The sequence below is a fragment of the Clostridium grantii DSM 8605 genome, from assembly GCF_900129965.1.
GTDB classification, from domain to species: Bacteria; Bacillota; Clostridia; order Clostridiales; family Clostridiaceae; genus Clostridium_AF; species Clostridium_AF grantii.
Map to the genome: position 1 here is coordinate 1 of NZ_FQXM01000032.1, position 41,151 is coordinate 41,151.

43 protein-coding genes and 4 pseudogenes are annotated in these 41,151 nt (G+C 29.1%); 35 read left to right on the plus strand and 12 right to left on the minus strand.

From position 1 onward, the window contains the following. Positions 1–521: 521 nt before the first annotated feature. Both BUB83_RS18410 and BUB83_RS18415 read left to right on the plus strand, forming a co-directional pair. Positions 522–1,235, plus strand: a pseudogene (locus BUB83_RS18410) (DEAD/DEAH box helicase); the annotation flags it as partial. 349 nt (positions 1,236–1,584) lie between these two features. Then, positions 1,585–4,044, plus strand: coding sequence for a S24 family peptidase (locus BUB83_RS18415; RefSeq protein WP_073340594.1), 2,460 nt, complete (start codon positions 1,585–1,587; stop codon positions 4,042–4,044). A gap of 219 nt (positions 4,045–4,263) precedes the next feature. Here BUB83_RS18415 and BUB83_RS22535 read toward each other — a convergent pair whose 3' ends face one another. Further along, positions 4,264–6,114 carry a methyl-accepting chemotaxis protein gene (locus BUB83_RS22535; RefSeq protein ID WP_073340595.1) on the minus strand — a complete coding sequence of 617 codons (1,851 nt, stop codon included), beginning with the start codon at positions 6,112–6,114 and terminating at the stop codon, positions 4,264–4,266. 404 nt (positions 6,115–6,518) lie between these two features. On the opposite strand from BUB83_RS22535, the gene BUB83_RS18425 reads away from it, so the two are divergent. The 3 genes from BUB83_RS18425 (at position 6,519) to BUB83_RS18435 (ending at position 8,702) form a co-directional block, all read left to right on the plus strand. Further along, complete coding sequence (locus BUB83_RS18425; protein ID WP_073340596.1) at positions 6,519–7,520, plus strand: Rpn family recombination-promoting nuclease/putative transposase; 1,002 nt, start codon at positions 6,519–6,521, stop codon at positions 7,518–7,520. 127 nt (positions 7,521–7,647) lie between these two features. Further along, complete coding sequence (locus BUB83_RS18430) at positions 7,648–7,842, plus strand: hypothetical protein (protein WP_073340597.1); 195 nt, start codon at positions 7,648–7,650, stop codon at positions 7,840–7,842. A gap of 293 nt (positions 7,843–8,135) precedes the next feature. Beyond that, the gene (locus BUB83_RS18435; protein ID WP_073340598.1) at positions 8,136–8,702 is read left to right on the plus strand and encodes a TetR/AcrR family transcriptional regulator; all 567 of its coding nucleotides are present in this window, start codon (positions 8,136–8,138) and stop codon (positions 8,700–8,702) included. A 26-nt stretch (positions 8,703–8,728) separates the two neighbouring features. On the opposite strand, the gene BUB83_RS18440 is transcribed toward BUB83_RS18435, so the two are convergent. Together BUB83_RS18440 and BUB83_RS18445 are read right to left on the minus strand one after the other, a co-directional pair. Further along, positions 8,729–10,432: an oleate hydratase gene (locus BUB83_RS18440; RefSeq protein ID WP_073340599.1), complete on the minus strand. Its 1,704-nt coding sequence runs from the start codon at positions 10,430–10,432 to the stop codon at positions 8,729–8,731. Between the two features lie 205 nt (positions 10,433–10,637). After that, positions 10,638–11,396 (minus strand): EAL domain-containing protein, encoded by a 759-nt coding sequence (locus BUB83_RS18445; RefSeq protein WP_073340600.1) that lies wholly within the window; start codon positions 11,394–11,396, stop codon positions 10,638–10,640. A gap of 148 nt (positions 11,397–11,544) precedes the next feature. On the opposite strand from BUB83_RS18445, the pseudogene BUB83_RS18450 reads away from it, so the two are divergent. The 4 genes and pseudogenes from BUB83_RS18450 to BUB83_RS18465 all read left to right on the plus strand — a co-directional run. Then, positions 11,545–11,730, plus strand: a pseudogene (locus tag BUB83_RS18450) (methyl-accepting chemotaxis protein); the annotation flags it as partial. 167 nt (positions 11,731–11,897) lie between these two features. Continuing rightward, positions 11,898–12,794 (plus strand): HD domain-containing protein, encoded by an 897-nt coding sequence (locus BUB83_RS18455; protein ID WP_073340601.1) that lies wholly within the window; start codon positions 11,898–11,900, stop codon positions 12,792–12,794. A 67-nt stretch (positions 12,795–12,861) separates the two neighbouring features. Continuing rightward, complete coding sequence (locus tag BUB83_RS18460) at positions 12,862–13,263, plus strand: hypothetical protein (protein ID WP_073340602.1); 402 nt, start codon at positions 12,862–12,864, stop codon at positions 13,261–13,263. Between the two features lie 275 nt (positions 13,264–13,538). Continuing rightward, positions 13,539–14,189 (plus strand): zinc ribbon domain-containing protein, encoded by a 651-nt coding sequence (locus tag BUB83_RS18465; RefSeq protein WP_073340603.1) that lies wholly within the window; start codon positions 13,539–13,541, stop codon positions 14,187–14,189. A 20-nt stretch (positions 14,190–14,209) separates the two neighbouring features. On the opposite strand, the gene BUB83_RS18470 is transcribed toward BUB83_RS18465, so the two are convergent. Next, on the minus strand, positions 14,210–14,734 hold the full coding sequence (locus BUB83_RS18470; RefSeq protein WP_073340604.1) for a permease: 525 nt from the start codon (positions 14,732–14,734) through the stop codon (positions 14,210–14,212). Between the two features lies 1 nt (position 14,735). Further along, positions 14,736–15,218 carry a permease gene (locus BUB83_RS18475; protein WP_073340605.1) on the minus strand — a complete coding sequence of 161 codons (483 nt, stop codon included), beginning with the start codon at positions 15,216–15,218 and terminating at the stop codon, positions 14,736–14,738. A 246-nt stretch (positions 15,219–15,464) separates the two neighbouring features. Between BUB83_RS18475 and BUB83_RS18480 the strand changes: the two genes are divergently transcribed. The 3 genes from BUB83_RS18480 (at position 15,465) to BUB83_RS18485 (ending at position 16,330) form a co-directional block, all read left to right on the plus strand. Further along, a complete protein-coding gene (locus BUB83_RS18480) occupies positions 15,465–15,650 on the plus strand; it encodes a hypothetical protein (protein ID WP_073340606.1) in 186 nt (61 codons plus the stop codon). Between the two features lie 85 nt (positions 15,651–15,735). Continuing rightward, a complete protein-coding gene (locus tag BUB83_RS22810) occupies positions 15,736–15,858 on the plus strand; it encodes a hypothetical protein (protein WP_278336946.1) in 123 nt (40 codons plus the stop codon). A gap of 289 nt (positions 15,859–16,147) precedes the next feature. Then, positions 16,148–16,330 (plus strand): hypothetical protein, encoded by a 183-nt coding sequence (locus BUB83_RS18485; RefSeq protein WP_073340607.1) that lies wholly within the window; start codon positions 16,148–16,150, stop codon positions 16,328–16,330. 285 nt (positions 16,331–16,615) lie between these two features. Here the strand turns inward: BUB83_RS18485 and BUB83_RS18490 are convergent, their stop codons facing one another. The 5 genes from BUB83_RS18490 to BUB83_RS18510 all read right to left on the minus strand — a co-directional run bounded on the left by BUB83_RS18490 (position 16,616) and on the right by BUB83_RS18510 (position 20,174). Next, on the minus strand, positions 16,616–17,221 hold the full coding sequence (locus BUB83_RS18490; protein WP_073340608.1) for a 4Fe-4S binding protein: 606 nt from the start codon (positions 17,219–17,221) through the stop codon (positions 16,616–16,618). Next, the gene (locus tag BUB83_RS18495) at positions 17,218–18,027 is read right to left on the minus strand and encodes an ATP-binding cassette domain-containing protein (protein WP_073340609.1); all 810 of its coding nucleotides are present in this window, start codon (positions 18,025–18,027) and stop codon (positions 17,218–17,220) included. Before BUB83_RS18495 ends, BUB83_RS18490 begins: the two co-directional genes overlap by 4 nt. Continuing rightward, positions 18,027–18,911 (minus strand): glycine betaine ABC transporter substrate-binding protein, encoded by an 885-nt coding sequence (locus BUB83_RS22540; RefSeq protein WP_073340610.1) that lies wholly within the window; start codon positions 18,909–18,911, stop codon positions 18,027–18,029. The genes BUB83_RS18495 and BUB83_RS22540 overlap by 1 nt, the downstream gene beginning before the upstream one ends. After that, positions 18,904–19,572, minus strand: a complete 669-nt coding sequence (locus BUB83_RS22545; protein WP_073340611.1) for an ABC transporter permease — start codon at positions 19,570–19,572, stop codon at positions 18,904–18,906. Before BUB83_RS22545 ends, BUB83_RS22540 begins: the two co-directional genes overlap by 8 nt. A 164-nt stretch (positions 19,573–19,736) precedes the next feature. After that, entirely contained in the window at positions 19,737–20,174 is a 438-nt protein-coding gene (locus BUB83_RS18510; protein WP_073340612.1) for a MarR family winged helix-turn-helix transcriptional regulator, read from the minus strand. A gap of 171 nt (positions 20,175–20,345) precedes the next feature. Between BUB83_RS18510 and BUB83_RS18515 the strand changes: the two genes are divergently transcribed. The 3 genes from BUB83_RS18515 to BUB83_RS18525 all read left to right on the plus strand — a co-directional run bounded on the left by BUB83_RS18515 (position 20,346) and on the right by BUB83_RS18525 (position 22,908). Further along, positions 20,346–20,726, plus strand: a complete 381-nt coding sequence (locus BUB83_RS18515) for a hypothetical protein (protein ID WP_073340613.1) — start codon at positions 20,346–20,348, stop codon at positions 20,724–20,726. A gap of 173 nt (positions 20,727–20,899) precedes the next feature. Then, complete coding sequence (locus tag BUB83_RS18520; RefSeq protein WP_073340614.1) at positions 20,900–21,109, plus strand: hypothetical protein; 210 nt, start codon at positions 20,900–20,902, stop codon at positions 21,107–21,109. A 59-nt stretch (positions 21,110–21,168) separates the two neighbouring features. Further along, on the plus strand, positions 21,169–22,908 hold the full coding sequence (locus tag BUB83_RS18525) for a DUF2156 domain-containing protein (RefSeq protein WP_073340615.1): 1,740 nt from the start codon (positions 21,169–21,171) through the stop codon (positions 22,906–22,908). Positions 22,909–23,205: 297 nt separating this feature from the next. On the opposite strand, the pseudogene BUB83_RS18530 reads toward BUB83_RS18525, so the two are convergent. Beyond that, a pseudogene (locus BUB83_RS18530) lies at positions 23,206–23,343 on the minus strand (methyl-accepting chemotaxis protein); the annotation flags it as partial. A 582-nt stretch (positions 23,344–23,925) separates the two neighbouring features. Here BUB83_RS18530 and BUB83_RS18535 point away from each other — a divergent pair. From BUB83_RS18535 to BUB83_RS22555, 11 genes and pseudogenes are all read left to right on the plus strand, one after another. Next, entirely contained in the window at positions 23,926–24,429 is a 504-nt protein-coding gene (locus BUB83_RS18535; RefSeq protein WP_073340616.1) for a sigma factor-like helix-turn-helix DNA-binding protein, read from the plus strand. Positions 24,430–24,529: 100 nt separating this feature from the next. Then, the gene (locus tag BUB83_RS18540) at positions 24,530–25,240 is read left to right on the plus strand and encodes a Rha family transcriptional regulator (protein WP_073340617.1); all 711 of its coding nucleotides are present in this window, start codon (positions 24,530–24,532) and stop codon (positions 25,238–25,240) included. Next, positions 25,233–27,311, plus strand: coding sequence for an AAA family ATPase (locus BUB83_RS18545; protein WP_073340618.1), 2,079 nt, complete (start codon positions 25,233–25,235; stop codon positions 27,309–27,311). The genes BUB83_RS18540 and BUB83_RS18545 overlap by 8 nt, the downstream gene beginning before the upstream one ends. Positions 27,312–27,337: 26 nt before the next feature. Next, positions 27,338–28,468, plus strand: a complete 1,131-nt coding sequence (locus BUB83_RS18550; protein WP_073340619.1) for a conserved phage C-terminal domain-containing protein — start codon at positions 27,338–27,340, stop codon at positions 28,466–28,468. 46 nt (positions 28,469–28,514) lie between these two features. Beyond that, complete coding sequence (locus tag BUB83_RS18555; RefSeq protein ID WP_073340620.1) at positions 28,515–29,045, plus strand: sigma-70 family RNA polymerase sigma factor; 531 nt, start codon at positions 28,515–28,517, stop codon at positions 29,043–29,045. A 190-nt stretch (positions 29,046–29,235) separates the two neighbouring features. Further along, on the plus strand, positions 29,236–29,397 hold the full coding sequence (locus BUB83_RS18560; protein WP_200801501.1) for a YvrJ family protein: 162 nt from the start codon (positions 29,236–29,238) through the stop codon (positions 29,395–29,397). A gap of 202 nt (positions 29,398–29,599) precedes the next feature. Continuing rightward, the gene (locus BUB83_RS18565) at positions 29,600–29,827 is read left to right on the plus strand and encodes a DUF1659 domain-containing protein (RefSeq protein WP_073340621.1); all 228 of its coding nucleotides are present in this window, start codon (positions 29,600–29,602) and stop codon (positions 29,825–29,827) included. 201 nt (positions 29,828–30,028) lie between these two features. Continuing rightward, entirely contained in the window at positions 30,029–30,250 is a 222-nt protein-coding gene (locus tag BUB83_RS18570; protein WP_073340622.1) for a DUF2922 domain-containing protein, read from the plus strand. A 273-nt stretch (positions 30,251–30,523) separates the two neighbouring features. Further along, positions 30,524–31,207 carry a peptidoglycan recognition protein family protein gene (locus tag BUB83_RS18575; RefSeq protein ID WP_073340623.1) on the plus strand — a complete coding sequence of 228 codons (684 nt, stop codon included), beginning with the start codon at positions 30,524–30,526 and terminating at the stop codon, positions 31,205–31,207. Further along, on the plus strand, positions 31,186–31,398 hold the full coding sequence (locus tag BUB83_RS22550; RefSeq protein WP_073340624.1) for a hypothetical protein: 213 nt from the start codon (positions 31,186–31,188) through the stop codon (positions 31,396–31,398). Before BUB83_RS18575 ends, BUB83_RS22550 begins: the two co-directional genes overlap by 22 nt. Next, positions 31,389–31,574, plus strand: a pseudogene (locus BUB83_RS22555) (AAA family ATPase); the annotation flags it as partial. The gene BUB83_RS22550 and the pseudogene BUB83_RS22555, both read left to right, overlap by 10 nt. A gap of 199 nt (positions 31,575–31,773) precedes the next feature. Here BUB83_RS22555 and BUB83_RS18585 read toward each other — a convergent pair. Beyond that, positions 31,774–32,679, minus strand: a complete 906-nt coding sequence (locus tag BUB83_RS18585; protein ID WP_073340625.1) for a LysR family transcriptional regulator — start codon at positions 32,677–32,679, stop codon at positions 31,774–31,776. A 165-nt stretch (positions 32,680–32,844) separates the two neighbouring features. On the opposite strand from BUB83_RS18585, the gene BUB83_RS18590 reads away from it, so the two are divergent. The 9 genes from BUB83_RS18590 (at position 32,845) to BUB83_RS18635 (ending at position 40,790) form a co-directional block, all read left to right on the plus strand. Continuing rightward, the gene (locus BUB83_RS18590) at positions 32,845–33,768 is read left to right on the plus strand and encodes a DUF5692 family protein (RefSeq protein ID WP_073340626.1); all 924 of its coding nucleotides are present in this window, start codon (positions 32,845–32,847) and stop codon (positions 33,766–33,768) included. A 43-nt stretch (positions 33,769–33,811) separates the two neighbouring features. Next, a complete protein-coding gene (locus BUB83_RS18595) occupies positions 33,812–35,311 on the plus strand; it encodes a phytoene desaturase family protein (protein WP_073340627.1) in 1,500 nt (499 codons plus the stop codon). A 2-nt stretch (positions 35,312–35,313) separates the two neighbouring features. Then, complete coding sequence (locus tag BUB83_RS18600) at positions 35,314–36,468, plus strand: FAD-binding oxidoreductase (protein WP_073340628.1); 1,155 nt, start codon at positions 35,314–35,316, stop codon at positions 36,466–36,468. A gap of 41 nt (positions 36,469–36,509) precedes the next feature. Further along, complete coding sequence (locus tag BUB83_RS18605) at positions 36,510–37,670, plus strand: hypothetical protein (protein WP_073340629.1); 1,161 nt, start codon at positions 36,510–36,512, stop codon at positions 37,668–37,670. 315 nt (positions 37,671–37,985) lie between these two features. Continuing rightward, positions 37,986–38,363 (plus strand): GntR family transcriptional regulator, encoded by a 378-nt coding sequence (locus tag BUB83_RS18610; RefSeq protein WP_073340630.1) that lies wholly within the window; start codon positions 37,986–37,988, stop codon positions 38,361–38,363. Between the two features lie 68 nt (positions 38,364–38,431). Next, positions 38,432–38,506 carry a hypothetical protein gene (locus BUB83_RS22560; RefSeq protein WP_073340636.1) on the plus strand — a complete coding sequence of 25 codons (75 nt, stop codon included), beginning with the start codon at positions 38,432–38,434 and terminating at the stop codon, positions 38,504–38,506. A 387-nt stretch (positions 38,507–38,893) separates the two neighbouring features. Next, positions 38,894–39,394 carry a hypothetical protein gene (locus BUB83_RS18625; RefSeq protein WP_073340632.1) on the plus strand — a complete coding sequence of 167 codons (501 nt, stop codon included), beginning with the start codon at positions 38,894–38,896 and terminating at the stop codon, positions 39,392–39,394. 414 nt (positions 39,395–39,808) lie between these two features. Next, positions 39,809–40,465 (plus strand): bifunctional 4-hydroxy-2-oxoglutarate aldolase/2-dehydro-3-deoxy-phosphogluconate aldolase, encoded by a 657-nt coding sequence (locus tag BUB83_RS18630; RefSeq protein WP_073340633.1) that lies wholly within the window; start codon positions 39,809–39,811, stop codon positions 40,463–40,465. A gap of 67 nt (positions 40,466–40,532) precedes the next feature. Continuing rightward, complete coding sequence (locus BUB83_RS18635) at positions 40,533–40,790, plus strand: DUF2442 domain-containing protein (RefSeq protein WP_073340634.1); 258 nt, start codon at positions 40,533–40,535, stop codon at positions 40,788–40,790. Positions 40,791–41,151 lie beyond the last annotated feature (361 nt).

Below are 41,151 nucleotides of genomic sequence, written 5' to 3' on the forward strand. Positions count from 1 at the left end.
TACAAAATCTCCATGCTTCTAGGAGTTTTGGACATGTATAAATTAACATTTGAACTGAAAACCCTATAGCAAAAAAACAATGAAATATTAAAGAATTGTCGAGAATGCGTTAGAAAAGGGATATAGTTTAGATATTATCACAGAAATATTAGGTGTATCTGCTGATGAAGTAGAAAAGGTGAAAAATAATTTGAGATGAAGGTACATGAAAATCTGTGAGATGAAAATTATAAAAAATAGAAGTAATTAAAAAACTGCCCACAATGGCAGTTTTTTAATTTTACTAGAAAAACAAAGAAAAATCACTGAAAAAAATTAAGTTTACACTACATGGTTCGACAAGAAAAAAATACAAATTATGATAACATAGAATAAGATGAAACAAAAAAAATATTCACTTCGTAGTTCAATATGGAAACTATTGAATAAGCATTGGAAAATAATTTTTCATCAAGGAACTTTCATAATGGAGTCAGGGGTAAGACTTCTTGAGGAGAATCTTAGGGAATTAGCTACAAAATAAATTCCTATTAGGGCTTACAGCAACACCAGATAGACTTGATAACAAAGATGTATTTGCCATATGCGATTATAATACAGTTTATGAAATAGGATTAAAAAAAGCTATTAATAAAGATTATTTAGTTCCCTTTATATACTACGGAATTTATTACACCACAGATTATGATCAAGTTCAATTTAAAAATGGAAAATACAATGACAAGGAATTAGAAGAAGCTCTTATGATTAATAAAAGAGCAGAACTGCTTATGAATAATTATAAAAAGTTTAATTCTAAAAGAGCCATGGGTTTTTGCACTAGTAAAGCTCATGGTGAGTACATGGCAAAATTCTTTAATGAAAATGGGGTCCCTTCTTGTGCTGTTTATAGCGGTATTAATGGAGAAAACGCTTTAGATAGAGCAGAAGCTTTATCGAAATTTAGGAATAAAGAAATTAATGTAATGTTCTCAGTGGACATGTTTAATGAAGGCTTAGATATTCCCTTAATTGATTTGGTAATGTTTCTAAGACCAACTCAATCACCAACCATATTTTTTCAGCAATTAGGCAGAGGATTAAGAAAAGCTACTGGTAAAAAATATTTAAACGTATTGGACTTTATAGGAAACTATAAAAAAGCAGTATTAGTTCCTTTCTTATTAACAGGGGACACCACACTTATAAGAAATAGAAGTAATACAAGGCTACTTCCAAAAGAAGAAGAATACCCAGCAAGTTAAATATATTCAAAAACTATTTTAAATTTCTTAATGATATGAATGAATTAGTAGAAGAAGAAAAAACGCTTATAGAAACTATAGCCATAGACTTTATTAATATGCTAGAGAAAATCCTGTTAAGTATTTAGAAAAAAGCGAAGGGAAATTCTTTTATAGAGATGGGAAAGCGTTTTGTTTGGTGGAAGAATTGGGAAAATATGTGGATAACTTAGCTTTTGGAAAACATTTTGTGGATGTATTGGAGTTTAGGGTTGGGGAGTATTATAGGAATAGGATAGATAGAGAACAAAGGTAAAAGCTGTTTGAAGTTAAACTTTATTATAAAAGAGAGGGATAAAACATGCTATTAAATGTAGAACAAAAGAAGTTAATCAATTTAAAACCTAATGGTCATAATTTAATAAAAGGTGTAGCAGGATCAGGGAAAACGACTGTAGCTATTCAAAGAATACCTTTTCTTTTAAATCATTATTGTGAAGGAAAAGAAGACTCTATCTTAATGGTAACTTTTAATAAAACCTTGGTAAATTATATTGAATACTTGTACAAAAAAGTGGAAAGTAACGAACAAATATCTTTTCATAATTTATTAAATGAAAAAGCTAAAAATGAAAATAAAGTTGAAATTATTAATATAGATAGAATTTTATATAGATATTTTATTGATAATATGAAGGGAAATCACTTGAATCTTAAGATAGTTTCAGATAATAGGATTATTCACTCTAGTTTGAGAAAAGCTATAAATACTGTTAAGAAAAATTATCCAGGAGAAAAAATTTTAAATGAAGATCACTTACAATTTATACAAGGGGAAATTGAATGGATAAAATCTTGTAATTATTGCGAGCTTTCCGAATATATGAATGTTGATAGAGTAGGTAGAGCTACCACTAATAATATGAATCACCCCTCAAAGCTCAGAAAAAATTCTCCAATAAGAGAAGCTTTATATGAAGTTATGATTGTTCATAAAGAGAATTTGTTGAATCAGGGATATGTTGATATGAAAGATATGAATTTATATGCCCTTCAACAAGCAAAAAAATCTCCTAAAAAGAAATACACTCATATCATCGTTGATGAAAGTCAGGATTTAACAAAGGTTCAATTAGATTTTCTCAGATGTTTGTATAAGGATGAAGAATATTCAAGTATTACCTTCGTTGCAGATATAGCTCAAAATATTTACCCTCATAGTTGGTTAGTTAAAGGAAGAAGTTTTTCTACCATTGGATTTGATATGAAGGGAAAAAGTAATATTCTATCTAAAAACTATAGAACCACAACACAAATTGCAGAGTGTGCTTATAGTTTAGTAAAAGAAGATGTTAATATAATTGAAGATGAAAATTATGTTGAGCCATCATTAATAGATAGACAAGGAGCTTATCCACTATATAAGGCTTTTAATTCGCCAGAGGAAGAAGTTAAATATATTATAGAAATTATCAAAGGTAATTTGTTGAAAAAATATCAAATGAAAGATATAGCTATTATTGCAAAATTTAAAAATATGTTTAATAACTACGAGAAAATTTTTAAAGAGAATAATTTAGAAGCTACAATGATAAATGGAGATAAAAATGCTTTTGAGGAGAATTCTATAAAATTGATAACAATGCACTCTATAAAAGGATTAGAGTTTAAAGTTGTTTTTATTGTAGGATTAAATAAAGGAGTTATACCATTTTTATCAAATAATGAAGTGTCGGATATTGAATATCAGAAATCTATTGAAAGAAAAATTTTATATGTGGGCATGACCAGAGCAAATGAATTACTTTACTTAACTTCAAATGCAGTACCTTCTGAATTTGTAAGTGATATTAATCCTAAATATCTTAAAAGCAAAGAAGAATCCAAGTTTAGTGTATTTTATTCCGTTAATGTTAAAAATTATCTTTTTAAAAAAGAGATTTATGACTTATTTAGTAAAGAGGAAAAAGTAAGACAATGGGTTATAAAAGAGCTGATGGATAATTACAATTATCCCGAAGAACTGATAGAAATAGAATATAATGTGAATTGTTTTTCAAAAACAGGTTTAGTTGATATTGCTGTTCATATATATGATGGAAAAGATAAAATTCCATTTATATTTATAGAAACAAAAGCTGCTAATCTAGGTATAAATACGGCCAAAGCTCAATTGATTAGCTATATGAGTAATAACTTAAGCGTTAAATATGGTATAGCTACTGATGGAAATGATTTGATTATCATAGATAAAGAGGGAAAATCAATTAAGGATATCCCAACTTTTAATTCGTCAATGATGAGATCCACTTTGGAAAGTATTAAATTTTCTTATAGTAATAATGAAGCTAATTATGAAATACTTAGGGATAATTCTATATCTAAAGAAATTACAGTTATCTCACATGGGGAAAGTATCAATTACAATGAAAATCAATTAATTAATATTAATTGTTACGGTAGCATTGCAGCAGGAATACCTATTCATATGAATGAAACAATAGAAAATTCTTTTTTTATTCCAAAACAATGGATTAGTGAAAGTAAAGAGTATTTTATTTTAAAAGTCAAAGGGGATAGCATGATAGATGCAAATATAAATTCTGGAGACTATGTTTTACTACAATCACAAATCACCGCAGAAAACAGACAAATAGTAGCAGTTTCTCAAGATGGTTGTGCTACCTTAAAACGATATATAAAAATGGGAAGTACCGTTTTGTTGATGCCAGAAAATCCAGCTTATGAGCCTATACAAATAACATCAGATGAGGCAAGAATACTTGGAGTTATGGTGGGTAAGTTTGAATGGAGTAAGTAATCTATATATCATAAAGCAAGTATTAATTTGTCCACTTCATTTACAAATTAATTCAAAGATCACTAAGGGTAAATAATTTTTTATTAACATTAATTAAACAATGAATGGCAACAAAAACTGTGAATAAAATGAACGATTTTTGTTGCTAATAAAAAAAACTGCCACTTTAGGCAGTTTCTAATTACTTCTATATAATTTTCCTACTAAATGAAATCATGTTTATTTCTTTAAGTTAAAACCAGCTACTTGTTGCTTTAGCATTGCTGCTTGACTTGATAATTCTTCACTTGCAGCAGCGGTTTCTTCTGATGTAGCTGAAGTACTTTGAACAACATTTGCAATTTGAAGGATTCCTTGATTTATTTGATTAATTCCAATAGACTGTTCATTTGAGGATACTGCAATGCTTTCTATCAAATCAGATGCTTTGGAAATTTCAATAACAATATTTTTTAAAGCGTCTGCCGTATCTGTAGAAATATTTGCTCCTTGGTTTACTGTTTTTAATGAATTTTCAATCATTATAGAGATTTCTTTAGTAGCATTAGCTGAACGAGTAGCCAAATTTCTCACTTCTTCAGCAACCACTGCAAACCCTTTACCATGTTGACCAGCTCTTGCTGCTTCTACAGCTGCATTTAAAGCTAATATATTAGTTTTAAATGCAATATCATCAATAACTTTAATTATTTTAGAAATGTTATTTGAAGAATTATTAATGTCAGTCATTGAATTTAATAAGCCTTGCATTTGTTTATCACATATAGTTGTATAGTAATTAGCATTTTCTACAACTTTTTTAGCAGTAGTAGCATTTTTAGCATTTTCAATGGTCTGTGAAGAAATCTCTTCAATAGAAGCAGATAATTGCTCTACCGAACTTGCTTGTTCTGTTGCTCCTTGTGCTAGTGATGTACTAGAATCAGATACTTGAATTGCACCTGCTGAAACTTGTTCAGAAGACGCATTAATATTATTAATTAACATATTCATAGTATTCACCATTTCATAGAAAGATTTGCTTAGAATTATTATTTCATCTTTTGTATTATCAGTTTCATTGATATCAAAATCATCTATATATAAATCTCCATTAGAAATTTTATTGGAAGCTTCCATTATTTTTTCTAAGGGTTTTGATATTACATTTAAACTAAAAAAGAAAATGAAAACAGAGATTACTATTAAAACTACTACAGAAATTACAAATATTAAAAATATTATTTCATTCATTTTTTTTACAGCATCTGACTTTAATTGACCTGAAAAAACAACGCCTATTACATCATTATTAGTATTCATTAAAGGCATATATGAACAAATGTAAGGCATGTCCAATATCTCTGCTTCTGCTATATACTGTTCTTTATCTTCCAAAATCTTTTTTGCTATGGCTGGATTTAGTTGAGTACCTACCACTCTTTCACCGTTTTTTATGATTGTAGTATTCAATCGTACATCATTTAGAAATATTGTTAAATCAGTTTTGTATATTTTCTTTGAATTATCTAATATATCCACATTAGATAATTCAAAACCGGTAGAAATAACCCCAATTATTTCTTTATTCATATTAATAATGGGGGATCCTGTTACAGCCAATAATTCTTGAGAATCAATATTTTCTAAAGTAGTATAAACGTTACCTTCTAACGCCTTTTGAATATTAATTTGATTTATAATGCTATCTCCTGATTCATTTGGCGTATTAGTTCTGTATAAAACCAGACCATTCTTATCTGTTACAGTAATAAAATCTACATTTAAATCTTTAGATATAATTGTTAATATATCTCTTAATCCATCTGCATTACCTTCATCCATATATTTTACAATATCAGGATTTTGGGAAATTAACTTTGATAAATTTGAAGACTCATTTTTATATTTTTCAATAATTTCATTGAGCCCTTCCATACCTTTTATAGCTTGTTCTTTATTTACATTTATAGTATAATTTTCGAATTGTACAATTATTACCCCAACAATTAATGAAATGGTAATAATAAAAGCGGGTACTAAAAAACTCATTATTTTATTACGCATTGAAAGCTTTTTAAAAAATCTCATATATTTAGTCCTCCTCTTTCTGTGATAAAATTTTATAAATAATATTATTCTACAAATAAATCAAATTATATCAAAAAATAAATAATAAATATGTATAATTGTAAATATACTTATTCGTAATATATCATATCTTGCCGAAAATTAAAATGATTTTCTGTGATTTATACTTTCCTCTCAACTAATGGCAACAAAAACTGTTCCAGTTTTTGTGAGGGGTCAGGTACTTTACAAAAATTGTAAATAAAATGAACGATTTTTCTTGCTACTAACAGATATAAATTGTGTCTACAAAGATGGTTTATAATAAGAAAATAGGCTATAATTAAATATAAGAAGACATTATAAATAACACCACAGTATATAGTTGAACTGAAATACTTATTAAACATAAGGAGCAATATTTAATGAAAAAAGATATAAATAATATTCATGACAAAAGCTATAAAGATTTATATTCTAATAAAGAAGTGTTTATAGATTTAGTTAAAGAAATGCTCAAAGCTTCATGGGCAAGTGAGCTTACTGTAGATAATTTGGTACTTATAAATAAATCTTATATTTCATCAGATTATGAAGAAACAGAGTCAGATATAGTTTACAAGGCCACAATAGGCGATAAAGAAGTTATATTTTATGTACTATTAGAATTTCAATCAACAATTGATTATAGAATGCCATTAAGATTATTCTTTTATATAAGTGAAATATTGAGGGAATATGCAAAAAATGATAATCAAAAATCATATGATAAAAACATAACCATACCTGCAGTAATTCCCATAGTTCTTTATAACGGAAAGAAAGTATGGGATGTACCACAAAGATTTAGGGATATTGTAAGTGGTAGCGAATTATTTGGAAATAGCATAATAGATTTTGAATATAGTATTTTTGATGTAAATAACAAATACACTAAAGAAGATTTAATTAGGAACAAAAATATAAGCTCTGCCATATTTTTGTTAGATCAGAAAATAGATGCGGAAGAATTTATTGAAAGAATAAAGGCTATAGCATTATTCTTTGCTAACCTAACGGATAAAGATAGAATGGTTTTAAAGCATTGGATAGGAAATACTGCGGAACCACAGTTAGCAGAGGCTGCGAAAAAGATATTAGATGCAAATAAAGAGGAGGTAGAGAAAATGGTTGCAAATAATGCTTTTCTGCTTAAACAGATGAAGGAAGAAGCTAAAAAAGAAGGAATTAAAGAAGGAATTAAAGAAGGAATTAAAGAAGGAATTAAAGAAGGAATTAAAGAAGGAATTGAAGAAAAAGCTATTAAAATAGCAAAAAAAATGATATTACGTGGTAAGAGCATTGAGGAGATTATTGAATTAACAGAAGTCCCAATAGCAGAAGTTAAACAATTAATAAAAGAACTTCAAAAAACCAACAAAATCTAATTTAAGATAAATATAGAAAAATACTGAAATCAAGTTCGGCATCCATATCAAGACTAGCAAGAAAGTTAACTATTGTATAATTAATATAGGAAGATGAATAATTACTTACAGATATGAAGTGAATTCAATGGAAAATTCAATGGAAAATTCAAATAAATTAATAAGATTTGATTGGTTTATAAAGAAAATGTTAAGAGATAAAAGTAACTTTAACGTGTTAGAAGGATTGTTAACAGCGTTACTTAAAAAAGATATTGTTAGTTTAAATATTTTAGAGAGTGAAGGAAATCAAATAAGTGAAAAAATAAATATAATTACCTGATGTTTTAGATTAACAAAAATTGCTCATTTAATTTACAATTTTTGTAAGGGGTCTGACCCCTTACAAAAACTGGAACAGTTTTTGTTGCTACAAATATATACCCATGCATAGCAAATGTTTTATTGGCAAGCCTGTGGACTTTAGTCTGGATTTTGATTGTAGAAAAGAATTCAGATTACTTTCCATAGTTGAATTTCAAAAATATAAGCTGTATAATGATTTTATCATTGGAAAAGCGTTAAGATGTTAATATTTTTTTACATTTAAATCATTGATATATAGAGGTGAAATATATGACACAAATTACTAAAAATGCATTGGCTGATTCATTAAAAAAACAAATGCAGATAACACCACTGGCTAAAATCACCATTAACGATATTGTTAATGAATGCGGGCTAACTCGAAGGACATTATATTATTATTTTCATGATGTCTATGATCTTTTAGAATGGATTTATATCACTGAGTTAAAAGAAGTTCTTGGTAAAAATAGGACTTGCCAAACATGGAAAAAAGGTTTCTTAGAAGTACTAAATTATTTACTGCAAAACAAAAAAATGGTTTTAAACACTTATAATTCCCTTGATAGAGATATTTTAGAAAATCATTTATATAGTGAAATATTTAATATTATTTTAGAGGTGGTAAATGAACTTTCAAAAGGTTTAATTGTTTCAGAGGAAGATAAAAATTATGTAGCAAAATTTTATAAAATTCTTTTTACAGGGATAATAATTGATTGGATAAAAAATAATATGGATGAAGATACTGAAGAATTAGTTAATAATTTTGATAAAATAATAAACGGAGATATTTATAGAGCATTATTAAAATATGAAAAAAAGGAAGTCATTTAAAATTGAAATGACTTCCTTACTATTTTTTAAATTAAACCTTCTAAAGTTGTATTGCTTAATAATTTTTTAATAATTGATTCAGCTGGTAATGGTCGTCCACTATACATTGCTTTAGTTGCATTAGCTACAACACGTACATCATATTGACTAGCATATATTTCAGGTGGATTTTTTTCAAGTTTAAGCAAAGTATATACAGCCATAATTGCAGAACGAACTGAGTATTCAACAGTAAATACGCAATCATCTTTAATTTCTGCAAATTGACCTAAAAATGCAAGGTTTGTACTACCAGCAGGTACAACTTCAGGTCTATCTCCTTTAACACGAGGCATAAACTGACTTGTAATATAAGGCATCATACAAGGAAGTACAATTGAAGTATCAATATATTCATGCATGTCTTTCTCATCAATTCCCAAATGATATAAAAGTTCTTGTAATAATTCTTTACCAGTACAGTCACTCATTTTCTTTTTGATGAAATCCCCTTCATTATCTGGGAATAACGCATATGCCCACATAACTATAACATCATCAGGTTGATTAGTAAATTGAGGTTGTCTATTAACAGTAACACTTAATAACCAGTTTGAATCTTTAACTGTTATTATTCCACCTGTTACAGTTTTGTGGGGAGCGATTTCTCTTTCAGCAAATTTTTCAACAAGGGCTCTCATTTTAGGACCTTTAGCAGTGATTGTATATGATTCCCATTTAGTTTTGTCTATATCACTACAGAAAACTTCTGGTTTTCCAAAAGCAGAATCTTTTTCAGCTATTTTTTTCCATAAACTCCAGCATCCACCTTCGCTTCTATTTAACTCTGGAGCTGTGTTCATATCTCCTAGTGTAGAATTTTCAGTCATAGATCCATTAGTAAAGAATACCAAATCACTTTCTGTAGTTTTTATAAATTCTTCTTTTTCTCCGTTACGAATCAAATGAATTCCTTTAACTGTTTTTTTATCTCCAGTAATATCTATGTCTAAATCAGTTACTTGTGTATTTAAATCAAATCTAACCTTTTGTGCTTCTAATTTTTTAATAAGTGGAAGAATCATTGAATCATATTGATTAAATTTAGTGAATACTAACCCTTCCATTTTGCTCATTCCTGGCATTAAATGCATAAAACGGTGCATATAACGTTTCATTTCTACTAAGCTATGCCAATTTTCAAATGCAAACATACTTCTCCAATATAGCCAAAAATCAGTTTCTAAGAATGATGCATCGAAAAATTGTTCAACAGTAATTGCACCTAAATCAGCTTCTTTTACAAGAAATAACTTAGTTAGTTGATCAACATGATGTTTTTCTAGTCCAAGAGTTGAAAAATCAAGTTTTTCGCCACGATTAGCAATGGCACGACAATTAGAATAGTTAGGATCATTATCATTTAATTCTTTAAATTCATCTAAAACAGTTCTTCCTGATTCTTCTAATGAAGATACTTCTGAAAATAAGTCCCACATACATTCATAATGCTCTTCCATTTCTCTTCCACCACGAGCAAGGTATCCATCTTCTGCATTCCTAGATCCATCCATAGAACCGCCTAAAATATTAGCTTGTTCTAAAATTGTAATATTTTCACCCTTCATATGACCATCACGTATCAAATATTCAGCAGCAGCTAATGAAGCTATACCCCCACCAATTAAATATGCTTTTTTACTTTCAATTCCTTCTGGTTTTAATGTGTTGATTCTTTCGTAATTCACCATAATTGTAAATATCTCCTTTTCAATTTAAAAAATTTATTATATATATATCTTGCATCAACTTAATTTATACTTCTACAAAATCTCCATTTTTCTAGAAGTTTTGGACCCATATAAATTAATAGTTGAAGCAGTTTGTCCATATAAAGATAATATGCTTTTTATAAAAGAGAGTAAATTATCAAAATAGGCGATTTGTGTAAAGTTGTTACAAAATGTTTGATTTGTGAAGTATTTTATCACAAGGCTTGCTTATATAATAACCCTGGGCATAATCTACCCCTAAACTTTCTACAATCCTTAGTATTTCTTTGTTCTCCACAAATTCTGCAACAGTTTCTATATTAAAAGCTTTTGCCATGTTGACTATTGAGTTAACTAAATATAAATTTTCTTCTTTTTCATTGATATCTTTTATGAATGAACCATCAATTTTCAAATAATCTGCTGGTACCTTTTTAAGATACTCTATGCTAGAAAATCCTACCCCAAAATCATCAATAGAAAATTTATAATTTTTACTTTTGAACTCCTCTATTATGGAAATGAACTCATTCAAATTTTCTATATTTTCTGTTTCAGTTATCTCAAATATTATATTTTCATGTTTAATTCCATATTTATCAATAATAGAGTTAGCCTTATACAAATAATCAGCATTATTTGTGACTTTTGCTGATAAGTTAAAGGAAAAGATTAATTTATCAGTTTTATCTATTTTATTTTTATACAAAAGTGCTTTTTCTAATATTATTAAATCAAGTTCATCAATTATATTATTTTTTTCTGCTATTAATATAAATGGATATGGTGAAAGATAATCATCACCTTCTTTTATTCTCATCAATACTTCATATTTTATTATTTCTTTTGTTCTATTATCTATTAATGGTTGAAAAAATGGTACTAATTTATCTTCTTTTATGGCTTCTTTTAAATATATTAATTTTCTATAATCATCATCCATATTTTTTGTTAATTCTTCTAAACTTGCAAATAAAAACTGATTGTTTTTATTTTTTAAGTTTCTTATTATGGCAACAAAAACTGTTCCAGTTTTTGTAAGGGGTCAGGCGATTTACAAAAATTGTAAATAAAGTGAACGATTTTTGTTGCTAGCAGTATCCTCAAATGAACAGTCTATTGGAATTAATCAAATAAATCAAGGAATCCTTCAAATTGCAAATGTTGTTCAAAGTACTTCAGCTACATCAGAAGAAACCGCTGCTGCAAGTGAAGAATTATCAAGTCAAGCAGCAATGCTAAAGCAACAAGTAGCTGGTTTTAACTTAAAGAAATAAACATGATTTCATTTAGTAGGAAAATTATATAGAAGTAATTAGAAACTGCCTAAAGTGGCAGTTTATTTTCTATAAAGAGATTTAAAACAAATGTAAAAACAAAATGATGAATACTTAAGTGGCTTCTTACGAAAAATAAAATCAAAATGAATTAAAGGAGCTAACTAATGAAAAGTATATATTTAGAAGAAATAAAAAAAGGAAACAAAAGAAAAATTTCATTAATGATAATGAAAAAAGTTTTCAGAGAAAATGAAAAAACTATAGCTTATATAGGGGATAAAACGGGTGATGTAAAAGCTGAGATTATAGATGAAAAAGATGAGTTAATAGTTGGTGATGTACTAGAATTAGTAGGTGATTTAGATAGAGTTTTTTCAGTTAAGAGTTACAAAAAAATCTTGAACTATGAGATGGAAGATTATTTACCATGTATTAAAACTCCTATAGAAGAAATTATGCAGGAAATCAATTCTATTACCCAAGAAGAGGTTATTAGTAAAGAGGGCAAAGCTCTTAATGATTATTTTTTCAGTAATCCAGAGTTTATTGAAAAATTTAAAAAGGGCATAGGCGGTGTAAGTCAGCATCATAACTATAGAGGAGGGCTTGCTGAACATACCTTGAATGTGATGTATTTGTCTAGAGTATTAGCTGAAAGATATCAATGTAAAAACAGAGAAATTGCAATACTAGGGGCGAAGCTTCATGATATTGGGAAAATAGAAGAACTTTTTGTGGATGGTCCCTTTTCTTATACATTAAAAGGAGAAATAGAGGGTCATATTGTAATAGGGGTTTCTATGCTTGAGGAAGCTTTTAAAGCTAATCCGGAATTATATAATGAAGATTTTAAAGAAAGAATGAAAGGGTGTATCATTCAACATCATGGGAAATTAGAATATGGGTCACCAAGGCCATTAAACATGGAAGAAGCTTATATAGTGCATTATGGAGATTATATAGATGCAACTATGAATAAAATAACCCAAATAAAAGAAGGAGTTCTTCCAGGAACTTGGTCAGAATTTGATAGAAGGATAGGAACCAAACTATATCTTTAAAATAAAGGTACACAGCTCCTAGATAAAGAATAATATGATATATGAGTGATATTATTAGGAGGCACCAGTGAACAATTTTACACAACCAAGTAAAAACAAATTGGATAATATAACCCTAGCTTATCCAGAAGAATTAGTATACTATATTAATATGGTAAAGGAAATGAGGAGTGCTAGAGCTATGGTTATGTCCTCTAGACAAAAGGATGGACCACCCAAAACACCACCACCAGATATAACACCACAATTGTCAGATCAACCAGATGTAGATCTTAAAGCAGTAGACCCAGGAGCTATAAAGCCATGTGTATATAGATTTTCTTATATCTGGCCCAAAAGAGGAAAACCTTTTTGGGCATATCTAGTATATGTTGGAAAGAAATCAGTTTCTGGATGGAAATATTATAAAAACCGATGGGTTTATTTTGGAATGGATTTAAAAGATATTAAAAGTTTTATTTGTTATTAAGCTAAGTAGAGGTAAAATTACAAGAAATAAACTGCCAGCCAAGGCAGTTTATTTTATATTTAATGAACTTTAAAACAATTCAAAAAACAACATAATAAAACTGAAAGAAAAGAAAGTTTTTTTTGCGAACAAAATCCAAAGTAATAAGGTATACTTTATATGAAAGGGGGAGAGGCACATTGAAAATCAAGAATTAATACTAGAAGCTAAGATTAATTGTTTCGTTAATTATTTCCATAGGAGTATTTGTATATAAGGATGCTGAAAAACATGGAATGGACCCTGTAATTTGGACTTTGATTGCAGTGTTAGTTCCAAATCTAATAGGATTTATTATTTATTTAGTGGTTCGTTCAGGTAAAAAAGAAGAACTTAAATGCCCAGGTTGTGGAAAATCTGTAGATAATGAATATGTAAAATGTCCTTATTGTGGAAAAATGTTAAAAGGAACTTGCTCTAAATGTGGTAAAGCCGTTAATCCAGACTGGGAAAGTTGTCCCTACTGTTCTACTAATATTGATAAAAGCGGTTTTCAATATTCAGAAGGATTTGAAGATAACATATCCTATGCTAATGATATAAATTACAGTAGTTCTGATTATAAAAAAAATAAGAATAACAAAGGGCTAAAAATCATAATTGGAATATTTATAGCCTTGATAGTAGCATTTATTCTTATGATAGTTGTTAGTTTTGTAAGTTTTGACTCTGTTTCAAATGTTTCAGTAATGGAAATATCTGAAGAAGTTCCAACAGAAGTGAATCAGGTTCTAGGAAAAGAATCCAAAGCAACAATGAAAAGTAGCTATGCTTATTGGGATGGAACAAAAGGAAAGAGTATACAGGGCAAAGCAGGTGAAAAATTCATATTAAACTACGCATCTGTAGTAAAAGATGGGGAACTGCCAGCAATGGCAGTTTTTTAGTTATTTATTAAAATAAAAGTTCAGGCCATCCCCTTAGCAGTTTTGACAATTTCAGCTTTTTCAGTATTTGATAATAATTTTTCAATTAAAATAGTTCCAAATACATATATTGTTAAAAGTGTGATATTCATCACTAATGTGAATTTCAAACCTAAAGTTGTAATTTGAAAAAATATGATAGGCATTTTAGCACTTGCCCAAGTCATAAGAAATAGAAGCACATTTGAGTATCGTGCACCTTTCTTTATCATAATAACTGCCACTGGAAAAGCAGCTATTAATGGTCCCGCCGCAAATGTTCCAAAGAAAAATGCTATTGCTATTCCAAGTAACCCTGATTTTTCACCCATTAATTTAATCATAGTTTCTCTTGGTATCCAAACATCCATTAATCCTATTAATACAAAAATAGGAGGTACAATTTTAAGCATACTTACAAACTGAGATGTTGAAGATTGAATCGCATTAAAACCTAAACTTTTATTATAAATAAATAAACCTACAACTAATAAAAGTGCTATTATTAATGATTTATGTTTTTTCATTTTACATCACCACCCAAATTATATTTGCTACAATAAGCGAAGCTATTAAACCTAATATGTTACGTAAAATTGTTGATTTTTTCCCAAAATATTTAATTTCAGTTGGTATATACACAAAACCTACGGCCATTACGGAAGAAATGAATCCAGCAATTTGTGCATATCCGGCACCTTGAGAAATTAATTCAGCTCCCAAAGGATAAGCTACAAAGGGTGGCATAAATGTAATTGAACCAAGCAATACCCCTAAAATAATTCCAATAAACCCAGAATCATCTCCTAAAACACTTTTGATAATATGTGGAGTGATCAATGACAATAAAACACCCACAATTATGAATAAAGGAATTAGAACGGGTAAAATCTTTTTAAATGCCATCCATCCTTTTTTTAGACCTAATTTTGTTTTATTAGGATTTTTTATAAAGGAAAAAATAGTTAAACCTATAGCAAGAAAATATAAAATTATTGTTGATATGTCCATAACAAATCCTCCTATCATATTTACTACAAATCTAGTCAGCAGCAAAGCTACCATGAAGCATAAAATAATTATAGGGCCCTTTTAAAAATCAATTAAATTGATTATATACCCTTAGGGGGTATATGTCAACTGTAATTGTAATTAAAAAATATATGCAGTTCTTATTAAAAATTATCGACACTTATTTTAAAAAAAGTTGGATAAGGATTTACTTATGATAAAATTAATAAAAAGGAGTGTGGTTGTATGTTTAATGAAAATAAATCAATTCAAGAAATAAAAAAGAAAACAAAATTAATCCGTTGCTTGAATTTATTAAATAAACCATTTGGTCCCAATTATTTTCTTTATAATCATTGGACTTTTAAGAGTGTCAAGAATTTTTTATTATGTTCTACAAAGGTTAAATTATTAGCACCAGCTTTTAATTGATTAAAGTAACATATGAAATTGGATAGTCAATGATAATCAATAATAATAAAGAAAATAACCCTAGAAATCAAAACCTGCTATGGGTGTGTCATTAATATTAATAACCGCTAAACGTTTTGGTGGTTTTAACGATTTTGTAGAAGATGCTAAAGATTATGTTAAGGATGCTGTAAGCAATATAGATATAATTGAGCAATTTAGAATGTGAAAGGACACTGACGTAATAGAAGTGAGTTGAAATGGAGAGTGGATTGATGTTTCAGATCAAATTATAACTTAAACAGACGGTTTGAGTTTTGAACATGGTGATTTTATAGTTGAATCCAATGAGAATTGCATCACAGGAAAATAAAATTATTTATATACCGAACTATTTACTTAATAAATGTATCTTTAACATATTTTTAAATATTTAGTATAATTTAGAAAGGGAAAGTTAGTTTATACGACTTTAAAATAAAACTATAAATGAAACTATAAATGAAAGTGAGGTATATATGACTCTTAAAGAAGCGAAATTTGTTTTTGAAAATCAACTCTCTGTTATGAAGAAAGAAGGTTTTATTGATGTAGAAACCTATGAAAAGGTTTCCGATACAAGCAAATTATTTTACCAAACCAGGTTTGAACAAATAAAGGAAAAGGAAGAAGCTATAAAAGAAGAACAACAGCGAATGTAGGCTGAAAAAATTATTGAACGAAGTAAGAATAGACAGGAAAGAAAGGCTTCTGCACTTTTAAACCTTGGCGTAGTATTTTTATTCTTAGCAGGATTAATTTTCGCTACTACTAACTGGAGTACTTTAGATCTTGGTGGTAAAGTTATTGCTGTAATATTTATGGGAAGTATTTTAACTGCTAGAAGTTATGTAGCTGAAAATAAACCTAAGGAAAAAGGATAATTAAGAATATATAACGAAATAAAGGGATGCTCAATTGAGCACCCTTTAAAATATTTGTAAAATTTACATTCCTTTAGATAATTCAATAGCATTTACTGGACAAACATTATAGCAAGTTCCACATTCATCACAAAATTTAGGAATGATAGAGTATTTATCTCCTGCTTCTATGGCATTGAATGGGCATAGTGGTTTACATTTCCCGCAGGCAATACACTTATCTGTAATTATAAGACCAGCTTCATTTACTGTTTCTCCACCAAAAGCAAATCTTTCTCTTTTCATTTTGACTTCTTTTCCGCTTAAATCAAATATTTCTCCTTTTCCTTTGGAAACATGGAAGAGGCTAGTGATATTATAAGAATTTTTGTCTGGGAACAATTCCTGTAAGCTTTTCTTGTTTTCAAAAACTTTCTCAATTTCAGAGGCACTTAATTCAGTTATTTCCCCTTGAATTCTAACTTGAGCATAATCTTTGTTCATTGCAGTGATAGCAATTTTATTATTATTTTTTAATTGATTATAAAAAGGTTTTACCTTTAAAGTAATAAAATATAAACCATGGTCATTACTCATAATATCAATGATTCTTGAATGAGGTGTTCCATTTTCAGAAGTTGAAATCACCACAGATTTAATTTCTTTTAACATTTCAAAAGCTTTTTTCATAATAATAGCTCCTTTTCTTTTTTTATTAGTTCTTGTTCATACATTTCTTCAAAAATTTTCTCATCAATAATTGATTTAAATCCTTTTACCCCAAGAAATTCTTTTACAAATTTTGTGGCAGGTTTAAAAATCAAATCTTCTTTAGTCCCCATTTGTTCAATTTTTCCATTGTTTAATAGAATTGTTTTAGTACCAAGTTTAAGAGCTTCTTCAATATCATGAGTAACAAAAAGTATGGTTTTTTTCAGCTTCTTGTGTAAATCTTTTAATTCATTTTGCAAACGAGTTCTGGCAATTTCGTCTACAGCGCCAAAGGGCTCATCCATTAAAATAATATCTGGATTTGCAGCTAGTGCTCTAGCCACACCTATTCTTTGCTTTTGACCTCCACTAAGCTCTCGTGGATAACGAATTAAAACTTCTTCATGAAGTCCAACTAATTGTACAAGCTCCTTAGCTCTTTTATTCATATAATCCATATCATTCTTTTCTAATTTAAGAACAAAATTAATGTTATCATTTATGGTCATATGTGGGAATAATCCTATTTGTTGAATAACATAGCCTATATTTCTTCTTAATTCTATAGTATCCCATTGATTTATTTCTTTACCTTTAATAAAAATCTCACCTTTATCAGGGGTGATAAGTTTATTTACCATTTTAAGCAAAGTAGTTTTACCACACCCAGAAGGGCCAAGGATTGTTATAAATTCACCTTCCTCTATGGATAAATCAAGATTTTCAATAACCTGGGTATCTTTAGAATAACTTTTTACAATATTGCTGAATTTTATAATGGTCATTATAGCAAACCTTTCTTCTTCAAAAATTCATTAGCCACATCTTTAGGGTCCTGTTTTTCAATTTCTACAAGATAATTCATCTCAATAATTTCATCATTGCTAATATTATCTGTTAAAAGTTCAAGTACTTCTTCTAATTCAGGATATTTATTTAATGTTTCGTTTGTAACTAAAGTTGCTGCAAAATAAGAAGGGAAAAAATTCTTATCATCTTCAAGTACAATTAATCCTTCTTCTTTTAATCTTCCATCAGTAGAAAAAACATTTATAACATCAACTTCATCTGAAGCTATAGCTTCATACTTTAATCCAATATCTAATTCTTTTTTCTCCTTAAAATCAAAGCCATAAGTATTTTCTAACCCTAAGTAACCATCTTCTCTTTCATAGAAGTCATATTCAGCACCAAAAGTTAATTCTTCATTATATTTAGCTAAATCAGAATATGTTTTGATATTATACTTTTCTGCCACCTCTTTTTTTACTGCTAGGCCAAAGGTATTATTAAAGCCGTAAAGGCCAGTCCATTTTATATTATAATTATCTTCATAACCCTTTTTCACAGCCTCATATAATTCATTAGGATCATTTATTAATTCTTCTTTTAATACAAATAGAAGACCTGTCCCCGTATATTCAGGATATATATCAATTTCTCCTTTTTCCATAGCAGGCTGAATATTAGAAGTACCTCCGCCTATTCCAGGTTTTTGTTCTACTGTTATATCAGTTTTTTCTTCAATAAGTTGGGAGAGCATCTCTACTATTATATATTGCTCTGTCATAGGTTTACCTGCTATAACTATCTTTTTATTATCGCTAGTACAGCCAACCAACATAAAAATAGAAGCTAACATACAAATAATTATTGATTTTTTAAACATTTAAACTTCCCCCCATTGATCCATTTCCTAAAATTCTTTTTCTTAATTTTTTTTCAACTATTTCTAAAAGAAAATCAGTGACTATTGCAAGTAAAGCAACTAGTAAGCTACCTCCTATAGTCATTTCAGGATAATTTGTTGTAATACCTCTCCATATTGCTTTACCTAATCCACCGGCTCCGATAAATGAAGCTATTCCACCTAAAGCAATTGTCATAATTACCATAGTACGAAAGCCAGTCATTATTACAGGACTTGCTAATGGTAATTGTATTTTTAATAACAACTGACTATTAGTAACCCCCATTCCAACGGCTGACTCAATTACTTGATCATCTACCTCCATTATGCCTGTATAAGTATTTCTGATTATAGGTAAAATCCCGTAAATAGACAGAGCGATAATTGCACTACTATTACCTATTCCTGTTATGGACACCAAAAATCCAAATAAAGCAATGGAAGGAATGGTGTACAAAAAGTTGGTAATTGTAAGCAGAATTTTAGCTAATACCTCATTACGAGTCATTACTATACCTAATGCAATACCTGTAATTGTAATTATTAGTACAGCTATTAGGGTTAGCATCATGTGTTGCAATATGAGCTCTAAGAAAAAATCCCATCGCTCTACATAAAGTTGTAATATGCCTTTTATCACTTTTGAAATCACCTCTAAATATAGTCTATATCAAAGTATATTTATATAGACTAATTTTTATTAACATTGCCATAATAAATTCAAAATTACTTTTATATAAAAGTATGTTGTTAAAAAAATAGAAGTTACTTTTATATAAAAGTATGTTGTTAAAAAATATATGATTATAAATTATTCTTTTTAAAATTGTCATAAACCATCTCTAAACCATCTTTAAAGCTCTTAATTTGTTCCTCAGTCATACCAATATACTGGATACTATAAAGTTTCTCGGATATTTCTATGAAATCTTCTTTAAGCTCCTTTCCTTTTTCGGTTAAAAAAACCATTGAATAACGGCTATCTTCTTCATTAGTACGTGTGCTTAAATAACCTAATTCATTTAATTTTCTTACTAATACAGTAACTGTTGAGCGATCTCTACATATGGAATTAGATATTTCTGTTTTAGTCATTTCACCTTTCTTCAATAAAGCTGCAATAATATCTCCATGTGATGGGGCCAAACCATTGTATCCACGGTTTATTAATTCTTCAACAATTAATTTATTAGTATATTCTTTAATTCTTGATATTTTTGAAATTGTATTATCTGCTTTCATAATTGAATTATACTTTTATATAAAAGTATTGTCAAGTAGAGTATAAGTAAAAATTAAGTTTCCCTATGGCACCCCTATATACATAGTAAGGAAAAATCTTATTTAATTAATGGGGGAAAGTATATCGGAAGTTAATGTTTATTAATGTAAAAGGGGGAGTGAAATTACAAAATGAAAACGGAAGACCTAAAAGTTATTGATATAAGAAGGTATACTGGTTCAAAATCTAAAATAGTTAGTTATGAAAATAATGAAATCATATTTACTAAAGAAAATCAGATTCATAATAAATATTATTATAGTATTAATAAATATAACGTCAAAACAGATTTCCTAGAAGAAATATATAAGTACGAAACTCCGCCCTATGAATACACTTGCCAATATATCAGTACACAGGGAGAAGATATAGTAATAATAAAAATGCATTTTACATATAAGGTGGAAGTTGATATTGTACATAAAATATCAGGAAAACTTAAATCTAGGCATTGCTTTGAAACAAAAGAAGAAGTAACATCCATTCCAATTTTAGAGAAAAGGATTTCATAACTCAAATTGAGAAAATACATGCCCTAAATAAAACAAGTCTAGAATCCACAGTTGTAAAAGAAATAAATCATAATGATATTAAAGGGACTTTATTTTATGGTGACAAAATATATGATAAAATAGAAAGAGAGCATTGTATAGAGATCAAAGGCTTATATAATTGTCAGTACAATTTGAATTTTGAAAATGATAAGAATTTATGGTTTCAAAAATTTATAAATCATAGATATTTAATTACTACAAAATGGTTTGAAGATGAAGAGGATAATTATTATGAGTTTGTTTATATTGCAGATATTAAAGAAAATAATAAAATCAAATATGAGGGAGCTTGTGAAATCTACAATAACCATTTGATTTTATATGATGAATTTTGGGATTGATTTTTTAAAGAGGTGTAAACTAAAAGGGTAATTAAAATATAAAAAATGAGGAAAGATAAATGAAAAAAGAAAAGTTTGGAATCATAAAAATTTTAGTTCAAAATTTAGCAATATTAATGATTGTATTTTCAGGTATAGCTAATATAGTGCTTTCAATGCCATATAGATTTGATGAACTTAGTTTTTTTGGTAACTATTATTCTAAAATCAATACCGAAACAATGGCCATTCACGGAGCACTTAAATCAATAATAGGTTTTATTTTATTGACTCTTTCCTATAGATTATACAAAAGAATGAAGTCAGCATGGATTATTACTTTAGTGACAATAGGTATTTCAGCTACATTACACATTGTGAATTCCTATACAATTTTTAATTTTTTCACAATGTTTGAAATATTTATTATCTTAGTTCTTGGTTTTTCATATAAAGACTTTACTAGAAGCTCAGATCCATTATCTACAAAAAATGCTATTATGCTTGCATTATTATCAATAGTATTTGTGGTAATAAATACGGCCATTAGGTTATTTCAATTAAGAGCTAACTATAATGGAGTAGTTTACTTTTGGGATAGTATAGTTAATTCTATCAAACTTTTATTTCTCATGGATACTTCTGTAATCAAAGCTACAACTAATTTAGGGAAAATATATGTAGATGCATCAATAGGTTTAAATTGGGTATTTATAATAAGTGCATTATTATTGGTATTAAAGCCTATAGTTTATAACCCTATTATAAGCAGTAAAGATAGGAAAAAAGTTTTGGAATTAGTTAATAATTACGGACAAAATCCCATGTCCTATCTTGCTATTGAAAAGGATAAGAAGTATTTTTTTGGCAATCTTTCAGAGGGCGTTATTGCTTATGGATTGGTTAAGGATGTGATGGTCTGTTGTGGAGATATGATTTGCGCAGAAGAAGAGGCACCACTTTTCATTAAAGAATTCATGAGTTTTTGTAAAAGAAATAAATATAGTGTGATCTTTATAAATGTAACAGATAAGTTCCTTAGTTTGTATAATGACCTAGGGTTTCAAAGTGTAAAATATGGTGAAGATGCCACTTTTAAGCTTTCAGAGTACAATTTAGCAGGTGGTAAAATAGCTAAAGTGAGAGCAGCTATAAATCATGCAAATAAAGCTGGTATTTTAGTTTCAGAATATAAACCATTAGAACACAAAGATATGAAAATAGAAAATGAAATTAATGAAGTTTCAAATGAATGGTTAAAATCAAAAAAAAGTGGAGAATTATCTTTTATGTTGGGGGGAGTAGGACTAGAAGAACCCTTAGGAAGAAGATACTTTTTTGCTAAAGATGCAAATGACAAAATCTTAGGATTTGTTGTATTCGTACCTTATGATGCTAATAAAGGTTACTTGGCTGATATAACAAGAAGAAGAAATGATGCACCCCAAGGTGTATTAGAAAAAATAATTTACGATGCTTTTATGATCATGAAAGAAGAAGGTGTTGTTTGGGGCAATATGGGATTAGTCCCTTTAGCTAACCTTAGAGAAGAAAATGAAAAAGTTAAAACAGTTACCCTGTTATTTGAATTTATATATGAAAACCTTAATAATTTTTATGGATTTAAACCATTATATAAAGCAAAAGAAAAATATGCCCCAACACATTGGGTTCCTAGATATTTGGTGTACAATCCAAAATTAATTACTCCACAAATGGCTTATGCAATAGTTAAAATTCAAAATCCTAAAGGAATAAAGGACTATATTTTACCTATAATGAATCAAAAATCATTTATCAAAAGAAAAACAACTGAATGACAAATGTTGATGAGTAAGCAACATCAATGTTGTTGAGGAAAATACAGGAGAAGATATTATGATAAAACCATGAAAAATAAAAACTTACAGATAAGCTTTTTCAATCATACACCTTCTCCAAAATAATATTTTCACAAAATCCTCCAGGGGCTTTTAACTAAAAGGGAGGAATTCTCCTATCTTCTATAAGTGGGAGATGGATAGCCCGTATTATTTTTGGTTCGATACCAAAAATAATAACTTCTTGACGAATAAGTAAGTATGGAGTATATATAATACTCCAGCACAGTACAAGGGTGAGTTTGATATCATATCTGTTGTATCTTTTGCTGCATTTGCTGAACGTGCTGCAAGATTTCTAACTTCTTCTGCTACCACTGCAAATCCTTTTCCATTTTGTCCAGCTCTTGCTGCTTCAATCGCAGCATTTAAGGATGCTCCATCTCTGTCTGCTAATTGTGCTGTCTTTTCCTCAATGACATAATTAGCAGTTCCATCTGGTAATACGATTGCCATATCTAAAAATCCCAGTTCCTCAACATTCTTTTTAAATTTTTTTGTTAATTAAATTAACTTTATCAATCAAATTAACTTTATTAGAATATTTTTAGTAACCAAAGAAAAGTGGAAAGGGCAAGTGTAATTTTGAGTTAATATATGTAAAAAAAGATTGAAATGGGTTATAAAATATGATAAATTATTATTGTTAAAAAAATACAAATATACATAATATATCAATAAAACAAGTTTTTTAATCTAAGAAGACACATAAGATTAAAGGATTTCCACTTTATTAATATTAAAAATGTAATATTGCAGTCCATATAGATGTACAGGTATCCCAGTTCAACTATTAAGTTTCACAGTGGGATTCCTATAGATGACCAATTTGAAATGAAAAGTGTATTAAGGAGTATTCCTTATGCACTTTTTATTTCTGTGGTCATTTTTTTTTTTTGCCTTTTTTTCAAATTACAAATTATCACAAAAAAATAAATTAATCAGGAGGAGAATTTTATGTTGGATGTAACATCAAAGAAAAAAATAAGTAGGAGGGGTGATTTTATTATAAGAATACCCAAAAAAGAAGAGATTATTGAGTATGTGTATATTGAAAATGATGGTTCTAAGACAGTTATTCCAAGATGTGAATTAAGTGTAGAAGTAGATGACGTAATGTATAAGGAATTAAAAAAAGAAAGTAATAACAATGAGGTTGAATTTCACAAGCATAGAAGCTGCTTAAATTATTCCCTTAATGATTATGAAATGCTAGATAAATTTCTTGAAAAAAATCATGGCAATGATGATATTGTTGATGAAGTTTTTAAGATTATGCAAAGTCAGAAATTAAAAAAAGCAATAGATTTATTATTGCCTCAGCAAAAGAAAGTACTTTATAAAAAATTTTGTGAAAAAAAAACTAATACTGAAATTGCAAAAGAAGAAGGGCGAAGTGAGGCAGCTATTAGAAATAAACTCAGGAAAATATACAATAAATTACAAAAACAATTGGAATAAATTACAAAAATTACAAAAATTAAAAACAAGGGGTTCGAATTTGCCGTTTTGGAGTGCTCTATTATGAAGGAATAATTATATAGACATGGAGATGATAAAAATGGAAAAAAGAATTGATGTTATTACTAAAGAAGGAGTTTTGCTTGTAAGTAGTAGTCAGGTTGCAGAAAATTTCAATAAGCGTCGTAGGAATGTGGTAAGAGATATTGATAATTTAATAAGTAATTTGGGGGGTGCTCAAAATTGTGCGGGGCTATTTAGTGAAATCAAAATAGAAAATGATCAAAATAAACAAAGCTACAGGGAATTTTTATTAACAAAAGAGGGTTTTTCAATTTTGGTAATGGGGTTTACAGGCTATGAGGCTATTCAGTGGAAATTAAAATATATTGAAGCTTTTAATAAAATGGAACAAGCCTTAAGAAGCTCCTATAAAGGAGTTTCAAAAGAAATAGAAGCAATATTTTTATTAGACAAAAAAACCAGTGTAATTGAAAAAAGGATTACTGAAGTTGAAGAAACAGCTTATATTCTACCTTTTCAAAAAAAAGCATTAATAAAAGCTAGAAGTAAAAAAGTTTTAACCATTTGTGGAGGGACATACAGTATTTATTACAAAGATAAAAGTTTTAGGGGAAAAGTGTATCAAGATATTGCACGAAATTTAAGGCAAATATATAACATTAACGAATATGATGCAATTCCAAGAAATAAGTTTGATGAAGCAGTAGCGGTTGTTGAAAGTTATGTTTTGCCTATTCATCTTCAATATGAAATGAAAAGAATAGAAGGGGGTTCTTTAAATGAATAAAGTGATTTTATTAAAAGAATTACATTTAAAATATTTCAAAGGAATAAAAGATTTAAGTATTTATTTTGGCAAAACCACAGATATATATGGGGAAAATGCTTCGGGAAAATCCACAATATTTGATTCTTTTACCTACAATTTATTTGAAAAAGATAGTAGGGACAGGAAAGAATTTTCTATTAAAACATTTGATAGTAAAGGAATTGTAATTCCTGGTGTGGACCATATAGTGGAGCTAGTGATTTCAGTGAATGGTGAGGATATAAAGTTAAAGAAAATTTATAAAGAAAAATGGACAAAGAAACGCGGGGAAGCCCATAAAACATTAACAGGGCATAATACTCTTTACTATATTAATGATCTTCCAGTTCAAAAAAAGGATTATTCTGATTATATAAATAGTATTGTGGAAGAAAATGTGTTTAAGCTTTTGACTAATCCTCTTTATTTTAATAGTATTCTTGGTTGGAAAGAAAGACGGGATATCTTACTTACTGTTGTGGGAGATTTATCAGATAAACAGGTCATTGATTCAAATGATAAATTATCAATTTTAACCAAGCTATTAGGAAATACCAGTGTAGAGGATTATAAGAAAAAACTTTGGATAACTAAGAAGAAATTAAATGAGGAACTTTTGTCCCTTCCTTATCGATTGGACGAGATTAATAATTCCTTAAAGCATATAAGTATAATGAATTTTCAAGAATTAGAAAGTAGAAATTTAGTATTAAATAAAGAAATAGAAGAAGTGGATAATGAATTAGGCCAGCTTAATAAAGAGTTTTCTAGTTTAAATGAAAATATAAAATACATATTCTCAAAAAAAGAAAGAATGAGAGATATTGAAGCAGAACATCTAGAAAAAGCTAGGCAGGCTAAGGGAAAATTACAACAGCAGCTTTTTCAACTAGAACAAGAACTGTCTGGAAATGAATTTCATATAAAGCTAGGGAATGAAAGTATTAATAATATGGATTTAACTTTAAAGAAATTAAAAGATAAATTAATTGATTTAAGAAGTTTATGGTTTGATTTAGATAATAAGAATATAGAATTTAATGAAAATGACTTTATTTGTCCAACCTGTGGAAGAGAATTGCCGGAAAAAAATCTAGAAGATAAAAAAGCAGAAATAGAAGAGAATTTTATAAAAGATAAGAAAAATAAAATGGATAGTATATCTAATGAAGGAAAGAATTTAGCGGAGGATATAAAGGTTCTTGAAGTGAAAATTGAAAAGGAAAATCTTCAAATTAATAGTTTAAAGGAAAGTTCATTATCTTTAGAAGAGAAAGTCAAAGTAACTAAAAACCTATATGACAATTTTATTTTTGAGGAATTTGTAGAAACAAGTGAGTATAAAACATTAAAAGAGGAAATAAATGCTTTAAATGAAATTCAAGAAAAGCCAAATGAAAATCTTATTAATAAGTTAAAAACTAAGCGAAGTGAGAAAATAGCAGAGCTTGAAAAACTGAAAGATTTAATGAGAGAAAAAAATCAATATGAGAAAGCTCATATAAGAATAGAAGAATTAAAAGCTAGAGAAAAGGAACTAGGAAATATCATAGCAGATTTAGAGGGAAAAGAATTATTATGTGAAGAATTTATTCGTAGCAAAGTGGATTTATTAGAAGAAAGAATTAATACTAAATTTTCAAAGGTTAAATTTAAATTATTTAATTCTCTTATAAATGGATCTATTGAGGAATGTTGCTTTACTTTAGTTGAAGGAATACCTTATGAAGATGCAAACAACGCAGCCAAATTTAATGCTGGCATGGACATAATTAACACTTTGACCAATCATTATAGAATTAATGCTCCTGTTTTTATTGATAATAGGGAAAGTATAAATGATTTAATTGAAAGCGAAAGTCAAATTATAAATTTAAGAGTTAGCAAAGATTCAGTGCTTGTGGTGGACAAAGCAGATGACTATGAAAAAGATATTAATAAGAATTATGAGGAAATAAAGGGTGAAGCTATTGAAAGTTGTGAATTTAACAAAATTATAGCAGATAATACAAGCAATGAAAAATCAAACTCAATTGGACCAGGATTTTAAAAAAGATATAAAAGGAGGCAATTATTTTGAATAAAATAGTTTCAGAAGTTGGAAAATTAAATTTTACAGGAAATATTATTAATTGGGCTTGGTTTAAAAATTTAACTCATGATAATGGTAAAGCTAATATGAATGCCATTGTTATATTATCTGAAATAATTTATTGGTACAGGCCTACGGAAGTTAGAGATGAAATGTCGGGGGAGATTATTAGGTATAAGAAAAAATTTAAAGCTGATAAGCTTCAAAAAAGCTATCAATCTTTGGCAGATAATTTTGGCCTTACAAAAGGACAAGCTAAAGCAGCTTGTAAATTTCTAAAGGATAAAGGATTAATAACTATAGAATTCCGTAATATAATCACATCATCAGGACAAAGTTTATCTAATATTATGTTTATAGAGCCAATAATTGAAGAAATCAGGAAGGTTTCAAGTGTAAGGAATGTTGGTGAGAAAGTAGAAGTAGAAGAAATAGAAGAAATAGAAGAAGGGGAGTCTCAATATAAGATACTAGCTAGGGGTAATTCTAAGGATATATCAAAATCTATTAGTGCACCTTCTGATGATAAAGACATAGATGTATATGATTCTAATGTGGTAGGAACTACAGATAAAACAATAGATGTATGTAGTTATAATAATACGCATATGAAGTTTAAACCACAGACGTATACAGAGAATACTACAGAGATTAATAGAGAGAATACTACAGAGATTAATGCAAAGATTAATACAAAGAATATAAAAAAGAGTACAACAAATACTAGAACAGCAACTTGCAAAAATATATATAGTGCAACTATAACGGAAATAGTGGATTTTCTAAATTTAAAAGTTGGGACAAACTATATGAGTTCTACGGAAAACACCAATAAGATCATAAAAGAAAGACTTAAGGAAGGTTTTAAAGTTGAGGATTTTTTCAAGGTCATAAACATAAAAACCCAAGAATGGCAGGGGACAGATTATGAAAAATTTCTAAGACCACAAACTTTATTTGGCCCCAAGTTTGAGGCTTATCTTAACCAAAAATCTAGTAACAAAGCCATTACATCTAATTCTAGTAATAAAAATACTGACGGTAGTTTTTCTAATAGGCAGCAAAGAAAATACGATTTGCACAGTATTGAAAAGGGATTATTGGGATGGGGATGATAATATCATTAACGGTGCACTGAATAAAGGGGAGGTCATTTTTTATATGGAAAAGTTAATAATTAAAGCCAAGCAAGGAGATAGCAGTGCTACAGAGGCTATTATAAATGAATTTATGCCACTTGTAATTAATCAAGCCTATAAATATAAAATTCCTAGCTATGATTATGAGGATGTGGTACAACATTCTATTCTCAGTATAATTAAGGCAATACAAATTTATGAAATTGGGGATACATCTTTTATATCCTTTGTATCGAAAATAGTTAAAAATAATAATGTAAATTTACTTTTAAGTAAAATGAAACATAATAGAGAAGTACAAAGGCAGGAGATATTAGATGGCAGTGCAGATAATTATTTATTTACCTTAGAAGATGAGGTTATAGCGTGGGATATGATTAAAAGTTTAAATAAAGCTATTAATAAATTAAATGATGTAGATAGAAAGATAATAATAGATTTCTACTTTAAAAGAAAAGATTTAAAAAGCATTGCCGCAGAACAAGGAGTAAGTTATAGACAAATTCATACTTTGAAAAAAAATGCAATAAATAATGTAAAGAAGATGATTTAACTTGTATTTATATATATAGACATACCTTACGTAAACTTAATTTATTCATGTCAAAAATCTCAGGTATTTGTGAGTTTTGGACTTGAATAAATTCATAGTTGAAGTGGTTTGTCTGTAGGGGGTTCCTCTATAAATTAAAAGTAACTGTAATATGAGTTTAATCATATTACCCAAAAGGAGGCAGAGGATAATGTATGATGAGTTTACAAACTTGATATCATCTGTTGGATTTCCAATTGGTATTTGTGTGTACTTGCTTGTTAGATTTGAAAAGAAAATTGAGCTTCTCAATAAATCTATTCAAGATTTAACAGCAGTTATCACAGTAGTTATGGGTAATCAGAAAAGATGAGATAAAAAAATCTCATCTTTTTTTAAAAAGTTTTGTAAAAATCCTTTTTCAACTTGTATGTATATAGTGAAAGGCAATATATGAAAGAGATCGTTTAACAATAAGGTCTACTAATTTATTTCAAAAAATGCGTGAACATTGCATATTTTTGAAATAAAAGTAGAACTAATTATTAAGCCGACTCTTAGGGAGGAGGGTTTATATGGCGGTTATGGTGACACCGATTAAGAGTGATTTGACTATCAGAGTTATCTCAGGTTTAGATGACGATGGGAAAGATGTGCTTCAAACAAAGAGTTTTTCAAAAGTGAAGGTAGATGCAGCGGATCAAGATGTTTTTGACGTTGCAAATGCTATTGCAGCAGTACTTTTAAGTCCAGTTTTTGACATTAAAAGAGTTAATGCTGAATTGCTTGAAGAAGGTATGTAATTATGTAGGGGCGGGTTTCCATGCCCGCCCGCTGTACCAGTAATGTTGTAGCAATAACTGTAGTGTGGAATGGTATAAAAATAAATATACACTCCCGCTGTACCAGTAATGTTGTAGCAATAAGGGGACGGCGTGGAAACCGCCCCCTACAATAATCCAGAACATAAAAATAAATTGTTAAAAAAATAGGAGGTTATTAAAATGAAAAAGTTAGTTATGAAATTTAAAGATGCTGCAGGAGCTACAAAATCTATGACAATCTCAGATGTTAAGGATGGCTTAACTCAAGCAAGTGCAGAAGCATTGATGGATGTAATAATCACAAAGAATGTTTTTGCTCTTGGGCCAGATAATTTAACATTAAAAGAAGCTGCTTCAATTGTTGAAACAACTGAAACTGAATTATTTGATACTGAAGCGTAGTTAGAAAAGCTCTTGCCGTTGGCAGAGCTTTTTTTCAATATTGCGACAAAATCATTCAATCGTAGGGGTCGGTTTCCACGCCGACCCGCTATATTGCAATAAAAATTAACTATAAAAATTAACTATAAAAATTAACTATAAAAATTAACTATAAAAATTAACTATAAAAATTAACTATAAAAATTAACTATAAAAATTAACTACATAAATTAACTATAAAAATTAACTATAAAAATTAACTATAAAAATAAATTTGGGAGGAAGAATAAAAATATGAATATTATCAATAAAGATTTAAAATTTATGAGTGATTTGCAACATGGTAATAAACCAAATACTATAGTACTACATCATGCAGCAAGTTCTAGCTGTAGCATTGAAGAAATACATTACTGGCACCTACAAAAAGGTTGGTCCGGTTGCGGGTATCATTTTTTTATTAGAAAAGATGGATCAGTTTATAAAGGTAGGGAAGAAAATGTAGTAGGGGCTCATTGTAAGAATCATAATACTAATTCTATTGGGATTTGTGCTGAAGGGGATTATAGTAAGGAAGAAATGCCAAGTATTCAAAAAGAAGCGCTTGTGGAAGTATGTGAGTACTTGATGGGGAAATATGATATAAAGAATATTTATGGGCATAATGAATTAGGAGTTACAGAATGTCCTGGGAAATATTATCCCATTGATGAGATTAAAGAAAAAGTTAAGGAAAATATTAAATTGGGAGGAGCTTATCCTGAGTATTTAATTAAGCGAGATAGTCATAAGTTTGATTGGAATGTGGTTAAGATTCAAAGGCATTTGGTGGAGCTTGGATATGATGTTGGAGCTTGTGGAGCAGATGGATATTTTGGTGAGGATACTGAGAAAGCGGTTAAAGAGTTTCAAGGGGATGTTGGAATTGAGGTTGATGGTGTTGTTGGGGGAATTACTTGGGGGAGCTTGTTTGGGTAATTAAGAGAAAATCCAAAGCCTCCTATGGATTAAGTTTTAATATATCTAATCCAATAGTTAATATTGGATATATATATGGAATTTTCAAAGAAAAAGAATTTAGAGTAAAGCTAAACAATAGAATTTACGAGCAATTTATATATGAGTATTTTGTTTCAAAATTAGAAGTAGAATATGATAAATTGAATTAAAAATTTGGCGTGGATTGGAATATCATAAAAAAGGGTTACTTCAACTTGAAGATTATTTGGATATTCAAGGGCTAGATAAAGGTTATTTAGTGGTATATAATTTCAACAAAAATAAGGAATACAAAGAAGAAATCATAAATGCAAATGGAAAAGAAATATTTATAGTATATGTATAATATCAAAAAAAATTGCTCATTTCATTTACAAATTTTGTAAAGTACCTGACCCCTTACAAAAACTGGAACAGTTTTTGTCGCTCATATAAAGTAATTGTGAAGATATTGTATTGATCAAGAGGTCTAAATCTTTTAACTCAACAAAAATAGAGTCAACCATGAAAAATTCCTGGTTGGCTCTGTTTTCGTTGACGAAAATTTAGTCAATTTTAAGGACCGGTGTCGACTTGAAATAGTTTTTAATATATTTAACAATCTTGCAAAGGGACTTACTATTTTTTTCATCTTTAGATGTGCAACAGTATATATACCCTGGTTGTGGAGTGAGCAACCTAAGGATTTTTATATCAGGATTACTTATATAAGCTGCCATTGCTGAAGTTACTGTTGCAATACCCTTATTTTTTGTCATTGAGTTGATAATATCCAAGCTGTAGCTAGATGAAAATAATATGTTAGGATGTATATTAGTCAAAGTGCAATAATAATCAAACAATTCTCTTAAAACGTTTTCTTCGGGACCGGTTATAATAGTTTCTCCATCTAGAAGAGAGAAGTTTATAGGAGGATCGGCTGTTGCTAAAGGATGGTCTTTATGAAGAGCACAATACATATATCCTTCTACAAGAACATGGCTATTTAAGGCTTTAATGTCAAATGGATTTACTAAGAAAGCAATATCTATTTCATTTTTCATCAATTTTTCAATACATACTTTTTTAGACCATTCTTGAATTTCTATTTTTGTATCAGGATTATCTTTTTGGTAGTGGAAAATAAAGTCTGTATGAATACCATGAGAAATACCATAGGCAAAAGCAATGGATATAAGTTTTCTTTCTTTTTGTTTATTGTATTCAAGTACTTGTAGTACTTGAGTATAATTTGTATGCATTTCTTTTAAGTGCGGGTAGAGTTTATTACAAAGTACTGTTGGTTCAACTCCGGTTTTTGTGCGTTTAAAAAGCACCACATCTAGCTCTTTTTCAAGAGTATTAATCTGACGGCTTAAACCTTGCTGTGTTATAAAAAGCTTTAAGCTAGCTTTTGAAATATTCAGTTCATCATACAGTGTTAGAAACGATTCTATAAATCTCATTTGCATAGTAAATCCCCCATAATATTTTTGCTATAAAATTAGTTTACAACGATTTGTTGTATATGTAAATTAATTGTTGTTTTACTGGTACCAAACACCATGATAAACTTTTAACATACAGATTTATAATCAAGAAAAATTAAACAATAATTTTAGAAAGAGGCGATTTAAATGTTTTTATTCCAATCAATTCCATGGTATTCTTGGCTACTTTTTTTTGCAGTATTAGGTGGACTTATGCTTTTAAACGAAGTTGCTCGTCTTAACAAGTATACTAGTATGTTTATGTTTATTATTTTACCTATTATTTTGACTATTTTTGTTTGGCCAACAACGTCTGGTGCAGATTCAGGACAATCAACAGCTAACTGGTTTCAATGGGCTAAAACTTATTCAGCTTTGACTGGGTGCATTATTTTTATGATATTACGTTATTCAAAAAAAGTACAAACTAAGAGATGGTATTATATATTACCAGCTGCAATATTGAGTTTAAATATTTTTGAAGCCGTTATGAGGGAATTTGAAGTGTATGGTATGAATGAAGTGATTGATGGGATGACTTATATAGGGGGATCCTGGAATATTTTAAATGGTATTGCAGGAATTTTAAGTATACTAACTATTACTGGTTGGTATGGAATTGTTGTTAGTAAGGACAATAAAATGGATATGATTTGGCCAGATATGATGTGGTTTTGGATTATAGCTTATGATTTCTGGAACTTTGCATATCTTTATAATGTTGTTACAGATAGAGCTTTTTATGCGGGTTTAGGGTTATTATTAGCAGCTACAATTCCAGCTTTCTTTTTCAAAAAAGGAGCTTGGCTACAACATCGTGCTCAAACCTTAGGAATATGGATGATGATTATTATGTCTGTTCCTCAATTCTTTACAGGAGGGAAATTTGCAGTTCCGTCAACTCATAATCCAGCGGCATATATGACGGTAAGTGTCATAGCTATACTTGCAAATTTAGCAGTTGCAATATATGAGATTTATGTCATTACAAAAACTAAAAGAAATCCATTAAAAGATGATTTATACAAAGAACTTAAATCTTACCAAGAGATTAAGAAAGCTAATATTTAAAGAAAGTAAAGGCTATATAGCCATAATAAAAGGAGGAAACAAAATGCATTATGATGCGATTATAATCGGCGGTGGAAACGGTGGTTTATCTATAGGAGCAACCTTAGCTAAAAAAGGCAAAAAGGTTTGTTTACTAGAGAGACATAATATACCTGGAGGATGTGGCACAAGCTTTAGAAGAGGAAGATTTGAATTCGAAGTGGCTCTTCACCAATTAAGTTCTGTGGGAACAGAAGAAAATCCAGGACCAACAAGAAAAATATTTGAAGAACTAGGAATAATGCAACAACTTGATTTATTTACTTTAGACAGCTTATATAGAGTTGTTCTTCCAAATAAAGTAGATGTAACAATGCCAACGGACCCAAAGGAAGCTATAGCTGAATTAGCAAAAAGATTTCCTCAGTATACAGAGGAAATAAAAAGATTCTACCAATTAGTTTTCTCTTTATTCAGTGAAATTAATGTATTACAAAGTACACCTCCACAAGATATTTCAAAGGAAAAATTTCCTTTATACTTTAAATATGCTTTAAAAACTGCTCAAGAGGTAATGGATGAATTTTTCGAGGACAAAGAATTACAATTGTGCTTAAATGCTTATTGGTCATTTATGGGAACACCTCCATCTATTTTCCCATTCACAATATTAGCAGGAAATATTTCTGTTTACATGCATTTTAAACCAAAGTATTTAAAAGGGGGTTCACAAGTTATATCTCAAGCTTTAGCAGAAGTTATTAGACAAGAAAATGGTGAAGTTAGATTTAATTGTGGAGCTAAAAAGATTGTTGTAAAGGATGGAAAAGCAGTAGGTGTAGTTACTGAAGAGGATGAGGAATTAACAGCAGATATTATTATTTCCAATGTAAGCCCTTCAGCAACATACTTTGATTTAATGGATAAAGAAGACGTGCCACAAGCTGCCGTTGAATATTTAAGTCATTATAAACCAAGTATTTCAGCATTAACTTGCTTTATAGGGTTGGATTGTCCACCTGAAACTGTAGGAATAAAAGAATCTATGAATATTTTCTATAAATCAGCTGATGTTAACCAAGGCTTTAAAAATGCTAGTGTGTTAGAAGTTTCAGATGACCCAGTTGTGTTTACTTGTTATACCATTGATGATCCAACGGTTTCTCCAGAGGGCACAAGTATTATTACTGCGGGATGTATTAAATATGGTAAACCATGGATAGAGTTAGCCCCTGAAAAATACTATGAAACTAAATATAAAGGTGCTGACGCTATAATTGAAAGACTTGAAGAAAATTATCCGGGAATTCGCTCACATATTGAAGAGATTTCAGTGGCAACACCACTTACTCATATGAGATACTTAAATACTCCAGAGGGTTGTGTTTATGGTTATGAGCAAGATTTAAAAGCTACAGGTATGTTCTACCCAAATCAATCTTTAATGCCTAACTTAGAGTTTGTTGGAGGATTTGCGGGACTTTGTGGATTTAGTCCTAACTATATTCAAGGTTATAAAAAAGCTCATGAAATTCTCATGAAATACTCAAAGGAGGACAAATAGTTATGCAAAAATTTGTTTCTGAAATTGAAAATATTCAAGCAATATCAACGGAAATAAAAATACTTAAGAAAAATGGTAGAGATTATAGTATTGAAAAAGGAAGAACAGGTAAAATTATAGACAGGCTACATCCTAAAAAATTAAACCTAGCTTTGTCAGAAATAATTGAAAGAACTGAGGATGCAAAAACTTTCCGTTTTGTTTCAAAAGATGGTTATCTTCCACCTTTTGAAGCAGGTCAATATATAAATGTTTTTGTAGAAATAGATGGAGTTAGAACAAGTAGACCATATAGTATTTCTTCTTCACCAAAGCAAAGAGCTTATTATGATATTACAGTTGCAAGAATCAAAACAGGTTTTGTATCTAATTATTTTCTTGATAATGCTAAAGTGGGAGATGAGTTCGAATCTTCTGCACCAGCTGGAGAATTTCACTATAATCCAGTATTCCATGGTAAAAATTTAGTTTTCTTAGCAGGTGGAAGTGGAATAACTCCTTTTATGAGTATGACTAAAGAAGTTTTAGATACTGGATTAGATAGAAATATTCATTTGATATATGGTAGTAAAACAGAGGATGCAGCAATTTTCTTAGAGGAATTAAGAGATTTAAGTGCGCGTCATCCTAACTTTGAATTCACCCTTGTAGTTTCAGAGCCTACAGAATGTTATGATGGAGAAAGTGGTTTTATAACTGGAGAATGTATTAAAAGAAAAGTAAAAGACATAGAATCAGCTACTTTCTATATCTGTGGTCCTCAAGTTATGTATGATTTCTGTGAAAAAGAACTTGTAGCTCTAGGAATTGAAAATAAAAGAGTTCATCAAGAAATGTTTGGAGCTAGACAAGATATTCAAAATGAACCAGCATGGCCAGAAGAACTTTCAGGAAAAGAAGAATTCACAATAAAATTAATGGATGGAAGAACCATAAAAGGTCTTTCTAGCGAATCATTACTAACTTCCTTAGAAAGAGCTGGAGTAAGAGTAAATGTATGCTGTCGCTCAGGAGAATGTAGTTTGTGTCGTGTAAAATTGGTATCAGGAAAAGTTTTTATGCCAAGAGGAGTGCTACTACGCTATGTAGATGAAAAGTATGGATATATCCACTCTTGCAAAGCTTATCCAACAAGCGATTTAGAAATAATTTTATAGAGGGAACTTAGAATTTTAGGATTAATAGGAGGTATAGTAAAATGGAAAATAGCCAATATTATAACATTGATAAATTCTTAGAGTTAATTGATATTAATATAGATATGGAAACTAGTCCAGAACTAATAGCCAAGGTTCTTAAAGAAGATATGCTTTTATTTGATTTTCAACCAGCAAGAAATTTGCTAGCAGAAAGTTTAGAAAAACCTGTTTCTTTAAAGCCTATGTTTGAGAAAACAAGAGAGGCTATAGTTACTAAGCAACCAGCAATCTGTGAATTTTTAAAGGAAGCTATAGAAGCTGGACTTATTTCAGAAGTGAAAGAAGAAAAAAGTAAAAACGTGATATTAAAATCAATACATCACTCATATATTTTAGATATTCTATCATTGGAAATTGTTAAAAACATAGATTTTGTAGTGGATATTCAAGAGTATTTATTAAAGCAAAGATCAAAATTTGGCATAAGAACTAATTTTATTGATGCTTTAGAAGACCTTAAAAAACTTTATCGTGGTAGTATGTTTGAGCCTACAAAGATTGTAGGTATGGATATGGTTTATAGAAGTCGTGCTGCAGTTCGTGAAAAAGGTGTGATTAATGAAAAAGAAATTAAAGCACAACAAGATGGACTTAAGCTGAATATTCTAGAAGCATCAGTAACTGATGACAAAAAAGGATTTTCAGATAATGCTCTTGTGGGAGCAGTACTTTCTCAGATAGCTCCTGATACAGTTTCCCTTTCAGAGGATGAAAATAAAGTAATGTTGTTCCATTTATCAAGAAAATGGGTGAGTCTTTATGAAACATGGAACTTAGCTTTCATTACTGGAAACCTTGAGCATCTACAACTTTTATATCCTAAACTATTAATTCCTTCAGTTATAGGGGCGGAGCAAGATGAGTATTTAATTACTAGATCAGCAGCACTATGGCTCTCAACACTTTTTCATCAATTTGCAGCATTAAATAGAAGAGAAAATGCTCCGGTTCCTAATAAGGCAGAGCTTGCAAAGTTATGGGGCAAGATAAATCTTAAATACGCTGAAGAGTTGGCGAAGGAAGCAGGTAAGGAATTAAATGATTTTAAAGAAGCATTAAATATTAGTATGGGAGATATAATGGAGACTATGAAACATTCAATTTCATCTGTACCCTTATCCAAAGAGGAAAGTCAAAGGCTTGCAGAAATATATACTTAAATATAGTTTTGACCTTTTACAGATAATAGATTAGAATTTACCAATAAAAAATTAGAATGTAGCTTAGATTAATAAGAAATTCAAATCAGAGTATAAACTCCTTATCGTATGGATGATGAAGGGTTTATACTCTATTTTTTTTGTTTCAAATAAAATAGAAGGCTAAAAGTGAACCTAAAATAACAGGTGAAATCAAAAAATATATATAGCAACCATTAAATGAACTTTTTTTAAAGTTAATATTGACAAGAAAATCAATTAATGATAGTGTGTATATATAGTATACACACATATAAGAGTAAGAGAGGTGAATAAATGAATATTAGCATAGATTACAGTAGTGATTTGCCAATGTATGAACAAATTAAACTTAGCATAAAAGAAAGTATACTTACTGGAAAATTAAATTATAATGATGCCCTTCCTTCTGTGAGACAACTTGCTAAAGAATTAAATGTAAGTACCATCACTACTAAAAGAGCATATCAGGAATTGGAGTATGAAAACCTTACTTACTCAATTTCCGGAAAAGGTACTTTTGTAAATAAAATTAATATCAAAGATTTACTAGCAGAAAAAAAACTAAAATTAATGCAAAACTATATAATAGAAACAGAAAAATTAAAAGAAATAGGATTAAATAAAGTAGATGTAATAAGGATTATTGAGAAAATATATGGGGAGGAAAAATAAATGGAAAATATTTTGAGATTATTAATTTAAAAAAAGAATTCCAAAGTTTCAAACTAGATAATGTAAATATCAATCTTGAAAAAGGAAGTATAATGGGTTTTATAGGTGAAAATGGAGCAGGTAAAACTATTAATACTAGATGAACCTACTGCGGGACTTGATCCAATGGCTAGAATTGAAGTGCTAGATATTTTGAGAGAGTTTGTAGCTGATGGAGAAAAATCTGTTTTCTTTTCTACACACATAACATCTGATTTAGATAAAATAGCTGATTATATAACATTAATTCATAAAGGCAGGATAGTAGATAGTCTTTCACTAGATAAACTCGAAGAAAAATATATAATGATAAGTGGTGCATTAGAAGAATTAAAAACTTTGGAAAATGAATTTGTTGGCATTAAAAAAGGTGATTTTTCATTTACAGGATTAATACTAAGAGATAAAGCTATTAAATATTTTTCACATATTAAAGGTATCAAACCAAGTATTGAAGACTTTCTTACCTATAATATATGGGGTGATAAATAATGAAGAAAACTATTAAACTGTTAAAGGGTTATTGGGAACTAAATGCCAGTGGTTATAATGCTTTTTATCTGCTTTTTTCACTTTTTCTTATTTTAATTTCAATAATGAATATTTTTGTTTCACCCACTGAAATGATAGCTGCTTATTCTGGTTTTTCTATAATAGTATTTAGTTTTAGTTTTATTATAATAGCTTTATTCATAGGAATTAGTTCTTTAAATAACAATAAATTTAAATTTGCTAATATATTACCCTTTTTACTAGTTGTAATATATTTTATAGCAGCTACTTATAATAATCATTTACCAATTATGCTTTCTTCCACCAAAGTAACTGAAGATAATATGTTTTTAGCTTTTGGTACTGAAATGGCACCATACTTTGAAGCTTGTAAATATTTTGGCGGAGGGCAAGGACTGCTTATACTGATAATTTCATTTTTACCTGCTTATTATTTTTCTTGTAAGCTACCTTTAAAAATCTCAGAGAAAGTAGGTTGATTACATGTAGCAACAAAAATTGTTCATTCCATTTACAATTTTTGTAAAGTACCTGACCCCTTACAAAAACTGGAACAGTTTTTGTCGCTCAATTACAGAAAATAGGATAGGTGATTAGGATGGATTTCTCAAATAAAAGACATAAATTATAGGTTCTAATGGAGATTGTGAAAATGTATAATGCGGTGATTTTTGATGAATATGGAACATTAATTCATATAGATAAACTACATTTTAAAGATTTAAAAAAAAATCTTTGGTATTTCGGCAACTCAATACAGAAATGATGTGGCAGACCTATAAATTATGAGTTATAATAACATAAAGAACGTATACGATAATACATATAAAATGAATTCACCAAAGGGCAATTGTGATATACTGCCAATTGAATATTTAAAAGGAGATAGGAAAGTGACTATAATTGAGAGAATAAAAAAGGATAAAATTATTGCAATTATAAGAGGTGTTCAGCAGGAGCAGATTGTTGATACATGCAAGGCATTGTATGCCGGAGGTATTTCAATGATAGAGGTGACATTTAATCAGTCAAGCTTAACTGGTAATGAGGATACCTATAATGCAGTTAAGTCAATTTCTGATACATTGGGAAATGATATTTGTGTTGGAGCTGGAACGGTTATGACAATCGAACAGGTTGAATTAGCAGTGAAGGCAGGGGCAAAATACATTATTTCCCCTAATTTTGATTGTGAAGTTGTAGCTAAAAGCATTGAACTTGGTGTAGTACCTTTACCAGGTGTATTAACACCAACAGAAATTGTTGAAGCTTATAAGGCTGGCGCGCCTGCAGTGAAAATATTTCCAATAGGTAAAATGGGTGGAGTTGATTATATTGAGGATATTAAGGCACCTATCAGCCACATACCATTGATTGCAGTTGGAGGAGTAGATCTTAGTAATATTGGGGACTACATTAAGGCCGGAGCTATAGGGGTAGGGCTAGCTTCTAATTTAGTTGATAAGGAACTAATTAATGAAGGTAAATTTGATGAACTTACAGAATTAGCTAAAAAATTTGTTAGAAATGCAAAAGTAACTTCAGCATAAAAATAAAACAGCAGGAGCAAGCTCCGAAAATAAAGCATTTCCCCTCGCAATGGGGCCAGACCCTTGAGTGATAACTGCTAATGATAATTATACATTGACAGTTATATTTGAAAATAATGAAATACGGTTATATGATTTATCTAACAATATGTTTGGAGTATTTGAAGTGTTGAAAGATAAAGAAAAATTTAAAGAAGTATTTATTGATGAATCAGGAAATATAGCTTGGGATAGAGATAAAAATTTAGATTCTAATATAGTATGGAACAATAGGATTGATATATGTAAAGATTCAATATATATGGATTCTATTTTAATTAGTTAGGAAGCAACAAAAATTGTTCATTCCATTTACAATTTTTGTAAAGTGCCTGACCCATGTCCGTAAAGTTCACACAATTCTAAATATTTTGGCAACAATCTCTTTGGTTAATTAAAGAAATTTAACCACAATTATTAATAAGATAGTTTTTCATGTTTATGATAAAATTATTATTAATAAAAGAAGAAAGGTTGTTAAAATTTGAACAAACGAATAAGGAAATTAATTGATAATTTAATGTATATCTTGAACTCAAAACTCTTAAATGAGTTAGCTATAAAAGCTAAATTTCTAATAAAAGATAGCAAATTCACTCCAGAAAAATTTATAAGTTTATGTGTGTTTTCAAATAATCATTTATGTG

What these genes read in the sequence shown, in the direction of transcription:
- BUB83_RS18575 (WP_073340623.1), top strand. Translation starts at nt 30,524, where the DNA reads ATGAATATTATCAATAAAGATTTAAAATTTATGAGTGATTTGCAACAT.
- BUB83_RS18465 (WP_073340603.1), top strand. Translation starts at nt 13,539, where the DNA reads ATGGACCCTGTAATTTGGACTTTGATTGCAGTGTTAGTTCCAAATCTA.
- BUB83_RS18485 (WP_073340607.1), top strand. Translation starts at nt 16,148, where the DNA reads ATGACTCTTAAAGAAGCGAAATTTGTTTTTGAAAATCAACTCTCTGTT.
- BUB83_RS22540 (WP_073340610.1), bottom strand. Translation starts at nt 18,911, where the DNA reads ATGTTTAAAAAATCAATAATTATTTGTATGTTAGCTTCTATTTTTATG.
- BUB83_RS18570 (WP_073340622.1), top strand. Translation starts at nt 30,029, where the DNA reads ATGAAAAAGTTAGTTATGAAATTTAAAGATGCTGCAGGAGCTACAAAA.
- BUB83_RS18565 (WP_073340621.1), top strand. Translation starts at nt 29,600, where the DNA reads ATGGCGGTTATGGTGACACCGATTAAGAGTGATTTGACTATCAGAGTT.
- BUB83_RS18585 (WP_073340625.1), bottom strand. Translation starts at nt 32,679, where the DNA reads ATGCAAATGAGATTTATAGAATCGTTTCTAACACTGTATGATGAACTG.
- BUB83_RS18525 (WP_073340615.1), top strand. Translation starts at nt 21,169, where the DNA reads ATGAAAAAAGAAAAGTTTGGAATCATAAAAATTTTAGTTCAAAATTTA.
- BUB83_RS18540 (WP_073340617.1), top strand. Translation starts at nt 24,530, where the DNA reads ATGGAAAAAAGAATTGATGTTATTACTAAAGAAGGAGTTTTGCTTGTA.
- BUB83_RS18510 (WP_073340612.1), bottom strand. Translation starts at nt 20,174, where the DNA reads ATGAAAGCAGATAATACAATTTCAAAAATATCAAGAATTAAAGAATAT.
- BUB83_RS18445 (WP_073340600.1), bottom strand. Translation starts at nt 11,396, where the DNA reads ATGGATGATGATTATAGAAAATTAATATATTTAAAAGAAGCCATAAAA.
- BUB83_RS18415 (WP_073340594.1), top strand. Translation starts at nt 1,585, where the DNA reads ATGCTATTAAATGTAGAACAAAAGAAGTTAATCAATTTAAAACCTAAT.
- BUB83_RS18455 (WP_073340601.1), top strand. Translation starts at nt 11,898, where the DNA reads ATGAAAAGTATATATTTAGAAGAAATAAAAAAAGGAAACAAAAGAAAA.
- BUB83_RS18515 (WP_073340613.1), top strand. Translation starts at nt 20,346, where the DNA reads ATGAAAACGGAAGACCTAAAAGTTATTGATATAAGAAGGTATACTGGT.
- BUB83_RS18560 (WP_200801501.1), top strand. Translation starts at nt 29,236, where the DNA reads ATGTATGATGAGTTTACAAACTTGATATCATCTGTTGGATTTCCAATT.
- BUB83_RS18435 (WP_073340598.1), top strand. Translation starts at nt 8,136, where the DNA reads ATGACACAAATTACTAAAAATGCATTGGCTGATTCATTAAAAAAACAA.
- BUB83_RS18495 (WP_073340609.1), bottom strand. Translation starts at nt 18,027, where the DNA reads ATGACCATTATAAAATTCAGCAATATTGTAAAAAGTTATTCTAAAGAT.
- BUB83_RS18535 (WP_073340616.1), top strand. Translation starts at nt 23,926, where the DNA reads ATGTTGGATGTAACATCAAAGAAAAAAATAAGTAGGAGGGGTGATTTT.
- BUB83_RS18605 (WP_073340629.1), top strand. Translation starts at nt 36,510, where the DNA reads ATGGAAAATAGCCAATATTATAACATTGATAAATTCTTAGAGTTAATT.
- BUB83_RS18475 (WP_073340605.1), bottom strand. Translation starts at nt 15,218, where the DNA reads ATGGACATATCAACAATAATTTTATATTTTCTTGCTATAGGTTTAACT.
- BUB83_RS18545 (WP_073340618.1), top strand. Translation starts at nt 25,233, where the DNA reads ATGAATAAAGTGATTTTATTAAAAGAATTACATTTAAAATATTTCAAA.
- BUB83_RS18470 (WP_073340604.1), bottom strand. Translation starts at nt 14,734, where the DNA reads ATGAAAAAACATAAATCATTAATAATAGCACTTTTATTAGTTGTAGGT.
- BUB83_RS22535 (WP_073340595.1), bottom strand. Translation starts at nt 6,114, where the DNA reads ATGAGATTTTTTAAAAAGCTTTCAATGCGTAATAAAATAATGAGTTTT.
- BUB83_RS18490 (WP_073340608.1), bottom strand. Translation starts at nt 17,221, where the DNA reads ATGAAAAAAGCTTTTGAAATGTTAAAAGAAATTAAATCTGTGGTGATT.
- BUB83_RS18590 (WP_073340626.1), top strand. Translation starts at nt 32,845, where the DNA reads ATGTTTTTATTCCAATCAATTCCATGGTATTCTTGGCTACTTTTTTTT.
- BUB83_RS18600 (WP_073340628.1), top strand. Translation starts at nt 35,314, where the DNA reads ATGCAAAAATTTGTTTCTGAAATTGAAAATATTCAAGCAATATCAACG.
- BUB83_RS18430 (WP_073340597.1), top strand. Translation starts at nt 7,648, where the DNA reads ATGGAAAATTCAATGGAAAATTCAAATAAATTAATAAGATTTGATTGG.
- BUB83_RS18425 (WP_073340596.1), top strand. Translation starts at nt 6,519, where the DNA reads ATGAAAAAAGATATAAATAATATTCATGACAAAAGCTATAAAGATTTA.
- BUB83_RS18555 (WP_073340620.1), top strand. Translation starts at nt 28,515, where the DNA reads ATGGAAAAGTTAATAATTAAAGCCAAGCAAGGAGATAGCAGTGCTACA.
- BUB83_RS18610 (WP_073340630.1), top strand. Translation starts at nt 37,986, where the DNA reads ATGAATATTAGCATAGATTACAGTAGTGATTTGCCAATGTATGAACAA.
- BUB83_RS18480 (WP_073340606.1), top strand. Translation starts at nt 15,465, where the DNA reads ATGTTTAATGAAAATAAATCAATTCAAGAAATAAAAAAGAAAACAAAA.
- BUB83_RS18440 (WP_073340599.1), bottom strand. Translation starts at nt 10,432, where the DNA reads ATGGTGAATTACGAAAGAATCAACACATTAAAACCAGAAGGAATTGAA.
- BUB83_RS18595 (WP_073340627.1), top strand. Translation starts at nt 33,812, where the DNA reads ATGCATTATGATGCGATTATAATCGGCGGTGGAAACGGTGGTTTATCT.
- BUB83_RS18625 (WP_073340632.1), top strand. Translation starts at nt 38,894, where the DNA reads ATGAAGAAAACTATTAAACTGTTAAAGGGTTATTGGGAACTAAATGCC.